Origin of the sequence: Leisingera sp. ANG-Vp (assembly GCF_000813725.1) — a bacterium.
In the GTDB taxonomy this organism is placed as follows: Bacteria; Pseudomonadota; Alphaproteobacteria; order Rhodobacterales; family Rhodobacteraceae; genus Leisingera.
Genome location: NZ_JWLD01000044.1, coordinates 143954 through 199956 on the forward strand (window position 1 = coordinate 143954; position 56003 = coordinate 199956).

Genomic DNA, 56003 nt, shown 5'->3' on the forward strand with positions numbered 1-56003 from the left:
GGCCAGGACACTGCCATGCAGTCGAACGCGGCCGCATTGCGCCCATGCTGCACGACGTTGCGCCGCACCGGCACATGCGGATGCACCAGCGCGGTGTAAAGCGGCCACAGGGGACAGGACGCCCCGAACCGCGGCATCGCAAAGCCGGTTACGGGCTTGCGGAACAGCAGCGTGCCGGAGGCGTCGCAGATCACCAGCCCGGCCTCCTGTCCCAGCACATCCTCCGGCAGCGCGGCCAACCGCCGCAGCACCTGGGGCATGGTGCAGCTGAAGTGCCGCGCCAGCACGGCCGGAGCCATCCCGTTGCCGGCAAGCTGCTTCTCCAGCTCCTTCAGCGGCAAGGCCCGGGCATCAGCCTGGTATTGCTCCAAAGCCGCCCGCGCCAAGCTGCGCGCGGCGTCGCTGACCAGCATTGATGCATCTTGCAGCAGATCCTCAGGCTGGGCAGTGCCGTCTTCCAGCGCAGGAAAATGAAAGGCATTCTCCTGGAAAAACGCCTCCGCCTCTTCCTGCGGCATGCCGCGGCGGTCTTCGCCGGTGCCGCCTTCATCCAGAAAATTCACCAGCTCCCGGCTGCTTTCTGCCAGCCGCAGCGAATCCTCGTTGAGGTTCTTGTGGAAGCGGTCCAGCCATTCCGCCTCCAGCTCCCCGGTCTCAGCCAGGATCGAGGCGGTGGAGCGAATGGCAGCAGCGGTCGACAGCACCTCATGCACCGAGGCCGCCAGATTGGGGTCATGGGTCAGCCGGTCCGACAGCGTCTCCACCGTGCGCTCCAGTGTGGCGATGCGGCGGTGGCCGGCCGCCAGCACCTCGGCCCAGCCCGGGAACCGGCCCGCGAATTCATCCACCCGGTCCAGCTCCGCCACCGGCACGCCGCTGTCTGCGGCGGCTTCGCGCAGGGTGGAAATCAGCGCTGCCTCCGCCCCCTCGCTCAGCATCGAGGGCTCCACCCCCAGCACCCCGGCAATATCAACCAGAAGCTTGCCGCCGATTCTGCGCCGGTTGTGCTCAATCAGGTTGAGGTAGGAGGCCGAGATCCCCGCCTCCCGCGCCAATTCGGCCTGGCGCAGTCCAAGGATGAGCCGCCGCTCGCGGATCCGGCTGCCGGTCAGGGTGTCGCGTGCCATATCGCTGGCTCTCCCAAAACACTTCCAATTCAAGGGCTTTCTGCAGCGCAATATAAGTTTGTTTACAGAATGCCACAGGATACTGTTCAGTTCTTTACAGGATTTTCAAGCATTAAAAGGGTTTTATTGCCTGAATTTACATGACCCCCTCATACTGATTTTGCACAAAATGTGCTGGTGCCGCGCAGAAGTGAGGAGCTGCAAGGGACCAATCATATTAGGGAGGAATACATGTCTAAACTCGACGTTTCGCGCCGTGGTCTTTTGCGGACCGGTGCCGTAGCAGGCGCAGGACTTGCGCTGCCGACAATCTTTACAGCGCAAAGCGCGCATGCATTTACCAATGAACCCACCGGCGGCACCGTTACCCTCGGTTTCAACGTGCCCCAGACCGGCCCCTATGCCGACGAAGGCGCCGACGAGCTGCGTGCCTATGAGCTGGCGGTCGAGCATCTGAACGGCGGCGGCGACGGCGGCATGATGAACACCTTCAGCTCCAAGGCGCTGCAGGGCAACGGCATCCTGGGCAAGAAGGTTCAGTATGTCACCGGCGACACCCAGACCAAATCCGACGCTGCCCGCGCCTCCGCCAAGTCGATGATCGAAAAGGACGGCGCCATCATGATCACCGGCGGCTCGTCCTCAGGCGTGGCTGTGGCCGTGCAGGCGCTCTGCCAGGAAGCCGGCGTGATCTTCATGGCCGGTCTCACCCACTCCAACGACACCACCGGCAAGGACAAGCGCGCCAACGGCTTCCGCCACTTCTTCAACTCCTACATGTCCGGTGCCGCACTGGCGCCGGTGCTGGCAGGCGCCTATGGCACCGACCGCAAGGCCTATCACCTGACCGCGGACTACAACTGGGGCTACACCACCGAAGAAGCGGTCAAATCCTCGACCGAAGCCATGGGCTGGGACACTGTCGCCGCAGTGAAAACCCCGCTGACCCAGACCGATTTCTCGTCCTACATCGCTCCGGTTCTGCAGTCCGGCGCCGACACGCTGGTTCTGAACCACTACGGCGGCAACATGGTGAACTCGCTGACCAACGCAGTGCAGTTCGGCCTGCGCGACAAGCAGGTGAACGGCAAGGACTTCCAGATCGTCGTGCCGCTCTACTCCCGCCTGATGGCAAAGGGCGCAGGCGCCAACGTGAAGGGCATCTTCGGCTCCACCAACTGGCACTGGACGCTGCAGGATGAAGGCTCCAAAGCATTTGTCCGCTCCTTCGGCACCAAATACGGCTTCCCGCCGAGCCAGGCCGCGCACACCACCTATGTGCAGACCCTGCTGTATGCTGACGCCGTTGAACGCGCAGGCTCCTTTGCACCCTGTGCGGTGGCCGAAGCGCTTGAAGACTATGAGTTCGACGGGCTGGGCAACGGCAAGACGCTGTACCGCGGCGCCGACCACCAGTGCTTCAAGGACGTGCTGGTCGTGAAGGGCAAAGAGAACCCGACGTCAGAGTTCGACCTGCTCGAAATCGTCGAAGTCACCCCGGTTGACCAGGTGACCTACGCACCGGATCACCCGCAGTTCTCCGGCGGCGCCCTGGGCACCTGCAACAACGGCGCATAAAGCGGCCGCTTGATCTGCACCTGAACAGACGGGCGGCGGGCTTTCCAAGCGATGGCCCCCGCCCCCTGCTGCTTGCGCAAAAGCCGCCCGGCGACGGGCCCTACCGCTTTATGCACTCACACTTTCAGAGAGTGGGACAATGGACGCCATAATCCTCCAAATCCTGAACGGGCTCGACAAGGGCTCAGCCTATGCGCTGATCGCGCTGGGCCTGACACTTATTTTCGGCACTCTGGGCGTCGTGAACTTTGCCCATGGCGCATTGTTCATGATCGGGGCCTTTTGCGCAGTGACCCTGAGCCGCATCCTGACGCTCAGCCACACAATCATTGATGAGACTCAAAAGGACTTCCTCGGCAATCCGCTGAAGGTTGAAGTCCCCTATGTGCATGACCTGTTCGGCCAGGCCACGGGCGATGCGATCATCGACTGGGCGGTGCCGCTGTCCGTCCTCTTTGCCATTCCGATCATGATCCTTGTCGGCGTGGTGATGGAGCGCGGGCTGATCAAGCATTTCTACAAGCGCCCCCATGCGGACCAGATCCTGGTGACCTTCGGCCTCGCCATCGTGCTGCAGGAAGTCATCAAGTATTTCTACGGCGCCAACCCGATCCCGACCCCGGCCCCGGCGGCCTTCAAGGGCTCGCTGGACTTTGGTGCCATGCTGGGCTTTGACCCGAACCTGATCATCTACCCTTACTGGCGGATCATCTACTTCGGCTTTGCCGCAGTGATCATCGGCGGCGTCTTTGCCTTCCTGCAGTTCACCACCTTCGGCATGGTGGTCCGCGCAGGCATGGCCGACCGCGAGACTGTCGGCCTCTTGGGCATCAACATCGACAAGCGTTTCACCATCATGTTCGGCATCGCTGCTGCCGTCGCGGGCCTGGCAGGCGTCATGTACACGCCGATCAACTCTCCAAATTACCACATGGGCATGGATTTCCTGGTTCTGAGCTTCGTGGTGGTGGTTGTCGGCGGCATGGGCTCTTTGCCGGGCGCGGTGCTGGCAGGTTTCCTGCTGGGCGTGCTGGAGAGCTTTGCCTCGATGCGCGAAGTCATCGACATCATTCCGGGCATCAACCAGATCATCATCTATCTGGTCGCCATCATCATTCTGCTGACCCGCCCGCGGGGCCTGATGGGCCGCAAAGGCGTGATGGAGGACTAAGACCATGTTCAACCTGAACAAAAAAGACCTGAGCCTCCTGATCATCGTCGCGGTGCTGACCCTGTTCGCCCCCTTCATCCTGAACCCCTTCCCGGCGGGCAGCGCCATGGCGCAGTTCAACGCGGGCTATCCGGACCTGATGCAGCGGTTTGTGATCTTCGGGATCTTCGCCATCGGCTTTAACATTCTCTTCGGCCTCACCGGCTACCTGTCCTTTGGTCATGCGGCCTTCCTCGGCGTCGGCTCATATGCGGCCGTCTGGATGTTCAAGCTGCTCAGCATGAACGTGATCCCGGCGATCCTGCTGGCGGTGATCGTCTCCGGCCTGTTCTCGCTGCTGATCGGCTTTGTCTCGCTGCGCCGCTCGGGCATCTACTTCTCGATCCTGACGCTGGCCTTTGCGCAGATGATGTTCGCCCTGGCCTATTCGGTTCTGACCCCGATCACCGGCGGCGAGACCGGCCTGCAGCTGGCCCTGAATGACCCGCGGATTCTGGGCGTGAGCCAAACCGCCGAAGGCAACATCCCGGTTCCCGGCCTGTTCGGGCTGGAGATGCGCGACAGCGCGGATCTTGTCATCGGCGGCTGGGTTTTCACCTTCAACGTCGGCTACTACTTCTGTGCGCTGGTGCTTCTGGCCTCTTTCTACCTGTCGATCCGCATCTTCCGCTCCCCTTTCGGGATGATGCTGCGGGCGGTGAAATCGAACCAGCAGCGGATGAATTACACCGGCCTCAACACCCGCCCCTACACTCTGGCTGCCTTTGTGATCTCCGGCATGTATGCAGGCCTTGCAGGCGGTCTGATGGCCTCGATGGACCCGCTGGCAGGCGCTGAGCGGATGCAGTGGACCGCCTCCGGCGAGGTGGTGCTGATGACCATCCTGGGCGGTGCAGGCACGCTGATCGGCCCGGTGCTGGGCGCAGGCTTCATCAAGTACTTCGAGAACATCTTCTCCAAGATCAACGACAACGTCCTGCACAGCTGGTTCAGCTTCCTGCCGGATGGTCTGGAGGACGCGGTGGTCTTCATCATCCACCCCTTCATCGGCAAGGGCTGGCACCTGACCCTGGGCATCCTGTTCATGCTGGTTGTGATCTTCCTGCCCGGCGGCCTGGTTGAAGGCGGACAGCGGATCCGGGGCTGGCTCAAGAACCGCAAGACCAAGGACAACGGTTCGGCCTCCCATGAAACCAACCCTGCGGAATAAGGAGACAGGCTGATGAGTATCCTTGAAGTCAAAAACGTGGGGAAACGGTTCGGCGGCCTGCAAGCCCTGTCCGAGGTGAACCTCAGCGTAAAGGAAAACTCGGTCCACGCGATCATCGGGCCGAACGGCGCGGGCAAGTCCACCCTGCTGAACTGCCTGGTCGGCAAGCTGATACCTGACACCGGTTCCGTCATGTTCGACGGCCAGTCGGTGCTGGGCCGCGCCCCTTACGAGATCAACCAGATGGGCATCTCCCGCGTGTTCCAGACGCCCGAAATCTTCGGCGATCTGACGGTGCTGGAGAACATGATGATCCCCTGCTTTGCCAAACGGGACGGCGCGTTTGAATTGAATGCGCTCTCCGCAGTGCTCAGCCAGAAGGACATCCTGGAGAAGGCCGAGCACATGCTGGAAGAGATGAACATGGCGGACAAGCGGCACATGCATGCCGCCGCCATGTCCCGCGGCGACAAGCGGCGGCTGGAGATCGGCATGTGCCTGAGCCAGGAGCCGCGCCTCTTGCTGCTGGACGAGCCCACCGCCGGCATGGCGCGCGCCGATACCAACAACACCATCGACCTGCTGAAGCAGATCAGCGACGAGCGGGACATCACCATCGCGATCATCGAGCACGACATGCATGTGGTGTTCAGCCTGGCCAACCGGATCACCGTGCTGGCCCAGGGCACGCCGCTGGTTGAGGACGATCCGCAGAACATCCGCGGCAACCCGAAGGTGCGCGAAGCCTATCTGGGCGAAAGCGCGTAAAGGAGAAACACCATGAATGTGAAACCCGATTTCTCCAAGAACGCCAATGTGGCCTCCACCGCGCCGGCCTTCCTGTCGGTCTGGGACGTGCACGCCTACTACGGCGAGAGCTACATCGTGCAGGGCATCAACTTCAACGTCCACGAGGGCGAGATCCTGGCGCTGCTGGGCCGCAACGGCGCCGGCAAAACCTCAACCCTGCGCTCGATCGCCCGCACCGGCTCACCCATGGTGACCCGCGGCGAGATCTGGCTGGACCACAAGCCGCTGCACAAGATGTCCTCTTACGAGGCGGCCGCCGCGGGTCTGGGCCTGGTGCCCGAAGACCGGCGCATCATCCCCGGCCTGACGGTCGAGGAAAACCTGCAGCTGGCGCAAATCGCGCCGCCCATCGGCTGGTCGCTGGAGCGGCTCTACGACCTGTTCCCCCGCCTTGGCGAGCGCCGCAAGCAGGAGGGTGTCACCCTTTCAGGCGGCGAGCAGCAGATGCTGGCGATTGCCCGGGCGCTCGCCCGCGACATCAAGGTGCTGCTCCTGGACGAACCCTACGAAGGCCTCGCCCCGGTGATCGTGGACGAGATTGAAAAGACCCTCATCCACATCAAGGAACAGGGCATGACAACCATCATTGTCGAGCAGAACGCGGTCCGCGCCCTGGAACTGGCGGACCGTGCAGTGATCCTCGATACCGGCGGCATCGTCTTTGACGGCACCGCCGCCGAGGTGCTGGAAAACGAAGAACTGCGCGCCGAATATCTGGCGATCTGAAGACTTCATCTCCGTCGTGCCGGCCACCTGCGTGCCGGCATTGGCAGACTGAGGCCGGCTCTCCCCCTGAGCCGGCCTCTTTTTGCATCCCTGCAGGCAGCCCCCGTTTTCGCGGCATAAACCCGGGTTATACGCCGCGGTTTTCCACCCGGATCCTACCTGGCGCCTATTCAGCCCTGACCTCTTTGACCCGATGTCACTGCCACGGACCGCGCTTCTCTGGTGCGGAACCATCGCAACCGCAGAAAGGACAAAGATCATGAACAATTCCCTGAAACTCCTGGCACTCGCCCTCACCCTGCCTGCCGCAGCCGCCTTTGCCTCTGGCGCCGCCCCCAGCCCGGAGACCGAAACCAAGATCCGCGACCTGCTGACCGGCCAGGGCTATGAGGTGACCGAAATCGAAGCCGAAGACGGCATGTTCGAAGCCGAAGCCACCAAGGACGGGAAGGCCTTCGAGTTCTACCTGAACGAACAGCTTGAGGTGGTGAAGATCGAAGACGACAGCGAAGACGACGACTGATCAGCCATTTGAACCGCCGCGGACGCTCCAGCAGCGTCCGCGGCCGGAAGGATAGACCATGCAAAATTCATATGTCTGGGATCCCATTGTGCGGCTGTTCCATTGGCTGCTTGCCGGCAGTTTCATTGCCAACGCGCTGTTTACCGATCCGGACGGCACCCTTCACCACAACATCGGCTACTTCATTGCCGCTCTTGTCGGCTGCCGCCTTGTCTGGGGGCTCATCGGCAGCCGCCATGCCCGGTTCTCCAGCTTTCCGCCCAGTTTCAAGGCCGCCGCACGGCAGCTCGAAGACATCGCCGTCTGGCGCAGAGGCAGCCACAAGGGCCACTCCCCTCTGGGCGCGCTGATGATCTACAATCTGCTCCTCTCCCTGCTGGGCATTGCTTTGACCGGCTGGATGCTGACGACAGAGCCGTTTCTCCATTCCGCCGGAACAGAGGCTCTGCACGAGATCCTGGTCCATTGGGCAGAGGCATCGGTCCTTCTGCATGTTGCTGCGGTGCTGTTTGAAACCCGCCGCACCAAAGTCAGGCTGGCCCGGGCGATGATCACCGGCTACAAGAACCTGCCAGACAGCTCAGCGGAGACCTGAACATGCCCTCAAACCGGCAGGGGCCGGCCAAGCCCTGGATCCTGATTGCCGTCATCGCCGTGCAGGCCCTCTGCGCGGCGGTGTTTCTGGGAGACATGTTCGCTGATCTGTCCGGCATGGAGGCTGGCGAGGCGGCGCAAGGCGAAGGGCCGCATGCCTATGTCGAAGGGCTGGCTGCCGTTGCTCTGCTGGCCGCCATCGTGATCGAGGTCCGCATCCTGATGTGGCTGCTGCGGCGCAAGGCGCATCTGGAGGACAGCCTGAGCTCGGCCCAAGCCGCGGTGCAGGATGTGATTGACGCCGAGTTCGCCAACTGGGGTCTGACTCCGGCCGAGCTGGACGTGGCAAACTTCCTGGTGAAGGGATTGCCGACCGCTGAAATCGCCGCCATGCGCGGCAGCGCCGAGGGCACCGTCAAGGCGCAGCTCAATGCCATCTACCGCAAGTCCGGCACCAGCAACCGGGCGGAACTGATGAGCCTGCTGATCGACACCATGATGGGGCAGCGGCAGACGGAACCAGCTGCAGACACTGCCGCCCGCTCCGCCTGACCGGCTGCTACAGCATCTTGCGCAGTTCGGTTTTCAGCACCTTGCCATAGTTGTTCTTGGGCAGCTCCGCGATACGCAGATAGGCTTTGGGCCGTTTGAACCGGGCGATCTGGCTGTTGCACAGTGCATCCAGCTCAGCGTCCGTCGCGTCACCGACGACAAAGGCCACCACTTCCTCGCCCCAATCCGCATGGGGCCGGCCCACCACCGAAACTTCCTGAACCTGCGGGTGCATCAGCAGCACCTCCTCGACTTCGCGCGGGTAGACGTTGGAGCCGCCGGTAATGATCAGATCCTTGGAACGGTCCTGCAGCGTCAGATAGCCGTCCTCGTCCATCACCCCCATGTCGCCGGTCATCAGCCAGCCATTGACCAGCGTCTTGGCCGTGGCCTCCGGGTTCTGCCAGTAACCGGGCATCACCGCATCGCCGCGCACCATGATCTCGCCATGGCTGCCCGCGGGCAGGAATTCTCCCTCCGGCGTGCCGATCCGCACCTCAACCACGCTCTGCGCTGTGCCGACGCTAGCCAGGCGATCTTTCCAGCGCGGATGGGTGCGGTCCTGCACATCGTGCCGGGACAAAGCGGTGATCGCCATCGGGCATTCGCCCTGCCCGTAGACCTGCACAAAGACGGGGCCGAAGTGCTCCACCGCCTCGATGATGTCGGCCACATACATCGGCCCGCCGGCATAGACCACGGTGCGCAGGCCCTCGCCCTTGCGGCCCAGCTGCTTGGCCACCGCTGTCATCCGCGTGACCATGGTTGGTGCGGCAAACATGTGGACCCGGCCGAAATGGGCAGCCAGATCGAAAATCTCCGCCTCGTCAAAGCCGCCCGACACCGGACAGACATGCGCGGCACCTGCCAAAACATGCTGGATCGCATAGATCCCGGCGCCGTGGCTCATCGGCGCCGCATAAAGCGCGTGATCTTCGCGGCTCACCTGGTCCACGTCCGAAAAATAGGCAAGAGCCATGTTCATCAGCATCCGGTGGGTGATCATCACTCCTTTGGGCCGCCCGGTGGTGCCGGAAGTGTAAAACAGCCAGGCCAGATCGTCCGGCGCACGGGACACCGGGGCCGCCACCGGTTCCGCCTGCATCGCCTGTTCATAATCCGAACCAGCAATGTCCACGCAACGGACCCCGGCCTCGGTTGCGGCAACGGCTTCCGTCAGCCCGGGCGAGGTAAACACCAGCCGCGCGCCTGAGTTCTGCAGGATGAACTCGGCCTCCTTGCCATGCAGCTTGGCATTGATCGGCACCGCCGCGGCCCCAGCGCACCAGATGCCGTAAAGCGCAACCAGATAGTCCGGGCAGTTCTTCATGAAAATGCCAACCCGGTCCCCTGGCTGAACCCCTTGCGCCTGCAGCCATCCCGCCACAGATGCCGCCCGCGCATGGAAACCTGCATAGTCCGCAACCATCACCTGCCCGTGATACAGTGCTGGCCGTGCTCCCTCTGCTGCTGCCATTCGCTGCAGCCATACTGCCAAGTTCATTTGCCCATCCTCTCCGGCTTGCCCCGCGGCGCGCAACGTGGCACGCAAGGGCAAGCCCCTTCAATTCCGAAGAAATACCCGGGTAGAAATACCATATGAGCGATCTTGCCTTTGACCACGCCCCTGTGGGCCTTGCCGTGCTGGAACGCCGCGTCATCACGCGGTGCAACCTGCAATTCGCCGCCACCTTCGGCGGTGCCCCAGGGGACTACACCGGGATGCCGGTGGCTGAGCTCTACCCCAGCCGCGAAGACTACCAGCGCATCGGCGCCGTGCTGCAGCAGCCCGAGGCGCAAAGCGGCAGCTATAATGACGAGCGTATCATGCGCCGCCGCGCTGGTGAATTGTTCTGGTGCCGGGTGCGCGGCCGCTCGGTCACGCCCGAGGCGCCGTTTCAAACCGGCGTCTGGTCCTTTGCCGACATCTCCGAGGACCGCCCGGTGGTCTCGCTCACTCCGCGCGAGCGCGAAGTGGCGATCCTGACCTGCAAGGGGCTGTCGGCCAAGGAAATCGGCAAGCAGCTTGATCTGTCCTACCGCACCGTGGAAAGCCACCGCGCGCATCTGCTGCAGAAGTTCGGCGCCCGCAAGCTGCCGGAACTTGTGGCCAAGCTGACCGGCATGCCGCTGTAGCAAGAAAAAGCGGCGGGCGATTGCAAATCCGTCAATCTGTCTCCATGTTACGCCAAGCATCGACAGCGCTTCACTTGCAGGAATGCTTGCCGTATAAGCGCGCTAATTTCCTGCCTGCCGGATCATTGTGACCCCGGAAGGCATGTCGGAACCGGCTTGAGGACAAAATGACGAACAAAACTCACGAAGCGGATGTGGCCTTCATCAAGGCGCTGGCGGAACTGCTGCGCGAAAACGATCTGACCGAGCTGCAGGTCAAACGGGAATACGGCGAGGACGACAGCCTGAATGTCTGTGTCTCCCGCCAGACCGCAGTGGCCGCCGCTCCGGTTCAGGTTGCCGTGCCTGCCGCCGCGGCCCCGGCCCCGGTTGCTGCCGCCGCCGCTCCTGCCGCTCCGGCCCCCGCAGCAGCCGCTGCCGAAGATCCGGCCAGCCACCCGGGCGCCGTGCCCTCGCCGATGGTCGGCACCGTTTACCTGCAGCCCGAGCCGGGCGCGGCCGCCTTTATTTCTGTTGGCCAGCAGGTCAGCGAAGGCGACACCCTGCTGATCATCGAGGCGATGAAGACCATGAACCACATCCCGGCGCCGAAATCCGGCACCGTGAAGCGCATCCTGGTCGAAGACGGCGCCGCCGTGGAATTCGGAACCCCCCTGGCCATCATCGAGTAAGGGTCTGCCATGTTTGACAAGATCCTGATTGCCAACCGGGGCGAGATCGCCCTGCGCGTGATCCGCGCCTGCCGGGAAATGGGCATCAAATCGGTTGCGGTGCACTCCACCGCCGACGCCGATGCAATGCACGTCCGCATGGCCGATGAATCGGTCTGCATCGGCCCGCCGTCCGGCACCCAAAGCTACCTGTCGATCCCGGCCATCATCTCGGCCTGCGAGATCACCGGCGCCCAGGCGATCCACCCGGGCTATGGCTTCCTGTCGGAAAACGCCAATTTCGTGCAGATCATCGAGGACCACGGGCTGACCTTCATCGGCCCCTCGGCCGAGCATATCCGCATCATGGGTGACAAGATCACCGCCAAGGAAACCGCCAAGAACCTCGGGATCCCCGTTGTTCCGGGCTCCGACGGCGGCGTGCCCGACGTGACCACCGCCAAGAAGGTGGCCGCGGACATGGGCTACCCGGTGATCATCAAGGCCACCGCCGGCGGCGGCGGCCGCGGCATGAAAGTGGCGCTGAACGAGGCCGAACTGGAAATCGCCTTCTCCACCGCCCGTTCCGAGGCCAAGGCTGCTTTCGGCAATGACGAAGTATATATGGAGAAATACCTCCAGAAGCCGCGTCATATCGAGGTTCAGGTCTTTGGCGACGGCAAAGAGACCGGCATCCACCTGGCCGAGCGCGACTGCTCGCTGCAGCGCCGCCACCAGAAAGTGTTCGAAGAGGCCCCCGGCCCCTGCATCACCCCGGAAGAACGCGCCAAGATTGGCAAAATCTGTGCCGATGCGATCGGCAAGATGGGCTATGCCGGCGCCGGCACCGTCGAGTTCCTGTACGAGGACGGCGAGTTCTATTTCATCGAGATGAACACCCGTCTGCAGGTGGAGCATCCGGTGACCGAGGCCATCTTTGGCGTCGACCTGGTGCGCGAGCAGATCCGGGTGGCCGAAGGGCTGCCGATGTCGTTCACCCAGGACGACCTGGAGATCAACGGCCACGCCATCGAAGTGCGGATCAACGCCGAGAAACTGCCGAACTTTGCCCCCTGCCCGGGCAAGATCACCGCATTCCACGCCCCTGGCGGCCTGGGCGTGCGGATGGATTCGGCGCTTTATGACGGCTACTCGATCCCGCCCTATTACGACTCGCTGATCGGCAAGCTGATCGTGCACGGCCGCGACCGGACCGAGGCGCTGGCGCGTCTGAACCGCGCGTTGGGCGAGCTGATCATCGACGGCATCGACACCACCGTGCCGCTGTTCCACGCACTGCTGCAGGAGCAGGACATCCACACCGGCGACTACGGCATCCACTGGCTGGAGCGCTGGCTGGAAGAAAACACACCCGGCTGAGCCTGGTATCTCAAACGGGGCGCGCCGCTGGCAGCGCCCCGTTTTACATTTCCCTGTCTTTTGCCTTTATACTGCCCGGCACCATGAGCTTGACTGCGGATCTCTTGCTGCACGCCTATTCCGCCGGTGTTTTCCCGATGGCCGAACACCGCGACGACCCCGAAGTATTCTGGGTCGACCCCAAGCGGCGGGGTATTCTGCCATTAGACGGGTTCCGCATGTCCCGTTCGCTGGCAAAACGCATCCGCAACGGCGGCTTTGAGATCACCGTGAACCGCGATTTTGCAGGCGTGGTGGACGGCTGCGCCGACCGCGCCGAAACTTGGATCAACAGCGAAATCCGCGACCGCTATCTGGATCTGCACTTGATGGGTAATGCCCATTCTCTGGAGGTCTGGCATCAGGGCGTGCTGGCAGGCGGCACCTATGGCGTCTCGCTGGGCGGGGCCTTCTTTGGCGAAAGCATGTTTTCGCGCCAGCGCGATGCTTCAAAGGTTGCATTGGCCTATCTGACCGACCGGCTGGTTCAGGCGGGCTATGTGCTTTGCGACACCCAGTTCCTGACCCCGCATCTGGCCTCGCTGGGCGGCATCGAAATCACCCGCGCCCGCTACCGCAGCCTGCTGCGCGAAGCCCTGTCAAAAAATGCGGATTTTGCGAGGCCTGCGGTGCCTGCGCCTCAGCTGCTGCTGCAGCGCATGACCCAGACGTCGTAACGGCTGTGATCCAGCGCGTTCAGCGCCGGGCTGGAGGCGATCATCCAGCCCTGGAAATGAGTTGCCCCATTGCCGGGATCCCGCACGGAAAGATAGGCAAACGCGTCGCCGGTCGGGTTTTCCGCCGGATAGCGGCAGTCGGCCACGGTCACCAGCAGGCCGAACATCTCGGCGCTGGCTCCAATGGCCACCTCAGCGTCCATCGTGTGGCCGTTGACTTTGTCCAGCGCCCGCAGAACCGCAGCGTTGCCCTGCGCCGCCTGTTCCTGCCCCCAGGCAGGCACAGCCAGCAAGGCAGCCGTCAGTGCAGCGGCAAGACGCCTCAAGACTCGTCCCCGCTGCCGGCCACAAACTTCACCAGCAGCGAGATCAGGCTGACAGCGCCCTGGGTGTCCTCGATCTCATCGCCGGCCTCAAAGGCAAAGGGCGAACCGCCCGGCATGATCTCAACAAAATTGCCTCCCAACAGGCCTTCGGAAGAGATGACAACGGCGCTGTCGTCGGGGATCTCGATGCCATCCTGCACCGCAAACCGGGTGTCGGCGCGGAAGGTCTCGGGGTTCAAATCGACGCCGGTGACGGTGCCGATCTTGACACCGGCCAGCCGCACATCGGTGCCTACGCTGACCCCTTCCAGAGAGCGGAAAGAGGCACTCAGGTCATAGGTCGCGCCTGCGCGCGACAAACCGGCGGCCTGGCCTGCGTAAACGGCAAAGCCAATGGCTGCAGCCAGCACGACACCGCCGGCAAAAACTTCAGTAGGATTGTGGGACATGTAACCAGCCTTCTGGCAGATGTTTTATTCGGGCACCCAGGCTTCGTAGTCGCTGCGCTCTTTCGGCGCGCCGCCCGCCCGGATCGAGCCCGCCGGCGCATAAGCCATCATGGTGCCGGTCAGGTTTTCCTGATGCGGCTTTTCCCAGGCCTTGTGCTTCAGCGGCTTCTCACTCGGCACCTCGTCAAAGGTCCGGTGCAGCCAGCCGTGCCAGTCCGGGCTCACCCGCGAGGCTTCGGCTTCGCCGTTGAACATCACCCAGCGCTTGCTGTCGTCCGCGTTGCGGTAGAACACGTTGCCCTGATCATCTTCGCCGACTTTGACACCCTTGCGGCGGGTATAAAGCGCAGTGTTCAGGGTGGAACCGTTCCACCAGGTCACAGCGCGCAGAAGAGAGTTCAGGATTCCCATGGGTGCCTCCGGATTTTTCCAGCTCTGATATGGCTCAATTTCCTGCCGGGGTCCAGTGGCTTGCGTCCTCTGGGACTGTCCCCGGCGGGATTCGGCAATTTTGCCTCAGCCTTGTTTCCAAGGCCCTAACAGCTTTAGCCCTCTGCCGGGGCCAGAGCCGTGACTTCGATCTCAATGCGGAATTTCGGATCGATCAGATTGCACTCGATCATTGTCGCCGCCGGCGGGTTGGCGCCAAAGGCCTCTGCCAGAACCGGCCAGCAGGGTTCGAACTCGGCCGCATCCGGCAGGTAGTAGTTGACCCGCACCACATCGGCAAAACCGGCACCCGCCTTCTCCAGCGCGGCGCCAATGGTTTCCAGCGCCGATTTGCACTGGGCCACAACATCGTCGCCCTGCCCCACGGTGCCCGCCACATGCACAAAACCGCCGGCCACAACAGCCCGGCAATAACCAATCTTGGCCTCGAATTCTCCGCCGGAAGAAATCCGCTTGATCATGTCTCTCTCCTCAACATGAAAGCGGCGCGGAAATAACCGCGCCGCTTTGATAAAACGTTCTGCCTGTCAGCCCGCAGACGCCGGCTCTTTCTCGGCGTCCGCGTGGATCATCAGCGGCTGCGCTTCCGAGGTCACCGCCTCTTCGTTCACAACCACCTTGGTCACGCTGTCCATGCCCGGCAGATCGAACATGGTGTCCAGCAGGATGTCTTCCATGATCGAGCGCAGGCCGCGCGCGCCGGTCTTGCGCTCGATGGCCTTGCGGGCAATTGCCTTCAGCGCCTCGTCGGTGAAGTCCAGCTCGGTGTCTTCCAGCTCGAACAGGCGCTGGTACTGCTTGACCAGGGCGTTCTTGGGCTGGGTCAGGATGATCACCAGCGCGTCTTCGTCCAGGTCTTCCAGTGTTGCCAGCACAGGCAGACGGCCGACAAATTCCGGGATCAGGCCGAACTTCAGCAGATCTTCCGGCTCCAGGTCCTGGAAGATCTCGCCAACACCGCGCTCATCATTGTCGCGCACATCGGCGCCAAAGCCCATTGCCGAGCCCTTGCCGCGCTGCGCGATGATCCGGTCGAGGCCGGCGAACGCGCCGCCGCAGATGAACAGGATGTTGGTGGTGTCCACCTGCAGGAATTCCTGCTGCGGATGCTTGCGGCCGCCCTGCGGCGGAACCGAAGCCACGGTGCCTTCCATCAGCTTCAGCAGCGCCTGCTGCACACCCTCGCCCGAAACATCGCGGGTGATCGAGGGGTTTTCAGACTTGCGGGTGATCTTGTCGACCTCGTCGATGTAGACGATGCCGCGCTGCGCGCGCTCGACGTTGTACTCGGACGCCTGCAGCAGTTTCAGAATGATGTTCTCGACATCCTCGCCCACGTAACCGGCTTCGGTCAGCGTGGTCGCATCCGCCATGGTGAACGGCACATCCAGGATCCGCGCCAGCGTCTGCGCCAGCAGCGTCTTGCCGCAGCCGGTCGGGCCGATCAGCAGAATGTTGGATTTCGCCAGTTCGATGTCCGAGCCTGCCTTCTGGGCGTGGTTCAGACGCTTGTAGTGGTTATGCACCGCAACCGACAGCACCCGCTTGGCGGTCGCCTGGCCGATCACATAGTCATCCAGCACCTGGCAGATGTCCTTGGGCGTCGGCACACCGTCGGTGGCCTTCAGGCCCGAAGCCTTGGTCTCTTCGCGGATAATGTCCATGCAAAGCTCTACGCATTCATCACAGATGAACACGGTGGGGCCTGCGATCAGCTTGCGCACTTCATGCTGGCTCTTGCCGCAGAAGCTGCAATAGAGGGTGTTTTTGCTGTCGCCGCCTGAATTCGTCGCCATGGTCTACCTTTCAGTCCGCTCAGTCTTCTGCGCCTGTGCTTCTGCGCCCGCGCTTTGGAGCAATCCAACTTTCGGCCAGCTTAAGCCACTGCTTAGGCCGCCACAATGTGAAAGTGTGCCCCAATTAAACTGCCGGGGCACACGGGTGTTCACAAGGTCAAGCGTTACGCTTCCTCGCCGTCGCCCTTGGCGCGGTTTTCGACGATCTCGTCGATCAGGCCGAATTCCTTGGCCTCTTCCGGCGACATGAAATTGTCGCGCTCCAGCGCGTCCACGATGGTGTCGTAGTCCTGGCCGGTGTGCTTGACGTAGATCTCGTTCAGGCGCTTTTTCAGCTTCAGGGTTTCCTCGGCGTGGATCATGATATCGGTCGCCTGTCCCTGGAACCCGCCCGAGGGCTGGTGCACCATCACGCGCGAATTCGGCAGCGAAAAGCGCATGCCCGCCTCGCCGGCGGTCAGCAGCAGCGAGCCCATCGACGCCGCCTGGCCGATCACCAGGGTCGAGACCTTGGGCTTGATGTACTGCATGGTGTCATAGATCGACAGGCCGGAGGTCACCACGCCGCCGGGGCTGTTGATGTACATCGAGATTTCCTTGGACGGGTTTTCCGCCTCAAGATGCAGCAGCTGCGCCACGATCAGCGAGCTCATCCCGTCGTGCACCGGGCCATTCAGGAAAATGATCCGCTCCTTCAGCAGGCGGGAAAAAATGTCATAGGCGCGCTCGCCCCGGCTGGTCTGCTCAACCACCATCGGGACCAGGGTATTCATGTATGTTTCTCTGGGATCAATCATCTCGACCTGCCTGCGTTGTTTATGTCCGGCACCATACCCGACAGAGTGTTACCTGAGTCTTAGTATCGCCACTTTTGACCTGCAAGAGGCGGCAGCCATTTTCACGGTGGCGCAAACCTGCATAGGGTGTCGCAATCCGCTGGAACGCTGTCGCTATTCTCTGGCTGCAGCCTGCAACAGCGCCTTAGGAAACACAACCAAGTCCGAATTCCGTGCCGGGGTCCCGCCATGACCGATGACAGTTTCGTTCAGAAAGGCGCCGCAGCCAATCTCGCCGTTCCGTTCGAAGGCGAGCCGCAGGATTTTTATTTCCTGCTTTTGCCCAAGGCGACCATGCTGCCGGTGGCCGCCGCCATCGAGCCTTTGCGCATTGCCAACCAGGTGACCGGCACCCGGCTGTACCGCTGGTTCATCATGACCGAGGACGGCGCCCCGGTGCATTGCTCCAACGGCATGGTGATCACACCGGATCAGCCGCTGCAGCCGCTGCCCTCAGATTCGCTGGGCTTTGTCTGTGCCGGGGTTGAGCCGCATAACGCGGCCAGTGAAGTCACATTGAACTGGCTGCGCCGCGAAAGCCGCTTTGGCCGCTCCATCGGCGGCGTCTGCACCGGCGCCTTTGCGCTGGCACAGGCCGGGCTGATCAAGAACCACAAGTTCACCCTGCACTGGGAAAACCAGCCCGGTTTCCTGGAAAGCTACCCCAGCCTGACCCCCTCACCCAACATCTTCGAGATCTCCGGTCCGCTGATGACCTGCGGCGGCGGCAATGCGGCCACCGACATGATGCTGCACCTGATCGAGGAGCGCCACGGCAAGCAGCTGGCGATCATCGTCGCCGACATGTGCCTGCATGTGCGTTCGGGCGGCCAGGCCGCACCGCAGAAATCGAACTATGCGGTCGCCATCGGCAGCCGCAACCAGCGCCTGCTGAACGCCCTGCAGCTGATGCAGGAATCAATTGAGGAGCCGCTGTCGATCGGCGAGCTCTGCGACAAGCTGGACATCTCCCGCCGCCAGCTGGAGCGGCTGTTCTCGCGCTACTTGAACCAAAGCCCGATGCATGTCTATTTCGACATGCGCCTCAGCCATGCCTTTGCATTGATGAACGAAACCTCGATGAGCGTCACCGAAATCGCGCTGGCCTCGGGCTTCAACTCAGCCACCCATTTCTCGCGCCAGTTCAAGCGCAAGTTCGGCGCCTCCCCGCATTTCTTCCGAAAGGGCTGGAGCTGACGGTGCCGGTTTGATCCAGCGCAAATCGCATTCGGATCAGCCGGCGTAAAGGAGCACCTCAAACACTCCTTTACGCCAGGCCCGACCGATGACCTCCAAGCGCTCCGAACTGCTGATGCCCGCGGGCAATCTGCGCAAACTGAAGATGGCCATTCTCTACGGGGCTGATGCCGTCTACCTCGGCACCCCCGATATGTCCTTGCGCACCAAATCCGAGTTCTCGCTGGAAGAGGTGATCGAAGGAGTTGAGTTCTGCCACCAGCACGGGCGGCGCGCCTATCTGACGCTGAATCTGTTCTCCCACAACAAGGACATCCCCAAGCTGGACGAGTACATCGAGACCGTCCGCAAGGTGCAGCCCGACGGGCTGATCATCGCCGACCCGGGCGTCTTCCAATATGTGAAGGAGCGCGCGCCCGAGATCCCGCTGCATGTTTCCACCCAGGCCAATATCTGTTCCTGGCTGTCGGTGAAATTCTGGCAGGACCAGGGTGCCGATCTGGTGGTTCTGGCGCGCGAAGTCTCCTATCCGGAACTGGTGGAGATCCGCGGAAAATGTCCGGATATCAAGCTCGAAGCCTTTGTGCATGGCGCCATGTGCATGACCTATTCGGGGCGCTGCCTGCTGTCCAATTTCATGGCCGAGCGCGGTGCCAACCAGGGCAACTGCGCCAATTCCTGCCGCTGGAACTACGGCGTCCGGATGCGGCTGAAGGACGGCACTGTGCAGGAGCTCGACATCAACGAGAGCAACGCCGGCATGTTCGAATTCCTGCTTGAGGAAGGCTGCCGCCCCGGCGAGCTGATGCCTATCGAAGAGGACGGGCGCGGCTCCTACATCCTCAATTCCCGCGACCTTTGCATCATGCCGAAACTGGACGACTACCTGAAAATCGGCGTCGACAGCCTCAAGGTCGAAGGGCGCGGCAAGTCGGAATATTACGCCGCCATCGTGGCCCGCGCTTACCGCATGGCGATTGACGACTACTACGCCGATCCCGAGGGCTGGGACCCCAAGCCCTACATGCGGGAGCTGGAGGCCGTTGGAAACCGCGGCTACACGCTGGCCTTCCACGACGGGCGGCTGAACAACCTGGCGCATGATTACGAACACACGGCATCACTGGCGCAGTGGGAGTATGCCGGTGTTGTGACTGAAGTGGCCGAGGATGCCTTCCACGTTCTGGTCAAGGCCAAGCTGACCGCAGGCGAGGTGCTGGAGTTTGTCTCCCCCATCGCCCGCGAAACCGTGCTGCTGCGGGTCTATGATTTTGAGGTTGCCAAAGACGGCACCCGCACGGAGGCGGTGCACGGCAGCACTCAGACCGTGATCCGCCTGCCATTCTCCCTGTTCGATCACGAGGACATCGAGGCGCTTAAGACCCGCTTCCCGGCCTTTACCGTCCTGCGCAAGGAACGCGCCCTGACCGAAGAGAAATGGAACCGCATCCGCTTTGACAAGCTAACGCAAGCCATTGAAGTATCAGGCAAAGATAACCCAAAGGCCTACGCCCGCCGCCGTGACGCGCTGGCAGACAGCATCGCGCAGGACAGTAACGAAAAGCGCTTCAAGACCAACCGCATCGGCACCGAGGGCTGCTGCGGCAAGGGCTGCAACGGCTGCCTGATCTTCTGGCAGGATCCGCAGTACGAACTGGCCCGCAAAGCGCTGCAGAAACGCAAGCAGGGCGAAATGCTCAGCCGGGCCGAAGCCTCAGAGCTGAAGCTGGCAGCAGGTGAAACCATGTGACGGGGGCGCCGGCAGCACCCCCTTTCAATCCATGATCAGCCGAACATGTCGGAGGTTATCCCGGCATACCAGCCGATGCTTTCCTCATAGGTCGCCTGGCGCAGCTCGGCATCTTCGCCGGTCTGACTGATGAAGCCGTCCACCTTGGCAATCTTCTCGTCCGTCGCCTGATAGGTCGCCCCCACCTTCACACCGTCATTGGTGCCGATCAGCGACCAGCAGGTGTTGGAGAATTTCGCCGGGAACACTTTGCTGTCCGTCAGTGCTCCGCGCACCGCCATCGCCGCCACCTTGGCCTGGGAATTGGCCGAGAAGCCGGATTTCGGCATGTCGCCCTGCGCGCAGGCATCGCCCAGCACATGGATGTTTTCATCCAGCCGGCTCTGCATCGTGTGGCCGCTGACCGGCGCCCAGTTGCCCTCGGTGATGCCGGCCATCTCGCAAATCCGCCCCGCCTTCATCGCCGGGATCACGTTGCAGGCGTCGACCTTGGTCACTTCGCCGTCAATGGTCACCGTCATCGCATCCGGATCGACCGAGACATTGCCGCCGCCGAACTCCTCGCCGATCCAGTCGATCATGCCGTCGTAATGGCTGCCCCAGCCCTCCTGGAACAGCGCCATCTTGGAGAATTTCGGTTTGGGGTCGGCAACAATGATCTTGGCGGTCGGGTTCCGCTGCTTCAGCACATGCGCCACCATCGACACCCGCTCATAAGGGCCTGGCGGGCAGCGGTAGGGGTTGGGCGGAGCGACCATCGCAAAGGTGCCGCCTTCCGGCATCGCCTCGATCTGCGCTTTCAAGAGTTCCGACTGCGAGCCTGCCTTATAGGCATGCGGCATCTTGTTCTGGGAAGTGATGTCCCAGCCCTCCACCGCGCCGTCGACAAAATCTATGCCCGGCGACAGGATCAGCCGGTCATAGGGCAGCATCCCGCCGCCCGCAAGGCTGACGGTCCTTGCATCCCGGTCAATCCCCACCGCCCAGTCATGCACCACGTTGACGCCGTACTGGCTGGCCAAAGTGCCATAGCTGTGGGCAATGCCCGCCAGCTCCTGAAAACCGCCGATATAGAGGTTGGAGAAGAAACAGGTGTAGTAGGTCCGGGTAGGCTCCACCAGGGTGACATCAATCGCACCCTTGCTGTCCTTGGCAATATAACGTGCCGCAGTTGCACCGCCTGCACCGCCGCCGACAACAACCACCCGGGGTTTGCCAGCACCCAGAACCGCCGGCGCCTGCAAGGCCGCCGCTGCGGCCGCTCCGGTGCCAAGAAACTTACGTCTGTCTACAGCCATTTTATTACCCTCCCTTTCAAAACAACAAAGCGCCGGAGCATCACTCCAGCGCGCCAAAATACGCGGCCAGGGCTGCGATCTCCTCGTCCGACAGCCGCCCCGCCATCATCTGCATCACCGGATGCGGCCGGATCTTGCGTTTGTAGGCGTGCATGGCGATGACAAAATCCTCCTTCGGCCAGCCGATGACCGAGGGGATGCCGTCGTAATCCCCATCGGTCTGGTGGCAGGTGGTGCACTCGCTCGAGAGATACTCGCCGTAGTCCCTGTCCCCCACAATGGCGAGCGTCTCAGGCGGCAATGCCACTTCAACCTTGCGCACAGTCGGCTCGGCCTCCGGTATATCCTGCGGGCTGTCCGAGAACTGGCGCAAGTAAGCCAGCACATCCCGGCGGTCCTGCGGTTCCTTGAGACCCCGGAAGGCCATCCGCGTGCCGCTCACCAGCGCCTTTGGATTTTCCAGATAGGCGTCCAGATGCTCCAAGTCCCAGACCATCCCGTCCTTGCGGGCACGCACGATGCTATTGGAATACTTGAAGTCCTCGAACTGCGCCACCTTGCGGCCGAAAATCCCGTTCAGCAGCGGCCCGTTCTTGTGGCGGGCTCCTGGCCCGACCTCATGGCAGGACGCGCATTGCTCAAACACGTTTTCGCCCCGCTCGGGATCGCCGATCGGCACGGCGCCCTCGCTGGCCTGGGCCGCGCCGGCCAGCGCAGCCCAGACCGGTATTATCAACGCCAGACGGCGCTGCATGTTACTGGGAATAGGACTTGAGATAGGCAATCACCGCCTCGATGTCCCCTTCCTTTTTCAGTCCTGCAAAGGACATCTTGGTCCCCTTCATGTATTTCTTCGGCTTGGCCAGAAAGGCCGCCAGTTCGGCTTCATCCCAGACCAGCCCGCCTTCGGCCGCCGCCTTCATCGCCTTGGAGTAGCGGAACCCCTCCACGTAGCCGGCAGGCGCACCGATAATGCCGTTCAGGATGGGCCCCGTCTTGGACTTGGCCCCGTCGCCGACCTGGTGGCAGGCCTTGCACTTCTTGAAGGTCTTTGCGCCCTTCGCCACCAGTTCCGGGTCCAGAACAGCTGCCGCTTGGACAGGCTCCTCCGCCTCTGCCTCCTCAACCGGCGCGGCATCACCCGAGGCCGCGGCGCTTTCTTCCTCCGGCGTCACGTCCAGCACCATGGCGCGCATGGTGATCTCAACGCTGTCCTTGCAGTTCTCCATGCACGGCTCCGGGTTCCAGAAGTGCTTCTCCGCCTCCAGCCGGTCATCCAGGATGAAGCCTTCCGCATTCGGCAGCTCCACATCAGCAAAAGTCCCGTCCGACAACACGAACTCGTCATCCACCAGATCGTTGGAATAGAGGATATAGGCCACAATAGCATAAACCTCGTCCGCGGTCAGAGACTGCGCGTCGCCAAACGGCATCGAGCGGTTCACATAGTCCCAGGTGGTCGACAGATACGGCCAGTAAGAGCCCACAGTTTTCAGCGGGTCATCATGGTCCAGCGTATCCTGCCCGCCTGCCAGCTTGGGCCAGTTGCCGACGCCTTCGGCAAAGTCGCCGTGGCAGACGGCGCATTTCTCGGCAAAGACCTCCTCGCCGGTGAACACATCGCCCGAGCCTGCGGGCAAGCCGGTGCCATCGGGGGCAACGTCCAGATCCCAGGCGGCGATTTCCTCCGGCAAGGCGGGGCGGCCAAGGCCGATTTTCTCAGCAACCGCCGGTGAAACAACTGCCAAAGAAAACACTGCCGCAGCAACAATGTTTCGCCCGGCGGCGACGCCGGGCAGCGCCCGTCCGCCCCCTCGGGCGGGCGCTACGCTTTCCGCCCGCGGACGGGAGCCGCCCTCAGTGGGCCTCATCAACCCGTTAAGAAACTTCGACATTTTCCGCCTCCCCGTTTGCCTTGACCCACCAGGTCTGGATGGCGTTGTTGTGATAGATCGAATTCAAGCCCCGCACCTCGCGCAGCTGCGCCTTGGTTGGCTGCACATATCCGGAAGAATCCTTGGCGCGTGCTTGCAGCAGCATTTCGGAACCGTCCCAATTGATATCCAGGTAGAACCGCGTCAGCGCCTTGTCTGTGCCTGGAGCCGCCAGCCGCGCCTCCTGCCAGCTCTTGCCGCCGTCCAGCGACACATCCACGCCGGTGATAGAACCGCGCCCCGACCAGGCCAGCCCGGTGATCACCAGCGGCCCCTTGCCATGCTTGATCGGCGCCTGCGGGCTGGGGCTGGTGACAACGGATTTCGCGTCCATCTCCCAGGTCCACTTGCGGCTGACGCCATTGGCCAGCGTGTCGGTGTATTTCGAGGTCTCCTCGCGGCTTTCCACCGGCTGGTCCATGACCTCAACCCGGCGCAGCCATTTGACCCACATATTGCCTTCCCAGCCCGGCACCACCAGCCGCACCGGATAGCCATGCTCCTTGCGCAGCGCCTCGCCGTTGGCCTTGAAGGCGACCAGCACGTCGTCCATCGCTTTCTCCAGCGGGATCGAGCGCCCGTTCGAAGACGCATCCGCGCCTTCCACGTAGACCCACTTGCCCTCGGGGCTGACGCCGGCTTCTTCCAGCAGCGTCCGCAGCGACACGCCGGAATACTCCATGTTATGGATCATGCCGTGGGTGAACTGCGCGCCGTTCAGCTGCGCACCGGCCCATTCCATGCCTGAGTTCGCGGCGCATTCGCAGAAATAAACGCGGTTTTCGCGCGGAAAGCGCTCCAGGTCTTCATAGGTGAACACCAGCGGCGTCTCGACCAGCCCGTTGATCATCAGCCGGTAGTCTTCCTTGCGCAGCTCGATGGCGCCCGAATGGTGGCGCTCAAAGGCACATCCCTGCGGCGTGATTGTGCCGTCCAGCGCGTGGATCGGGGTGAAGTTGATCGAGCTGATGGTGTCCGCCGTCAGCCACTCCACGTTGCGGCGCACCACGTCGCTCTCGAACTGGATCGGCATGCCGTAAGGCGTGGCATCCACACCCTCGCCGAGGCCTGAGGCCCATTCCTGCACTTCGGTAATCAGCGGATCGGGCGTGGCCGCCCTGGCGGCACCGGCGGCAACAGCCCCTGCCCCGGCAGCCGCCGCTCCTGTCAGGAACTGGCGGCGCGAAGGCGCCAGGCTCTTGGCGTCATCACTCATCTGTCTTTGCCTCCTTATATCGATAAATTCACTTTCGTGAATTCAACTGAGCAAAATTTTTTACGGTTCCCCGTCAGGGGAAGATTGACCTGCCCCGCCGGGGCGGGCGCCGCTTAAGCGCCTGCCACCTGCACGGAGGTGTTCGGGTTCAGGGTCACGGTGCCAAGCTTGCGGATATGGTCCTCGACCACATCCCAGATCATCGGCCCTTCGGTGCCCTCGTTCACGCTGGCCCAGCCGGCCACGACGTAGGATTTCGCCGGATCAATCGCCTCGCCTGTCTTCAGCAGCGTCATATCGGTGATCCGCTCGCCTTGCGGCTTGGTGATGTCGATCCGGTAGCCCATGCCGCCGATCCGCACCATGTCGCCGCCCTGCTGGTAATAGGGGTCCGGGTTGAAGATGTTGTCAGCCACATCCTCCAGGATCACCTTGATGAATTCCCCGGTCATCTCGGACCGGTAGGCCTGCCCGTAAGACATCGATGTCACGTTCCAGATATCCTCGCGGGTGATATTGTCTCCCGGCACCAGCGACGGTCCCCAGCGCACGCCCGGAGACATGGCAATATCCGCCTCCCGCTCGCTCAGCAGCGCATCGCAGATCAGGTCGTCCCAGGTGCCATTGAAATTGCCGCGGCGGTACAGCAGCGTATCGGTCTGGCCGATCACTTCCTCCAGCTGCGCCTTAAAGGGCGCGCGCTCGGCATCAATCAGCTGCGCCACCGCCGGGTCCGGCGCGATCACGTCCGAGAACACAGGGATCAGCTTGTGCCGCAGGCCCATCAGCTGGCCGTCGCGCACGTCCAGATCAATGCGCGAGACAAATTTTCCGTTCGATCCGGAAGCAATGATATGGGTCTTGTCCACCAGCACCGGTTCGGGCAGCGCGTCGTGGGTGTGGCCCGACAGGATCACGTCAATGCCCTGCACCTTGCCCGCCATCTTCTTGTCGACGTCAAAGCCGTTGTGGCTCAGCACCACAACCAGATCAGCGCCCGCGGCGCGGACCTCATCCACCATCGCCTGCATGTTCTCGTCACGGATGCCGAAGGAATACTCCGGGAACATCCAGCCAGGGTTGGCGATCGGCATATAAGGGAAGGCCTGGCCGATCACCGCCACCTTTGCGCCGCCGCGCTCAAAGAACTTGTAGGGTTTGAACAGCTCAGCCGGTTCATCCCATTCAGCATCAAAGATGTTCTGGCCAAGCGCCGCAAAAGGCAGGCCCTCGACGATCTCGTTCACCCGCTCGGACCCCAGCGTGAATTCCCAGTGAAAGGTCATCGCATCGGGCTTCAGCGCGTTCATTACATTGACCATGTCCTGGCCCGCCGTGTGATGGCAGGTGTAGGAGCCATGCCAGGTGTCGCCGCCGTCAAACAGCAGCGCATCGGGACGGTCGGCGCGGATGGCGTTGATGATCGTTGCCATCCGGTCCAGCCCGCCAACCCGGCCGTATCCTTTGGCGAGCGACGAGAAATCATCATAGGTCAGCGCATAGGCCGAGGGGCTGCCATCATTGATGCCATAGGCCTTGCGGAAGTCGGCGCCGGTGATATGCGGCACATGGCCCTTGTTGCCGCCGACGCCCAGATTGATCGATGGCTCGCGGAAATAGATCGGCTTCAATTGCCCATGAATATCAGTCACATGGATCAGGCTGATGTTGCCGAAGGTGTCAAACTCCAAGAGCTGGTCCTGGGTCAGCGACTGCTGGGCAGCCAGCCGCGCCCAATTGCCAAAGCCTGACGCCCCCACCATGGCCGATGCCGCCATGGAAACCTGCAGAAAATCGCGGCGCGAGATCATGTGTACCGGTATCCTGTGTGCTTGCGCGACATATTCGCACAAATGAATGTTTAAAAAGAGACACGCCCCGCGCCTGTCAACAGGCGCGGGGCGCAAAGATCAGTTGCGGACAGAGGGGGCTTCGACCGACAGCCCGTTGCCGCGCGAGGCAACATACAGCTCCAGCGCCACAAAGTCCGCCGAACCCGGCTTGTAGGTCTCGGCGCGGGTATCGCGCACGCATCCCTTGAAGCGCGCATGGGCGGTGTTCAGCTTGGTGTTTTTCAAGCGGTAGACCGGGAAGCCGTTGATCTGGCCCTGGCTCAGATGGTCGGCGCGGATCATGTTGCCATAGTTGTCTTCATGGCAGTTCGCGCAGGACAGCTCCAGCTGGCCGGTGCGGGTGTAGTACATCTCCTTGCCCTTCTCCCAGGCGGACTGGGCCGGGCCGTCGATGGCCACATTCACCGGAAGCCCGCGCGACTGGACCGAGATCAGCGCTTCCATCGCCGACATCTTGCCGCCGGTGTACTTCCACTTTTCGGCACCCATGTGGTTTTCGCGGCAGTCGTTGATCTGCATGTTCAGGGTGCGGACTTCACCGGCGGCCTCGCTCCATTTGGGATAGACCGCGCGCACGCCTTTCATGCTTTCCTCGACATCATCGTGGCAGGAAGCGCAGGACTTGCCTTCGGTTCCCTCGACGGTGTTCCAGGCATCAAGCGCCTGATCGACAAAGATCATCGCCGGGTTTTCAAAGTCGTCCATCTGCAGGGCCTGGGTTTCATCCTTGCGGAAGTGCCAGCCCGACATAATCTCATCAACCGCATCCGCAATATGTGCAGGTGCGGCGGCCTTGGTGACCATCTCGATTTCCTCGTTGACCACCAGCGTGTCGTCATCGGGGCCTGCACCTGCCGCCATCGGCAGCGCCAACACGGCGGCAATTGCTGTGATTGCCTTCTTATTCATTCCCTGTCCTCCCTTGGGTGCCTGTCCTGCCCGGCGCAAACCGGACAGAACGCGTGCCTGAGATCCGGAACGGATCAGCCGATGGCGATTTTTTTCTTGGTGTCGTAGACCGAGCCGTCGTCGTCATACCAGGTGAAGACAAATTCACCGGCTTCCGGCACGACGGCGTCGAACTCGAAATAGGGGTTGGTGGAGATCGCGGGCTCCATTGCCACGTCCAGCACCGTCTCGCCGTTGAAGGCGCAAGTGAAGCGGTTGATGATCGAGCGCGGAATCAGGTTGCCCTCTTTATCCTTGCGCTGGCCGCTTTCCATCTTGTGGCTGATCAGGGTCTTGATGGTGACCGTATCGCCGGCAGCAGCGGTTTTCGGGACCTTGACGCGGGGTTTAACACCGGATGCCATGTCTTTAATTCTCCTTAAGAATTCCGTTCAGAGAGCGGGCAGCCTCAGCCGCCGCAGCCGCCGATGGTCACTTTGACGGTGGCGCTTGCCTTGGCGAAGGAGCCATCGGCCAGCTTGGCCACCGCAACAACGTCCTGGGTGCCTGCCAGGCGGATCCGGGTCGAGGCCGACTGCTGTGCCGCACCGGGGCCGAAGTTGAAAGTTGCCACACCCGGTTCCGGGTTTCCGGTGGCCAGCACCAGGATCGCGGTGGCGCCGGGCGCCTCGACCGAGATCGGAACAGTGTTGCCGTTCTCGGCAATCTCGGGCGCGTTCAGGGTGACGCCGCCCTCGGCCATATCGGCACCGCCGGTAAAGGCGGCGATCCGGTCGTCTGCTGCGGCGTTCACCTGGAACGGCAGCACGGTTACCACGGCAGCGCCCAGGCCCAGGGCCAGGGTCTCACGGCGTGAGAACTCCATCATATCTCTCCTATTCATTCACACAGGCTGCAGCACCGGACGCGAGGCCCGGCCCGCGCCTCACTCTTCTTTCAGCGTCGCGAGGAACGCGACCACATCCTCAATCTCCTGCGCCGTCAGGATCGGCGGCAGCGGCTCGGCCCCGGCATCGCCGGTATAAGCGTCGCCCGGGCGGATGAAGCCATCGACCTTGTAGAAGGCCGGCATCATGGTGCCCTCGAATGTCATCTTGGCATTGGCCACCAGCCCGCGCAGTTCTTCCTCGCTCCAGCGGTCGCCTGCGCCGTCCAGCGACGGGCCGATCTCGCCATGGAAGGGAACATCCGCCAGCGCGCTTACTTGATGGCAGGCCACGCAGTTGCCCTTGGACTTGGTGCCTGCAATCACCGCACCGCTGGCAGCGTCGCCCGCAACCCCGGTCAGCGAGGCGGAAACTTCGCCGTATTCGCCGTACTGCACCGCTTTCGGAGCAACCTCTCCGGCCATCGCCGCGGCACCCGCCAGGCTCAGCGCCAGTGTCAGAGATGTAAGCTTCATGTATCCTCCCAATGGCTGCCGCATCTTTGTGCGGTTGCTTCGTTTCTGCATACCGTAGGCCACAGCCGGACCATTACGCAACAACAAATTCATTATTGTGAATTTTTGCAATTTGTGCGCCGGACCCCTAGTCTGCGGATCCATTATTGCGCTCTTGGATCATCCGCGCGTGGTAGCGCTGGAAATCTTCCCCGTTATCAAGCGCATACCGCTTTTCATTGACCCATGTAAACATGTCCAGCGTGGTTCCCGCGCCAAAGGCGCCCGGCATCATCGCCACCGCAGCTTCGGGGGCTGTAGCTTCTTCAGCCACCTCCTCCGGCAGGAACAGAATCGTCGGTGTGAACAGCACGCCCCATTTGCGCGCCATCTCTTTCTCCGGCAGCGCTTGGCCGTCGAAGTCGGTGACCTCCACATCGCCATAAAGGTTCAGCTGCACGACAAAGAAATTCTCTTCGATGTACTGGCTGATTTCCGGCCGGGGAAAGGTCTCCTCATGCATCTTGGTGCAATAGATGCAGCCGCGCTGCTCAAAGATCAGCGCCAGCCGTTTGCCCTCGCCATTGGCTTCGTCCAGATCCTCGCGCAGGTCCTTGAAGGTCTCCCGCATCCAGGAGGTCTTGTGCAGACCGTCATCCCCAAGCTCTGCCGCAGACAGGGGAACGGCCATGGGCACCGCCAGCACCGCCGCCATTAACACTTTCGCAAGACTTCTCAGCATGTTGACCTCCGCACTTCACTTATCCAATTGAGCTGAATCCCGGCATCCAGCGGATCATTGTCTCGGCAATCAGCCGCACCCCGCCAGTGGCGATCAGCACCGCAAACAGCACCAGCATGGCGCCCATTCCCCTTTCCACCCAGCCAAAGGCTGCGCGGTGCCGCGCCACCCACCCCAGAAACGGCTTGGCAAACAGCGCCGCCACGACAAAGGGCGCCGTCATTCCCAGCCCGTAGACCAGCAGCAGCACGCCGCCGCGCCAGATGTCGCCCATGCCCGACGCGATCATCAGGATCGAGGCCAGCGCCGGCCCCACGCAGGGTGTCCAGCCAAAGCCGAAGGCCAGCCCCATCAGATAGGCGCCCAGCACTGTTGAAGGTTCCGCCGCACTCTCCATCCGCGCCTCGCGGTACAGCAGCGGGATGTTCACAACACCCAGGAAATGCAGCCCGAACAGCAGCAAAAGCGCGGCCGCGAAATAAGACAGAACCTCCAGGTACTGCCCGAACAGCTGCCCCAGCGCCGTTGCCCCCATGCCCATCAGCATGAACACTGTGGTCACTCCGGCAGCAAAACACACCGCCGATACCAGCAGCCGCCGCTGTGCTCCGGCGTTAATTGCACCGTCTCCGCGCAGTTCCGCCATCGACAAACCGCCCATGTAAGAGAGGTAAAACGGCACCATCGGCAGAATGCAGGGGGTGAAAAAGCTCAGCAAACCTGCGATCAAAGCGCCAAACAGGGTAATCTCGAGCATTGCCTCCCCCTGGCCCACGCGAACGTTATCGGGCCCCGGCTTGTGTCATTCACATATTCGAATTACGTTGTATTATACAGACCCGTCAACATGTGGAATGACATAGATGCGCATGATCCGGCAACTGGCTGCAGCCGCTGCCATGACCCTCACGGCCCTGCCCGCCTGGGCGGCCGAGCTGGTAATGGTCGAGCAAGCGGGATGCGAATGGTGTGCCCGCTGGGACGAGGAAATCGCCCCGATCTACCCCAAGACGGCCGAAGGCAAGCACGCCCCGCTCCGCCGGGTCGACCTGCGCGATTTGCCGGGTGACCTGCAGGTGAGCCGCCGGGTCATGTTCACACCAACCTTTCTGGTGGTTGAGGACGGCAAGGAACAGGCCCGGCTCGAAGGCTACCCGGGTGAAGATTTCTTTTGGCCTTTGCTGGCAGATTTGCTAACCGCCCATACAGGGTTTGTTGATAATACGCACACTCAGGGCGGCAGCTGACGGCCCGAACGGGGCAAAAAGAGGAGTGCGGCGCCTGCGCGCCGCTCAGGAGACGACAGATGGCACTACCGCAGTTTTCCGCGGACATGGATCCGGCAGAAATGGACAAGATGGTCGACAACGCGACCAAGGCCTCCAATTTTCTCAAGGCGATCAGCCATGAGGGCCGCCTGATGATCCTGTGCCACCTGGTATCAGGCGAGAAATCGGTGACCGAGCTGGAGGAGCTCCTGTCGGCCCGCCAGGCCGCCGTCTCCCAGCAGCTCTCCCGTCTGCGCCTGGAAGGGCTGGTCATTCCCCGGCGCGAGGGCAAGGCAATCTACTACCGCCTGGCAGACGATAAACCCCGCCGGATGCTGGAAACGGTTTACGACCTCTTCTGCAACGACGGCAGCTGACCCGCCGGCTTCCATAAATGTTTGACCTCCTCTCAGAACACCAGCTGGCCGCCTGCTTCGGGTTGCTGGGCGGTGTGCTGCTTGGGCTTGCCGCGCGGCTGGGGCGCTTCTGCACCCTCGGCGCGATCGAAGACCTGCTATACGGCGGCTCGTCCCTGCGGATGCGCATGTGGGGCGTGGCCATCGGTGTCGCCGTCACCGCCAGCTTTGCCCTGATGGGCATTGGGCTGGTCGATGCCACCCAGTCCTTCTATCTCACGATCCGCTGGATGCCTGCCGCTTCGATCCTCGGCGGTTTGATGTTCGGCTACGGCATGGCGCTCAGCGGGAACTGCGGCTACGGCGCCATTGCCCGGCTTGGCGGCGGCGACCTGCGCAGCTTTGTAATTGTGCTGGTAATGGGCGTCTCGACCTATGTGGTGCTTGCAGGCCCCCTCGCCCCGCTGCGAAACTTCTTCTTTGAACAGCAGGACGTCACCACTGACATCCCGCCGGGCCTGGCCCACTACGCTGCCGCCTGGAGCGGCCTGCCTCTGGCCACAATAGGCGTCGCCGCAGGCGTTCTGATCCTGCTGGCCTCCCTCGCCAGCGCAGAAATCCGCAAGGACAAACAGGCGCTGCTCTGGTCCGCCATCGTGGGACTGGCCGTCACCTCCGGCTGGGCGGGAACCACATACGTCAACACCGAAGGGTTTGAAGCACTGCCGGTGGCCTCCCACTCTTTCTCAGCCCCCTTGGGCGAGACCATCCTCTGGACCATGACCGGCAGCTTGCGCCCCCTCTCCTTTGCCGTCGGCTCCATCGCCGGGGTCTGGACCGGCGCCTTCATCGGCTCGCTGATCAAGGGTCACTTCCGCTGGGAAGCCTGCGAAGACCCGCGCGAGCTGCGCCGCCAGATCATTGGCGCTGCCATCATGGGAGCCGGGGCGGTCATTGCCATGGGCTGCACCGTTGGCCAGGGCCTTAGCGCCTTTTCCCTGCTGGCCGTTTCTGCACCAGTCACCATGCTGGCAATCTTTGCCGGCGCTGCCATCGGCTTGCGTCAGCTGATCGAAGGCTTCCGCCCGGCAGAGTAATGTTCCGCCCCGGCGGCAGCCGGCCAGGATTTGCAGTTCTGCTCGCCGGATGTGATAGTTTGGTTATTGTGCATTAACCTTTAATCCCCTGTTACAAGCTTGCCCATGATGATCCCGGTCCGCGTATGGCCCATGGGCCAGCCGGTAGTGATTGACGAGATTTTGGAGCCCGCAATGGACCGCAAGCAGATCATCGAAGACCCGCAAACCGGCAACAAGGCAGAAGCCTATGAGGCCTTTGACGATATTCCCGCCAACCCGAACCTCAGCCGCACCATCGGCGACGTGATCACCGCCCGCTATGGCCGCCGCAAAATGCTGAAAGGCATGCTTGGCGTTTCTGCCACCGCCGCATTGTTCGGCGCCTCCGCCCTGACCGCTCCGCGCCAGGCAGGCGCCGTCGGCTCCCCGGCGGGCAGCCGGTATGCCTTTAACGAACTGGCCTGGGGCAACGATGAAACCCACCACGTGGCCGAAGGCTATGACGCAGAGATCCTCCTGCGCTGGGGCGACCCCATCACCGCAGAGGCGCCTGAGTTCGACGTGATGAACCAAAGCGCAGAAGCGCAGCTGCAGCAGTTCGGCTACAACAACGACTACATCGGCTTTCTGCCGCTGAATGATGACGGCACCCGCGGCCTGTTGTGCGTGAACCACGAATACACCAACGAAGAAGTCATGTTCCCGGGCCTCGGCCGCCAGGACAAGGCGGATTTCGCCGGCATGACCAAGGAACTGGTGGACATCGAAATGGCCGCCCATGGCGGTTCGGTTGTGGAGATCATCCGCAGCAATGACGGGAGATGGTCAGTAGTTCGGGACGGGGCATACAACCGCCGAATTTCGCCCCTGAACACTGCAATGACACTCGACGGTCCTGCTGCAGGCCATCCCCGTATGCAGACCAGCGCGGACCCGTCCGGCGCCGCAGTCACCGGCACGCTCAACAATTGCGCAGGCGGCATGACACCCTGGGGCACCTGGCTGATGGCCGAGGAAAACTTCCACGGCTATTTCTGGACGGATAAGCTGGATGAAGACGGCAAGCCGGATCTGTCGGGCCAGCCTGAAGCGGCGCAGATGAAGCGCTACGGCGCGCCGGGCGGCTGGTACGCCTGGGGCAAATACTACGACCGTTTCAACATCGACAAGGAACCCAACGAAGTGAATCGCTTCGGCTGGGTGGTTGAGGTCGATCCGCGCAACCCGGACGCCAAGCCGGTAAAACACACCGCGCTGGGGCGTTTCCGCCATGAAGGGGCTGAAACCACCACCTCAAAAGACGGCCATCTGGTGGTTTATATGGGTGACGATGCGCGCTTTGACTACCAGTACAAATACGTCTCCCGCGGCACTGTTTCAGATGATCCGGCCGCAAACGCCACACTGCTGAGCGAGGGCACGCTTTACGTCGGGCGCTTTGACGCGGACGGCTCCGTTCATTGGCTGCCGCTGGTGCACGGGCATGGGCCGCTGACAGCGGAAAACGGTTTTGCCAGCCAGGCAGATGTGCTGATCGACGCGCGCCTGGCCGCCGATGCGCTGGGGGCCACTCCGATGGACCGTCCCGAAGACGCCCAGCCCCGCGGCGACGGCACCGCATACATCATGCTGACCAACAACTCGAAACGCACAGCCGGCCAGACCGATGCCGCCAACCCGCGCGCGGACTCGAACTTCGGCCATATCATCGAGATCAAGGAAGACGGCGGCGACCACGCAGCGACCAAAGGATCCTGGACGATCCTGGTGAAATGCGGCGATCCGCAGATTGCCGAAGTGGGTGCGGAATGGAACCCGGAGACCTCGGAACACGGCTGGTTCGGCTCGCCGGACAACTGCGCCTTTGATGCAGACGGGCGCCTGTGGGTATCCACCGACCAGGGCAGCAAATGGGGCATGACCGGCAAATCGGACGGGCTTTACGGGGTTGAAACCGAAGGGGCGCTCCGCGGCCATTCCAAATTGTTCTTCCGCTGCCCGGTGGGCGGCGAGCTGTGCGGACCGTATTTTGCCCCGGACGGCGAAACCCTGTTCCTGGCGGTTCAGCATCCTGGCACCGACGGCACCAGGGATCTGAAAGGCTTCGAACGCGCCTCGACCTTTGAGGATCCGGCCACCCGTTGGCCCGATTTCGACCCAAAGATGCCGCCGCGCCCCTCGCTTGTTGCGGTGACCCGCAAAGGCGGCGGCAAGATAGCGGTCTGATCCCGCAATCCGCAGGCTTGAGCCCTGGCGGGCGGATTGCCGCCTGCCGCACGCAATTGTGAGAAGACACCGGCCCTTCTTGGCTTAGAGATGGCGTAAAATGTTGGGAGGCTTTCCATGTATTTCAAACGTCTGGCTGCCGCACTGTTCCTTGCAGCCTCCGCCGCCGCGGCAGGCGGCATCGGTCCGCGCGACGGCTGGGCGGTGCATGCAACACCCAAGACTTACGAACAGCTGATCGCAGACATCAAAGCCGCGGCCAAGGCTGAAGGCTTGGGCGTCGTGACCCAGGCCGGGCCGACCAAGGCCGCCGCCGCCCGCGGCATCACCATTCCGGGCAACCGGGTCATTGGCCTGTTCAACAACGACTTTGCGGTCAAAATCCTGGCGCTCTCCACCGCCGCGATGATCGAAGCACCGGTGCGCATGTATGTCACCGAAACGAAAGACGGAAGTGCAACACTTGCCTACAAACTGCCCTCGCACGTCTTTGCCCCCTACGCAGACGAGGGCGGAGAAGCGCTGGCTGCCCTGGCAGAGCAGCTGGACCGCCGCTTTGCACTGATCGCGCAACGGGCACTCAAATAGCCCTTCCGGCTTCTTTCTGGACTGAAATACCCCCGCCGGAGGCCTGGCGCATGAAATGCGCCAGTTTCCGCCGCAGCAATTCTCACACTGGCGTGAGAGGGCTTGCGCATATCTGAAGCCTCGGCAATCTGGCGGCAAATCAACGGATTGGACGGACAAGATGACAGAACCCTTGCGTGCGGCCGATGTGCTGGCCCGGCGGCTTTACGAGGCAGGCTGCCGCCATGCCTTTGGCATGCCCGGCGGCGAGGTGCTGACCCTGGTTGATGCACTCACCAAGGCGGGCATCGCCTTTCATCTCGCCAAGCATGAGAATTGTGCGGGTTTCATCGGTGAAGGCGTGCACCACACCGATGGCGCGCCGGTCATCCTGGTTGCAACCCTCGGCCCCGGCGCCCTCAATGGCATCAACGTGGTGGCCAACGCCCATCAGGACCGGGTGCCGATGCTCGTGCTCACGGGCTGCGTCGATGCGGCTGAGGAGCAGAGCTACACTCATCAGGTGCTCGACCACCGCGCCGTGTTCACTCCGGTCACCAAGGCCACTTTCCGGCTGGATGCCGGAGCCGCGGACCTGATTGCCGACAAGGCGGTCGCCATCGCAACCGAGCCCCGCAACGGACCGGTGCATATCGACGTGCCGATCTCAACCGCAGATGCGCCGGCCAGGGACCGCGGCATCCGCCGTGCGCCTGCAAGCCCAGCCGCGCCAAGCGGAGAAGCACTGGCACAGGCGCGTTCCTGGCTGGCGGCCTCTGCGCGCCCAGTGGCGGTGATTGGCCTTGATGCGCTGCAGGAAAATGCCGGCCTCGCAATTCGCACCTTCGTTGAAAAACACCAGGTCCCCTTTGTCACCAGCTACAAGGCCAAAGGGATCATCCCCGAGGACCACCCCCTGTGCCTGGGCGGCGCCGGCCTGTCGCCGCTGGCTGACAAACATCTTCTGCCCCTGGTGCAGGAGGCCGACCTGGTGCTCTCCATCGGGTACGACCCGATCGAGATGCGCCCCGGCTGGCGCAATGTCTGGGACGTGAAAACCCAGAACGTCATCGACATCGCGCCGGAGGCCAACACGCATTATATGCATCAGGCAGGCTTGAACTTCCTCACCGCAATTGCTCCCACGCTTGAAGCCCTGTCGGATGGCTCCGCGCCGCACAGCACTTGGAACAGCAACCGCCCCGCTCAGGTAAAAACTGCGCTGGCAGAGGCTTTCCCGCAGGACGACGATTGGGGCCCGGCAGGGGTCATCGCCGAATGCCGCGCCACCCTGCCTCCCGAAACCCTCGCCACCGCGGACAGCGGCGCACACCGCATTCTGCTGAGCCAGATGTGGGACTGCCATGAGCCGCGCGGGCTGATCCAATCCTCAGCTCTCTGCACCATGGGCTGCGCCGTGCCAATGGCGATTGGGCGCAAGCTGGCGCAGCCGGACCGGCCCGTGGTCAGCTTCTCAGGCGATGCCGGCTTCCTGATGGTGGCGGGCGAGCTGTCCACTGCGGCCGAACTGGGTGCTGCCCCCATTTTCGTGGTCTTTGCCGATGCCAGCCTTGCACTGATCGAGCTAAAACAGCGCCAGCGCCAGCTGGCCAATAGCGGCGTTGATTTTGCCGAGCATGACTTTGCCGCCATGGGCCGGGCCTTTGGCGGCAACGGGGTGACTGTCACCAGCCGCGCTGAACTGCGCGCTGCCCTGCAAGACGCGATGAAAGCACAAAAATTCACTGTCATCTCGGCAGTGATTGACCGCGGAGGCTATGATGGCCGGATCTGACCTTCTCCCCCATGGCGCGCTGAAGGGCGTCAAGGTTCTGGACCTCTCCCGCATTCTGGCAGGCCCGACCTGCACCCAGCTCCTGGGCGACCTGGGTGCCACGGTTATCAAGGTGGAAAACCCCAAAACCGGCGGCGATGACACCCGGCAATGGGGTCCTCCTTATGTGGTGGATGCGGAAGGGGAGCAATCCGACCTTTCGGCCTATTTCATGTCCGCCAACCGCAACAAGCGTTCGGTGGCCATCGACATCGCAACAGAGGAAGGCCAGCAAGCCATCCGCCGCCTGGCGGCTGAGGCCGATATCCTGATCGAGAACTTCAAACCCGGCGGGCTGGCCAAATACGGGCTGGACTACAACAGCCTCAAGGATGATCTGCCCGGTCTGATCTACTGCTCGATCTCGGGCTACGGCCAGACCGGCCCTAACAGCCACAAGCCCGGCTATGACATCATGGCGCAAGGGTTCGGCGGAATCATGTCGCTGACCGGCGAGCCTGAGGGCCAGCCGATGAAGGCAGGCGTCGGCATCGCCGACGTGATGTGCGGCATGTACGCCTGCATCGGCATCCTCTCTGCCCTGCATCACCGCGAAAAAACCGGCGAAGGGCAGCAAATCGACCTCGCTCTGGTCGACGCCCAGATCGCCTGGCTGATCAACGAAGGCGTTGCCTATCTGAACACTGGCAGCATCCCAAAACGCCGCGGCAATGAGCACCCGAGCATCATGCCCTATGGCGTTTACGAAACATCCGACGGCCATGTGATCCTGGCAGTGGGAAATGACAGCCAGTTCCAGCGCTTCATGAAATTCCTGAAGCTCGAAGGCCTGGCCGGGGATCCGCGTTTTGCCACCAACCCCGCCCGGCTGCAAAACCGTGATGCGCTGAATGCCGTCCTCATCCCCACCGTGCAGCGCTACACAACAGATGAGGTGCTGGCAGCGATGGAGGCCCGCAAGGTGCCCGCAGGCCCGGTGCAGAACCTGGAAACGCTCTTTGCCACCGATCAGGTCGCAGCCCGCGAGATGTCCATTCCGATGGAAACCGCGGCAGGCCCGGTGAAACTCCTGGGCAACCCGCTGAATTTCTCCCGCACGCCTGTAACATACCGGCACGCGCCGCCCCGCTGCGGCGAGGCGACGGACGAGATTCTGAGCTCTGACACCCCGTTCGGAAACGGCTAAGCCCCCAAAACACGGCAGCTTTCCGCCAAGTGTTACAGTTTCCGGCAAATCACCGCCAAACCGGCGGTGGTTTCGCCGCCCGTTAACCATTCCTGTTGCAGGAATTTCGACGGAAATCTTACACATCCGGCGAAATTTACAGCCAAACACACACAGGCAATCACCAAAGCGCGAGCGGGGTTCGCCCGGACCAATCTGATGATCTAATCTTCAGCAGGACACGGAAACCGCTTTTCAATTCGAAAACAAAGATTGGACTCCCATGACGCATGATATCTTCGGCCAAGACAGCAGCCTGACCGATGCCGCAGCCTTGCAGGACTGGAATGCCGTGCAGCTGGGAGTTCTGGCCCACGCCGCCGTGACGGCTGACCACCTTGGCGCGGTGCTGAAGGCGGCTCCGGAGTTTGCCCTGGCGCATGCGATCAAAGGACTGTCGCTGCTGATGCTGGGCCGCCGCGAGCTGCTGCCGACCGCACAGGAAGCCCTGCGCGATGCCAAGTCCTTTTATGAAGGCGCCCTGCCGCGCGAGCGCAAATATGTCGACGCGCTGGAAAACTGGCTGTCCGGCCGCCCCAGCCTGGCAATCCGCCGGATGGAGGAAGTGCTGGACGTGTTCCCGCAGGACACTCTGGCGATGAAACTCAGCCACGGTATCCGCTTCATCCTGGGTGACCCTGAAGGCATGCGTGCCTCGATCGAACGGGTGATGCCGGCCTATGCTCCGGACCACGCAGGCCGCGGCTACCTCCTGGGCTGCCACTCCTTTGCGCTGGAGGAAACCGGCGATTACGAACGCGCTGCCAACGCGGGCCGCCAGGCCCTGTGGATGGCGCCGGACGATGCCTGGGGCCTGCACGCCGTGGCACATGTGCATGACATGACCGGCAACGCCAAGTCCGGCCTCGAATGGCTGCACGGCCGCGAAGAGGCCTGGGCCCATTGCAACAACTTCCGCTACCACGTCTGGTGGCACAAGGCGCTGATGCATCTGGACCTGGGCCAGATGGATGAGGCCATTGCGCTTTATGATACCGAAGTGCGCAAAGACAAAACCGACGACTACCGAGACATCTCCAACGCCACCTCGCTGCTGGTCCGGCTGGAGCTGGAAGGCGTCGATGTGGGCGCCCGCTGGGAGGAGTTGTCTGAACTTTGCGCCAACCGCACCGAGGACGGCAGCCTGATCTTTGCCGACCTGCATTACCTGCTGGCGCTGACCGGCCACCGCAAGGAAGACGCCCACAAGATGGTGCAGCGCATCCATGCCGACGCCGAAAAGGGCGGCTCGGAAGCTTGCGAGCGCATGGGCAACCCCGGCTGTGCTGCTGCCGACGGGCTGGAGGCCTTTGGCGAGGGCAACTACAAATCCGCCTTCCGCCACCTGTCGTCTGCCCGCGGCACCCTGCAGCTGGCCGGCGGCAGCCACGCGCAGCGCGATGTTTTTGAACGGATTACCATTGATGCCGGCCTGCGCGCAGGACAGCTTGACGCGGTCGAGGCAATCCTGGATGACCGCCGCAGCAAACGCGGCGGCGCCGAGGACAATTACGCACTGGCCCGCCGCACCCTGATCGCCCAGGGCCGGGACAATTCCGGTGCTGCCAGCGTTCCCGCCGAATAAGACCTCAAGGACGACACCACTCATGTCCAGCGTTGCGCCCTTCCCCGGGCAACAGACAGACCAAGGCGCCGCCAACCGGGCCGCGCCGCCGCCGCAATCGGCACAGCCGCGCGTGCGCGACCCGCGGCTCGACTTCTACCGCGGCATTGCCATGTTCATCATTCTGATTGCCCATATCCCGGGCAACCGCTGGACCGGCTGGATCCCCGCGCGGTTCGGGTTCTCGGATGCAACCGAGATATTTGTGTTCTGCTCCGGCATGGCCTCAGCCATAGCCTTCGGCGGCTCATTCGCGCGCCGCGGCTGGTTTCTGGGCACTGCCCGGGTGCTGTTCCGCTGCTGGCAGGTGTTCTGGGCCCATATCGGCCTGTTTGTCTTTATCGCTGTCTCGATGGCGGCCATCGACCTCTATGGCGGGTTTGAGAAGAGCTACGTGAACTCGCTGAACCTTGGCCATTTCTTCAAGGATCCGATGACCCAGCTGGTGGGGCTGTTCACCCTCACCTATGTGCCCAACTATTTTGACATCCTGCCGATGTACCTGGTGGTGCTGCTGATGATGCCGCTGATCATGGGGCTGGAAAAGGCGGGCCTCTGGGCCGTGGGCATGGCCTCGGTGCTGATCTGGCTCACTGCCAATCCCTATATCATCGGGCTGGGACCTGACGGGCTGTCACTGCCGGCTGAGCCCTGGTCGGAGCGCGAATGGTTCTTCAACCCCTTCGGCTGGCAACTGCTGTTTTTCACCGGCTTTGCCTTCATGAAGGGCTGGCTGCCGAAACCGCCGGTCTCAAAGCTTCTGATCGTGCTGTGCGCTGCCTTCCTGATCCTGTCGGCGCCTTACGGCTCGTGGAAGGTCTTCACCTGGGTCAAGGCCGCAAGCCCCGAGCTGGCTGACCTGATCAAGCCCGGCCGCGACGCCATCGGCGAATGGCGCGAAAAGACCGATTTCGGCCTGCTGCGCTACACCCACTTCCTGGCGCTGGCCTATCTGGGCTGGGTGGCCGCGGGCGAAGGCGGCAAGCGGCTGATCGCCTCGGGCTCCTCCGCTGCGGCGCGGGTCTGGGAAGTGCTGTTGAAAATCATCACCAAGGTCGGCCAGCAGTCGCTTGCGGTGTTCGTTTTTTCGATGGCGCTGGCACGTTTTATCGGCTTTGCGCTTGACCAGACCGACCGCGCGGTTATGACCACCGCATTCGCCAATCTGGTTGGCTTTTCTTTAATCATTGGGTGCGCTTATGGCGCCGCCTGGTTCAAGTCTCAGCCTTGGAGAGCCAAGAAATGAGCTCTTTTTCCCGACGTTCCTTCCTGGCTGCCGCGCTTGGCAGCACTGCTCTGGCCGCGCTGCCCGGCTATGCCAGTGAAGCAATGCCGTTCACCCATGACTTTGTGGTGGCCAAGGCCCGCGCCTTGGCGGCCAAGGCTTACGCCGAGCGCCCCACCGTGCCGCAGGACTGGCTGAACCAGTCTTATGACGACTACAAGGCGCGCTGGTTCCGCACCTCGGACGCGCTGTGGGCGGGGACCGACCGCAGCTACAACGTCGATTTCTTCCTGCCCGGCCTCTACTTCCCGCGTGCGGTGCAGGTGCATGCGGTCACCGATGGCATGGCCGAGCATGTGCCCTTCGACATCGATCTCTTCGACAAGAACAAGAAGGCGCCGGACCTTACTACCGAGGGCCACCTCGGCTATTCCGGCCTGCGCCTGCGCACCGACCTGGGCCACCCGACCAAGAAAACCGAGTTCGCGGTTTTCCAGGGCGCCAGCTATTTCCGCGCCATCGGCATCGGCAACAACTACGGCCTGTCCGCCCGCGGCCTGGCTCTGAAAACCGCCGATCCCGAAGGGGAGGAATTCCCCGAGTTCACCGACTTCTGGCTTGAGGCCCCCGCGCCCGGCCAGCGTTCTATGGTGGTGCATGCGCTGATGGATTCGCCCTCGGTCACCGGCGCCTACCGCTTCACCATCACCCCCGGCTCCAGCGCGGTAATGGATGTGGAGGCCACTCTGTTCGCGCGTGAGGAACTGACCCACGCAGGCCTCGCGCCGCTGACCTCGATGTTCCTGTTCGACTCCACAAACCCGGGCCGTTTCGACGATTTCCGCCCGGCGGTGCACGACAGCGAAGGTCTTCTGGTCCTCAATGGCAACGGCGAAACTCTGTGGCGTCCCTTGGCCAACCCCAACCGCTTGCAAGTCTCTTCCTTTGTAGACACCAATCCGCGCGGCTTCGGCCTGATGCAGCGGGCGCGGAAACTCTCGGACTTCAACGATCTGGAAGCCTTTTATCACAAACGTCCCTCGCTCTGGGTCGAACCCAAGGAAGACTGGGGCAAAGGCGCCGTCACTCTGGTTGAGATCCCGGCAGACAAGGAAATCTACGACAATATCGTCGCCTATTGGCGCCCGCGCGAGCCCTATGCGGCTGGCTCCGAGATCAAGCTGAGCTACCGCCTCACCTGGGGCGAGGAGCCGGTTCTGTCGATGCCGCGGGTGATCAACACCGCCACCGGCGAGCGGATCTTTGGCGGCGATGGCCGGATCGTGACCATCGACTTTGAAGCGCATCCGCTGTTTGACGGCGGCCCGGACAGCCTGGACATCCATATCTCCTCGCCGCAGGCCGAAACCAGCGAGGGCGTGCTGCAGCGCAACCCGGAAACCGGCGGCATGCGGCTGGCCTTCTACTTCGACCCGGGCGAACGCACCCACGCCGAGCTGCGCGCGCAGCTGCTGAAAGACGGCAAAGCCGCCTCCGAGGTCTGGCTTTACAGGTGGACGTCATGAGCAATCTGGAGCTGATGCCCCCGGAACAGCCGCTGGAGATGCCTGCACAGGACTTCTCCGCGGATTTCCGGGATGCCGCCGCACCCGGCGGCCAGGCCCCGCGCCAGGTGGCCCTGTGGCGCATCCTTGCGTTCTCACCTGCCATGGTGGCCACGGCGGCGCTCACCTGGGTGATGCAGGGCTGGTTCATGGATGGCGGGTTCTCCGCTCTGGAACTGGTGCTGCTGGCACTGATTGCCTTCAACTTCTTCTGGATCGCTTTCACGGTTTCCACCGTGCTGTTGGGGCTTTACGGCCTCTCCCGCCGGGAAAAGACCACCGGCCGCGGCCCCGCCCGCCCGATGAAAGTGGCGCTTTTGATGCCGGTCTACAACGAGGTGCCCTGGTATGTGCTGGGCAACGCCCAGACCATGCTGCAGGAGCTGCACGGGCGCGGCGGGTTGCATGACTATGCCATGTTCATCCTCTCGGACACCCGCGACGACGCGATTGCCGAGCAAGAGCGCGCCAGCGTCGAGGCGCTGCGCAGCATGCTGCCTCCAGGGACTGAGCTTTACTACCGCCGCCGACCGGATAATGAAGGCCGCAAGGTCGGCAACATCTCCGACTGGGTGCGCCGCTGGGGCGCGGATTACGAAGCGATGCTGGTGCTGGACGCCGACAGCCTGATGACCGGCCGCGCCATTGCCCGGCTGGCCGACGCACTGGCCCGCGATCCTGGAGCCGGCCTGATCCAGAGCTACCCGCAGCTGATCGGGGCGCAATCGGTCTTTGGCCGCATGCAGCAGTTTGCCAATGGCGTCTATGGCCTGTCGCTCGCCGAGGGTCTTGCCCGCTGGGCCGGGCATGAGGGCAACTACTGGGGCCATAACGCCATCATCCGCACCCGCGCTTTTGCCGCCTGCGCCGGCCTGCCGCTGCTGCGCTCGCGCTTTGGCGGCGGCGAGAAGCTGATCATGAGCCATGATTTTGTCGAAGCGGGCCTGCTGCGGCGCGCGGGATGGTCTGTGCGCTTCCTGCCCCGCATCCGCGGCTCCTATGAGGAAACGCCCGCCACCCTGATTGACCACATCCTGCGCGACAGGCGCTGGTGCCAGGGCAACCTGCAGCACCTGAACCTGCTGGGCGCTAAAGGCTTTAGGGCAGTCTCGCGCTTTCATCTGTTCCATGGCGCCATCGGCTATCTGATGGCCCCGGTTTGGTTTGCGCTGCTGGTGCTGTGGGCGGTGATCGGCCTGGGCGAAGAGGCCTCCGTCATCAGCTATTTCAGCGAAGCCAACCCGCTGCGCCCCAGCTGGCCGGATATGACTGAGCCCAAGCATGTGCTGGTGATCCTCTTGATCTACGCCATGCTGCTGGCGCCCAAGATGCTGGCCGCCGCGGCCCTGCCAATGACCGGCAGCCGGTTCTCGGAATACGGCGGTCCGGTGCATTTTGCGCTGTCCTTCCTGTCGGAAGTTGTGCTGGCGGTCCTCTATGCGCCGATCCTGATGGTGCAGCAGATGATCGCGGTGTTCCGCACCGCGCTTGGCCTGCAGCGCGGCTGGGCGCCCCAGGCGCGCGACGGCGGCAGCTATTCCCTGCGCACGCTGATCACCTGCCACGCGCTGGAGACCGTGAGCGGCGTCGCACTCTGGGCCGGTATCCTGACCGGCACTGTGTCGCTGTGGCTGGCACCGATTGCCTTGTCCCTGGTGCTGGCGGTGCCCTTGTCGGCGCTCTCCGGCGTCAAGACGGTGAACCGCATCCGCCACTGGATGGCCACCCGGGAAGAGTTCACCGAACCGCAAATCACCCGGGCCGCCCGTGCTGCCCGTGCCGATCTAAAAGCGCTTCTGGAAGGAACCGGCGCCCGCGGCACCCCGGCCGAGTAAGCCCCCAGCCGCAACGGAAAACTCCCGCGCCCGCAGGCTGCCCCGGCTGCGCCGGGCCTGCCTTGGCGGCCTTGGGCCCGGCGCCGCGCTGACGCGCGGCGCGGGTGCACCCTCCCCTAGCCTCAGTTCCTTATACGAGAGCGAGGAAAAAAACGCCGCAGCGCGCCCGCGGGGCGCGCTGCCTGGCCCAACGCTTTGCCGGAAATCTTTGATTTACGGGCAAAGGGGCGGGAGAGCTGCCTTTGCCGCAGAGGTCCGCTTTTCAGCGCACCGCCGGCTCATCCTCAAACCAATCCGCCATCAGACCGGCCCAGCCTTTTGGCACCGAGTGGCCGCCGTCAAACAGCACCAGTTCGATCTCAGCTCCCGGCCCGCAATCCCAGCGGCGGCGGAGCTGGCCATCCTCACTCCAAGCCCTGCCCGGTGCATGGGACGCACAGCCATTGGCCTCACGCCAGGTCTCAAGCGCCGCAAAGACGTCGCCCTGCTCCCAGCGGCCGCCGCCGAGAATACGGCCCTCCAAGGGAACAACTTCGTCGCGCCAGCCATGCACCTGCAAAAGCCGCACCGGCCCTTCGCAAGCTTCCGGCTGCGGCCGCCAGAACGCACCCGAAACCGGCGCATAAGCCGCAAAGGCCGCAGGATCGCGGCACGCCAGGTAATGCACCATGAAAGCACCCGCCGAAAATCCTGCCAGCACGGTCCGAGACGAAGACGTGCCGAACCGCTGCGATGCATCCGCCAGAACCGAGGCAAAGAACGCACCCTCATCCCGCCCTTCATTGAAGGGGCCGAAGCCCCAGCTCTGCGGTCCGGTGCCATCGCGCTTGCGCCCTTCCGGCGCAACTACAGCATAGCCGCGGCCGGTCAGCCCTTCGATCAGCGCCTGGTTCCGCAGAACCTGGCCGCCGCTGCCGCCATAACCGTGCAAGAACATCACGACCGGTGCAGGCTCCAGTGCGGTTTCCGGCAGCACGATGTGATAGCTGCCGTCTGCAACCTCGCAAGCGCCGGCATCCGCACCGCATCCGGCAGAGGCCGCAGTGCCCCACAGGGCCATCAGCACAGCGGCGGCGGCGCCTGCTTGAACTCTCTTCATCATCCCTCCCATCGGGCCACCGGCAGGTTGCCGGCAATCCAGCCCGGCCCCGCGCCGGATCCCAGCATGCCTTCCGGCACATCAATCACATTCACGAACCCTGCTTCCGCCAAAGCCAGCGTCAGCCGCGCGGAACGCACTCCGCGGGCGCAAATCAGGGCAACCGGCGCAGAGGGATCCGGTCCTGCCACCGCCTGCAGCGCGTCAATGAAATCCTCGCGGCGCATATCGATCTGATGGCTGCCCACCGGCACACCCGAACTGCGCCATTCCTGCGGCGTGCGGATGTCCACCAGAACAAGCTCCCCGTCCCGCGCCGCAGCAAAGGCTTCCGCGGCGGTCAGACGCGGATGGTTGTGATCAGGAGGCTGCCTGCGCTGCCACCAGATCCCCGCAGCGGCAGCCGCCGCACCGCCGCCCAGCAGCACAAAACGCCGCGTGCGCCCGGGATGATCCGAAAATGACCCAGCCATTTCTCCTCCGCAGCAGCTTCGCGGGCCGGCCCCGGCCCGCACTTTCACTCAGCTCTAACAGGATGCGCAAATTCAATCACCCGAAACACGCCGAATCCGCCGGTCAAGTTCTTGTTATTGCGCGGCAGCTGCCCAATTATGCCCGTGAAAAGCGTATTCAATCCGCTCCAGCCTGCGGCAATATTACCCCATCCCGGGCTGCGGGGGTGGCTCTGCGCACAAAAATTGCTTAGCACTGGTTCAAAAACGACGCGCCAACCCGACAGGAGACCTGCACGTGTCCCTATTCCTGATTGCGGCCCTGCCTTTTCTTGGAGCCGTTTTCCCCGCGCTTCTGATCCGCGCGGGGCGTAATGCTGCGGCCTCAGCTGCCGGGCTGACAACCTTTCTCGCCTTCACCGGCCTGATGCTGCACATCCCTGCCATTTTCAGGGGTGAAACCGTCTTTGCCGCCGTCGACTGGCTGCCCGCCCTTGGGCTTAATGCCCATTTCTTTCTCGACGGGCTGGGCTTCCTGTTTGCGGCAATGATCCTGGGCATCGGCCTGCTGATCATCCTCTATGCGCGCTTCTACCTGTCGCGCGAGGATCCGATGGGGCAGTTCTACAGCTATCTCCTGCTGTTCCAAGGCGCCATGGTTGGCATCGTTCTGTCCGACAACATCCTGCTTTTGCTGGTGTTCTGGGAGCTTACCTCGCTCAGCTCTTTCCTCTTGATCGGGTATTGGAAGCACCTGCCCGAAGGCCGCCAGGGCGCGCGCATGGCGCTGACCATCACCGGCTCGGGCGGGCTGGCAATGATCGCGGGCATGCTGATTCTGGGCCATATCGCGGGGTCATACGACCTGAGCGTCATTCTGCAGAACAAGGAGGCGATCCAATCCTCGGACCTCTACCTGCCGGCGCTGATCCTGATCCTCTTAGGCGCTTTCACCAAATCGGCACAGTTTCCGTTCCACTTCTGGCTGCCGCACGCGATGGCGGCGCCAACACCGGTCTCGGCCTATCTGCACTCGGCCACCATGGTAAAGGCCGGCCTGTTCCTGATGGCGCGCCTGTGGCCGGTGCTGGCTGGCACGCCGGAGTGGTTCTACATCGTCGCCACCACCGGCCTGGTCACCATGCTGGTCGGCGCGGTGATTGCGCTGTTCAAGGATGACCTCAAGGCGCTGCTGGCGTTTTCCACCGTCAGCCACCTGGGCCTGATCACCATGCTGCTGGGCTTTGGCACCAAGATCGCAGCGGTGGCCGCCGTCTTCCACATCATCAACCACGCCACCTTCAAGGCGGCCCTGTTTATGACCGCAGGGATTGTCGATCATGAGGCCGGCACCCGCGACATCAAACGGCTGGGCGGCCTCCGGCATCTGATGCCGGTCACCTTCACCATCGGCATGGTTGCGGCTCTGTCGATGGCCGGCATCCCGCCGCTGAACGGCTTCCTCTCCAAGGAGATGATGCTGGAGGAAGCAGCCCACACCGTCTGGAACGGCTCGCATCTGATCGTGCCGGTGCTGGCTGGTATCGCGGCGCTGTTCTCGGCGGCCTATTCCTTCCGCTTCATCGCCCATGTGTTCCTGGGCCCCAAACGCAGCGACTATCCCGGCCACCCGCATGACCCGACACCCGGCATGTGGATCGGGCCTGCCTTCCTGGTGGTGCTTGTGGTGCTGATCGGCCTTGCCTCGGCCAAGATCGCCGGGCCTATGGTGGCCACCGCAGCCGGCGCCGTGATCGGCGGCGAGAAGCTGCCCTATTACTCGCTGAAACTGTGGCATGGTCTGACCCCGGCGCTCTATATCTCGATCTTCGCTGTTGTCGGCGGCGCCGTGCTGCTGGCCCTGCACAAGCATCTGGAGAAAATCTGGAACGCCCTGCCCCGCCCCGAGGCCAAGACCATTTTCGAGGCAGCAATCCGCGGTTTCACCCTGCTCAGCCGCGGGCTGACCGAGGGGCTGCACAACGGCATGCTGACCCGCCACGCGACAGTGATGGTCACCTTCACCGTGGCAATCTCCTACCTCGCATACCAAAGCGGCATTCTGAGCGCCGCCACCCGCGCGGTGCAGGACCCCGGCATCCTGCCGGTGGTGGGCTGGTTCGTGCTGGTGGTTGCCACGCTGTTCATCGTCGCCAAGCACCGCAACCGCCTGCTTGCGCTGGTTCTGATCGGCGCTGTTGGCCTTGTGGTGTCGCTGTCGTTCAACTACCTCTCCGCCCCGGACCTGGCCCTGACCCAGATCTCGGTTGAGGTGGTCACCATCATCCTGATGCTGCTGGCCCTGAACTTCATGCCCAAGGAAACCCCGGTCGAGACACCTGCCTTCATCCGCATGCGGGACGGTGCCCTGTCGATCATTGCGGGCCTGGGCACCGGCGGGCTGATCTATGCCCTGATGATGCGCGATTTCGCCTTCCCGACGATCTCGGACTTCCACCTCGCCAATTCCTACAAGGGCGGCGGCGGCACCAATGTGGTGAACGTGATCCTGGTCGACTTCCGCGGCTATGACACCTTTGGCGAGATCATCGTGCTGGGTATTGCTGCCGTGGTGATCTTTGCCCTGACCGAAGCGGTGCTGGGCTCCAAGGTCCGCGCCTATCTCTTGAACCGCGAACCGGACCTGCCGCAGGCGGGCGACGCCCATCCGCTGATGATGGTGGTGGTGACCCGCGTGCTGATGCCGCTGGTGCTGATGGTTGCCGCCTATATCTTCTTCCGCGGCCACAACCTGCCCGGCGGCGGCTTTATCGCGGGCCTGATCGCTGCAATTGCCATAATCATGCAGTACATGGCCTCCGGCTTCAGCTGGGCGGCGGAACGCCAGCGGTTCTTCTACCACGGCATCATCGGCTCCGGCGTACTGATCGCCGCCGCCACCGGCATCGGCGCCTGGTTCAACCGCAAGCCTTTCCTCACCAGCGACTTCGGCTATCTGCACTGGCCGCCGCTGGAGGAATTCGAGTGGGCCACCGCGGCACTCTTTGACCTGGGCGTCTTCCTGGCCGTGGTCGGCGCGGTGCTCTTGGCGCTGGAGAGCCTTTCGCGCTTTGCCTGGCAGCCGGGCATAGGCACCGAGCACGCGATGGACATCAACCCGGCCCGCGATGACGCGGCTGATAAGACCGGGACGGAGGGATAAGCATGGAACTTCTCGTCGCCTCTGCCGTCGGCATTCTGACGGCTGCCGGCATCTACCTGATCCTGCGCCGCCGCAGCTTCCCGGTGATCCTGGGGCTGTCGCTGCTGACCTACGCGGTGAACGTCTTTCTGTTCGCCACAGGGCGGCTGGTCTCGGGCGCGCCGCCGATCCTCAACAAGTATGAGGAGGTCGTCTATACCGATCCGCTGCCGCAGGCGCTGGTGCTGACCGCCATCGTGATCTCCTTCGGCATGACAGCCGTGGTGGTGATGGTGGCGCTTGGCGCCTACCTGTCCTCGCAGAATGACCGCACCAACATGCCGGCCGAGCCCGAAGGCGCAGGAGACGACGAATGAACCATCTCCTGATTGCCCCGGTGCTGCTGCCCGCGATTGTGGCGCCCTTCATCATCATGGTGGTGCGCCACCACATGGATCTCACACGCATCTTCTCGGTCGCCAGCACCGTGCTGCTGGCTGCTGTGACACTGGCGCTCTGGGCCATGGCTGCAGACGGCACCGTGCATGTCTACGAGCTGGGAGATTGGCCCGCACCCTTTGGCATCGTGCTGGTGCTGGACCGGCTGTCGGCGATGATGATCGTGCTGACATCCATTCTGGCGCTGCCGATCCTGCTCTATGCCATCGGCTCCGGCTGGGATGAGCGCGGCGCCAACTTCCATGCGCTGTTCCAGTTCCAGCTGATGGGCATCATGGGCGCCTTCCTGACCGGCGATGCCTTCAATCTGTTCGTCTTCTTCGAAGTGCTGCTTATCGCTTCCTACGGGCTGATGATCCACTCCGGCGGCGGCCGCCGCTTTCAGGCAGGCGTTCAGTATGTGGTCTATAACCTCCTGGGCTCGACCCTGTTCCTGTTTGCCCTTGGCACGCTTTATTCCGTCACCGGCACGCTGAACATGGCAGACCTGGCGGTGAAAGCGGCTGAAATGCCCGCCGATGACACCGCACTGCTGCGGGTCGGTGCGGTCATGCTCTTGCTGGTCTTTGCCATCAAGGCAGCCCTGCTGCCGCTGCATTTCTGGCTGCCCTCGGCCTATGCCAACGCGCCTGCTCCGGTGGCAGCGCTCTTTGCGATCATGACCAAGGTCGGCGCCTATGCGATCCTGCGCATGTTCACCCTGGTCTTCGGGCCTGATGTTGCGGCCACCACCGGCCTCAGCGAGGCCTGGCTGCTGCCTGCCGCCCTCCTGACCCTGATTGCCGGCGCCATCGGCGTGCTGGGATCCAAGAAGATCGGCCGGGTCGCCGCCTTTGGCGCCATCGCCTCGATGGGCACGCTGCTGATTGCCATCTCGCTGTTCACCGAGACCGCCGCAGCTGCTGCACTCTACTACCTGGTGCACTCGACCCTCGCCGCAGCGCTGTTGTTCCTGGTTGCCGACCTGGTGGTCGAGCGCCAGGGCCCCTGGATCTTCGTCAACAAGCCGATGGCCCAGACCGGGCTGATCTCCGCCCTGTTCTTTGCAGCCGCCATTGCGCTCACCGGCATGCCGCCGCTGTCGGGCTTCCTGGGCAAGCTGCTGGTGCTGGACGCCACCCGCGGCGCGGATCTGGCCGCCTGGATCTGGGGCGTGATCCTGGTCGGCTCGCTGATCACCATCATCGGCATGGCCCGGGCGGGCTCCATCCTATTCTGGAAAGGCCACGGCCTGCCGCAGGACGAGGAAGAGCCCGACGAAACAGACGGCACCGAAACTGGGGCAAAGCCCGCCCATCTGCCCTTTGTCGCCTGCTTTGCCCTGCTCGGCGGGCTGGTGGCGCTGACGGTCTTTGCCGGCCCTGCCACCAATTATGCTGAACAAACCGCGGCCCAGCTTTATGCCCCGGCGGATTACATCCAGGCCGTGCTTGGGAAGGAGGCACAATGAAACTGCTCAGGCGGCTAGTCCCGCACCCCCTTCTGACCCTGCTCTTGACCGGCACCTGGCTCCTGCTGGTCAATGGCTGGTCGCTGAATTCGCTGGTGTTCGGCTTCATGCTGGGGATCCTGATCCCCTTTGTCACCCAGCCCTACTGGCCCGACCGCCCGCGCATCAGCCGCCCGTTCAAGGCCATCGAATACGTTCTTGTGGTGCTGTGGGATATCGTTCAGGCCAATATCGTCGTGGCCCGCATCGTGCTGTTCAAACCCAATTCCGAACGGCGCCCCAACTGGATCACCATCCCGCTGGACCTGAAAACGCCCGAGGCGATCACCACCCTGGCAGGCACCATCACCATGACCCCCGGCACCCTGTCGGCAGATGTCTCGGACGAGGGTCACTGCCTGCTGGTCCACTGCCTCGACGCCCCGGACCCCGAGGCGGTGCGCGACGAAATCAAACAGCGCTACGAGCGCCGGCTGATGGAGATTTTCGAATGATTGAGACCGCGTCCCAATTTGCCTTTGGCTGCTTTGCCCTGGCGGTTCTGCTGAACCTCTGGAAAGTCGTCACCGCGCCGGAAATCGCCGACCGCATTCTGGCGCTCGACACCATGTTCATCAACGCCATCGCGCTGATGGTGCTGTACGGCATGGCGCTTGGCACCTCGATCTTTTTCGAAGGCGCAATGATCATCGCCATGCTCGGCTTTGTCTCCACCGTGGCCTACGCGCGCTTCATCCTGCGCGGCAACATCATCGAGTGAGGGACCCGAATGGAAAGCCTGTTTGAATTCCTTGTTGCCGCCTTCCTGGTCATCGCCGGGATCTTCGGCATTGTCGGCTCCTACGGGCTGATCAAGCTCAACGATCCGATGTCGCGCCTGCACGCGCCGACCAAGGCAACCACGCTGGGCGTCGGCGGGGTGCTGCTGGCCTCGCTGCTGAACGCGGCGGCCTTCGGCAAATACTTCTCGGTGCATGAACTGATGATCACCCTGTTCCTGTTCCTCACCGCCCCCATCACGGCGAATTTCATTGCCAAGGTGCACATCCACCGGCAAGAAACCCGCGAAAGCATGCCCTCGGCCGGGGAGGACCATCACTGGGCCACCCATGACACGCCTGAGGACGAAGAACAGTAAAGCGGCAGCCGCACCGGCGCGGCCCTGCAAAGGGCCCCGCCAGACCGGCACAGGCCCGCTGCAGAGGCAGATAGAGATATGGACTCCTCCCGCTTGCCGCTGACCCGAGACCTGGTGCTGGTGGGCGGCGGCCACACTCATGCGCTGGTGCTGCGCAAATGGGGCATGAGGCCTTTGCCCGGCGCCCGGCTCACCGTCATCAACCCCGGTCCCACCGCCCCCTACTCCGGCATGCTGCCCGGCTTTGTGGCCGGCCATTACGGCCGGGATGAGCTGGACATCGACCTTGTGCGCCTGGCCCGTTTTGCCGGGGCCCGGGTGGTTCTGGGCGGTGCGGAGCGTATCGACACTGCGGCGCAGCTGGTGCATGTGCCCGGCCGCCCGCCGATTGCCTATGACGCGGCCTCGGTCGATGTCGGCATCACCTCGGCGATGCCGGACCTGCCGGGCTTTGCAGATCACGGCATTCCGGCCAAGCCGCTCGGCCGATTCGCTGCCCAATGGGCTGCCTTCCGCGAGGGCGATGGCCCGGCCTATGTGGCGGTGATCGGCGGCGGCGTTGCCGGGGCAGAGCTGATCCTCGCCATGGCCTTTGCGCTGAAACAGCGCGGCCGCCTAGCCCAGGCAACCCTGATCGACAGCGATGAGGCCTTGCGCGCAATTGGGTCCCAAGCCCGCGCCAAACTCCGCCGGGCCCTGGTAGAGCATGGCGTCAGGCTGGAGGAAAACGCCCGGATAGACCGCATCGAGCGCGGTTATATCCTGCTGCAGGACGGGCGGGAGGTTCTATCGGATTTCACCACCGGCGCTGCCGGCGCCCGCCCCTACGGCTGGCTGGGAAGCAGCGGGCTGGACTTGCAGGACGGCTTCATCCGCATCCGCGAAACCCTGCAAAGCTCAGTCCCCAATGTCTTTGCCACCGGCGACTGCGCCCATATGGATTTCGCCCCGCGCCCCAAGGCCGGCGTTTATGCGGTGCGCCAGGCGCCGGTGCTGTACCACAACCTGCGCGCCCTGCTGACCGGCGACCCGCTGCGCAGGTACAAGCCGCAAAAGGACTACCTGAAACTGATCTCCATGGGTTCCAGGGAAGCGCTTGGCGAGCGTTTCGGCACCACTCTGGCAGGCCCCCTGATGTGGCGCTGGAAAAACCGCATCGACCAAGCCTTCATGGAAAAATTCCGCGATCTGCCCGCGATGGACACCCCGCCGCTGCCGCCCGAACACACGCTCGGCATGGAAGAGGCACTGGGAGACAAACCCATGTGCGGCGGCTGCGGCGCCAAGGTGGGGCGCGACGCTTTGCTTTCCACCCTCTCCGGAATGAAGGGCTCAAACCGCAAGGACATCACCCCGCTGCCTGGCGATGACGCCGCGCTGCTGACCACCGGCGGCGCCAGCCAAGTCGTCAGCACCGACCACCTGCGCAGCTTTTGCCAGGATCCGGTGATGATGGCCCGCATTGCCGCCGTGCACGCGCTTGGCGACATCTGGGCCATGGGTGCAGAGCCGCAGGCCGCCACCGCAAACCTGATCCTGCCGCGCATGGCGCCTGAGCTTCAGACCCGCACGCTGCAGGAAATCATGGGTGCTGCATCGGACGTGATGGAAGACGCCGGAGCCGTCATCATCGGCGGCCACACCTCGCTGGGGGATGAGCTGACCGTGGGCTTCACTGTCACCGGCCTCTGCTCCCGTCCTGCCATTACCCTGGCCGGCGCATTGCCCGGCGACGCGCTGATCCTGACCAAGCCGCTTGGGTCCGGCGTGCTGATGGCGGCTGAGATGGCAGGCGAGGCCAAGGGCGAATGGGTTGCCGCCGCGCTGAAACTGATGAGCCAGCCGCAAGCCGCTGCCGCCCGCATCCTGCAAAACGCCCGCGCCATGACCGATGTGACCGGTTTTGGCCTCATCGGCCATCTGCTCGGCATCTGCGAGGCCTCCGGCACTGGCGCTGAGCTGTCCGCCAGCCGCATCCCGCTGATGCCGGGCGCTGCTGCCCTGGCCGACCTTGGCATCCGCTCCTCGCTGTTCCCCGCCAATCAGGCCGCTGCCCCGGAGCTGAAAACCCGGGGCTGGCAGGACCTTCTGTTTGACCCGCAAACCGCAGGCGGCCTGCTGGCCGCGGTTTCTTTCGAGGATGCCGAAGCGCTGAGGGAACAGGTGCAAGCAGCGGGCTATCCTGCCGCCATCATTGGCCGGGTGACAGCATCCTCCGGCGCGATCACCCTCAGCCCTTAGTCGTCGAAGCCGGATTGGGGCCGGCCCCTCTTGGCCCTTCGGGCCAATTCACCCCGGGGTATTTGCAACCAGAAAGAAGCTCATGCGGTACCGCTTCTTTCTGGTGTTAAATACTCCCCGCCGGAGGCGCGCTGCGCGCCAGCGCAGCGCCAGGCCCAACGGGAGCGGTGCATCCCGGATGCACCAGCGACGGGCGGGAGTTCCGTTTACAATTCCGCCATGACCGCTGCCAGCCGGGCTGCAGCCTCGTCCAGCCCGGCCTCATCCAGTGCTGAGGCCTCCACCGTGGCCACCACCTCGGCTCCGATCGCCGCGCGTGACTTGCGGTAGGCCGGATCGTAGTGTTCGGCCATCAGCAAGGCGGTCAGCCCGGCTTTGTCACCTGCGGCAATCTTTTCAAACCAGCCATCCACCACCGCACCGGAGCGATGGGCCCGCAGAGGCCCCAGCTTCTCGCGCAGCTTTGCGGTATCCGACAGGATGTCGTCGTAGGCTTCAACCAGATAGCGGCAGCGTGCCTCTGCCGGCACCTGCAGCTCAATCCGCGGCGCGGGCTTCATGGCATCCCAGACCGCAGGCGGGATAATGCGCTGGCCGATCTTGTTTGATTCCGCCTCCACCAGCACCGGACGCGCGGGATCCAGCTGCATCAGCGCCCCTGCCACCGCCGATTCAAACCCCTTCTGCGAGGGCTGCGGCGTCGGCATATCCCCCAAAAGCGAGCCCCGGTGATTGGCCAGCCCCTCAAGATCCAGCACCTGCACGCCCAGAGCGCCGGCCCGCTTCAGAACCTCGGTCTTGGCTGAACCGGTATAGCCATCCAGTGCCACCAGCCTATGCGGCAGCCTGGTTTCATACATCGCCTTGTGCACCAGGCGGCGGTAGCTCTGATAGCCGCCCTCCACCACCTCGGCGCGCCAGCCGATCTGCTGCAGCATCCAGGTGAACGACCCCGACCGCTGGCCGCCGCGCCAGCAATAGACCAGCGGCTTCCAACCGCCCTCGTGATGGCTCAGATGCTGCTCGATGTGATTGGCGGCATTGCGGAACACCAGCGCCGCGCCCAGCTTGCGCGCCTTGAACGGGCTGTCCTGGACATAGATGGTGCCCACCTCGGCGCGCTCGTTATTGTCCAGCACCGGCAGGCTGATTGCGCCGGGCACATGGTCCTCGGCAAACTCCGCCGGGCTGCGCACGTCGATCACGGCGTCAAATCCGTGGGCATAGAACTCTTGCAGGGATGTGAACTTCAGCGCCATGCCCCTGCTGTAGCGCGCTGCATGAGCAAGGAAAAGCCGCAAATGATGCCGCCGCGGCAATAAGGCTTGCGCGCAATGCGCACGGGGCATTAATCAATCCCGGACAGACTGACCAGCCGGGGCAGAAGCCCCGCAGCGCCGCAACGGCAAGGACCCGGATGCCATGGACATCGACCCTTTGGACATACATGCGCTGCCCGGACACCTGATCCGGCGGCTGCACCAGATTTCCGTGGCCCAGTTCATGGAATGCATGGCAGCGCACGGCGTTGACCTGACCCCGGTTCAGTTCTCGGCCCTGGCCGCTATCCACCGCCATCCGGGGATCGATCAGGCCTCGGTCGCCGGGCTCATCGCCTATGACCGCGCCACGCTGGGCAAGGTGGTGGACCGGCTGGTCGAGAAGGATCTGGTGGCACGCAAAGTGTCTAGTGCCGACCGGCGCGCACGCGAGGTCAGCCTGACCCGCGCCGGCTCTGGCTTGCTGAAACGGATTTTGCCGCATGTCCGCGCCGCCCAGCCGGGCATTCTGACCGGGCTGAGCGAGGCGGAACAGGAGACCTTTGTTGCCCTGCTGCAAAAAGCCACCCTGGCCGCCAATGAGCTGAGCCGGGCGCCGCAGCGCGACCTGCCCGGCGGCCGGAGCGCCGGAAAACCCGCCCCCCAGGCCGCAGAATAACCTCAGATC

The 56003-nt window shown here is 63.1% G+C and carries 56 protein-coding genes (2 of these 56 running past the window's edge); 33 read left to right on the plus strand and 23 right to left on the minus strand.

Going from position 1 to position 56003, the window contains the following annotated elements:
* Positions 1–1127: the 5' portion of a short-chain fatty acyl-CoA regulator family protein gene (locus RA20_RS14860; RefSeq protein WP_039130263.1), read on the minus strand. 172 nt of this gene lie to the left of the window's left edge; 1127 of the gene's 1299 nt are visible here — the first part of the coding sequence; its start codon is at positions 1125–1127; its stop codon lies off the left edge, out of view.
* 231 nt (positions 1128–1358) lie between these two features.
* Between RA20_RS14860 and RA20_RS14865 the strand changes: the two genes are divergently transcribed.
* The 8 genes from RA20_RS14865 (at position 1359) to RA20_RS14900 (ending at position 8291) form a co-directional block, all read left to right on the plus strand.
* Complete coding sequence (locus tag RA20_RS14865) at positions 1359–2705, plus strand: substrate-binding protein (RefSeq protein WP_039130265.1); 1347 nt, start codon at positions 1359–1361, stop codon at positions 2703–2705.
* Between the two features lie 139 nt (positions 2706–2844).
* On the plus strand, positions 2845–3876 hold the full coding sequence (locus RA20_RS14870; RefSeq protein WP_039130267.1) for a branched-chain amino acid ABC transporter permease: 1032 nt from the start codon (positions 2845–2847) through the stop codon (positions 3874–3876).
* Positions 3877–3880: 4 nt separating this feature from the next.
* Positions 3881–5086 (plus strand): branched-chain amino acid ABC transporter permease, encoded by a 1206-nt coding sequence (locus RA20_RS14875; protein ID WP_039130269.1) that lies wholly within the window; start codon positions 3881–3883, stop codon positions 5084–5086.
* A gap of 12 nt (positions 5087–5098) precedes the next feature.
* Entirely contained in the window at positions 5099–5854 is a 756-nt protein-coding gene (locus RA20_RS14880) for an ABC transporter ATP-binding protein (protein ID WP_039130272.1), read from the plus strand.
* Positions 5855–5866: 12 nt separating this feature from the next.
* Positions 5867–6622 (plus strand): ABC transporter ATP-binding protein, encoded by a 756-nt coding sequence (locus RA20_RS14885; protein ID WP_039130273.1) that lies wholly within the window; start codon positions 5867–5869, stop codon positions 6620–6622.
* 259 nt (positions 6623–6881) lie between these two features.
* Positions 6882–7145 carry a PepSY domain-containing protein gene (locus RA20_RS14890; RefSeq protein ID WP_039130275.1) on the plus strand — a complete coding sequence of 88 codons (264 nt, stop codon included), beginning with the start codon at positions 6882–6884 and terminating at the stop codon, positions 7143–7145.
* Positions 7146–7203: 58 nt separating this feature from the next.
* Positions 7204–7740, plus strand: a complete 537-nt coding sequence (locus tag RA20_RS14895; protein ID WP_039130278.1) for a cytochrome b/b6 domain-containing protein — start codon at positions 7204–7206, stop codon at positions 7738–7740.
* Positions 7741–7742: 2 nt separating this feature from the next.
* Complete coding sequence (locus tag RA20_RS14900) at positions 7743–8291, plus strand: helix-turn-helix transcriptional regulator (protein WP_039130280.1); 549 nt, start codon at positions 7743–7745, stop codon at positions 8289–8291.
* 7 nt (positions 8292–8298) lie between these two features.
* Here RA20_RS14900 and RA20_RS14905 read toward each other — a convergent pair whose 3' ends face one another.
* A complete protein-coding gene (locus RA20_RS14905; RefSeq protein ID WP_039130284.1) occupies positions 8299–9795 on the minus strand; it encodes a class I adenylate-forming enzyme family protein in 1497 nt (498 codons plus the stop codon).
* Positions 9796–9890: 95 nt separating this feature from the next.
* On the opposite strand from RA20_RS14905, the gene RA20_RS14910 reads away from it, so the two are divergent.
* The 4 genes from RA20_RS14910 (at position 9891) to aat (ending at position 13173) form a co-directional block, all read left to right on the plus strand.
* Positions 9891–10427 carry a LuxR C-terminal-related transcriptional regulator gene (locus RA20_RS14910; RefSeq protein ID WP_039130286.1) on the plus strand — a complete coding sequence of 179 codons (537 nt, stop codon included), beginning with the start codon at positions 9891–9893 and terminating at the stop codon, positions 10425–10427.
* 167 nt (positions 10428–10594) lie between these two features.
* Complete coding sequence (accB, locus tag RA20_RS14915) at positions 10595–11098, plus strand: acetyl-CoA carboxylase biotin carboxyl carrier protein (RefSeq protein WP_039130289.1); 504 nt, start codon at positions 10595–10597, stop codon at positions 11096–11098.
* Between the two features lie 9 nt (positions 11099–11107).
* Positions 11108–12457 (plus strand): acetyl-CoA carboxylase biotin carboxylase subunit, encoded by a 1350-nt coding sequence (gene accC, locus RA20_RS14920; RefSeq protein ID WP_039130292.1) that lies wholly within the window; start codon positions 11108–11110, stop codon positions 12455–12457.
* An 83-nt stretch (positions 12458–12540) separates the two neighbouring features.
* Entirely contained in the window at positions 12541–13173 is a 633-nt protein-coding gene (gene aat, locus RA20_RS14925) for a leucyl/phenylalanyl-tRNA--protein transferase (RefSeq protein WP_039130294.1), read from the plus strand.
* Here the strand turns inward: aat and RA20_RS14930 are convergent.
* The 6 genes from RA20_RS14930 to RA20_RS14955 form a co-directional block, all read right to left on the minus strand.
* Complete coding sequence (locus RA20_RS14930; RefSeq protein WP_039130296.1) at positions 13137–13499, minus strand: DUF2155 domain-containing protein; 363 nt, start codon at positions 13497–13499, stop codon at positions 13137–13139. The two genes, aat and RA20_RS14930, sit on opposite strands and share 37 nt — an antisense overlap.
* Positions 13496–13948, minus strand: coding sequence for an outer membrane lipid asymmetry maintenance protein MlaD (mlaD, locus tag RA20_RS14935; RefSeq protein WP_039130300.1), 453 nt, complete (start codon positions 13946–13948; stop codon positions 13496–13498). Before mlaD ends, RA20_RS14930 begins: the two co-directional genes overlap by 4 nt.
* Positions 13949–13972: 24 nt before the next feature.
* The gene (locus RA20_RS14940) at positions 13973–14359 is read right to left on the minus strand and encodes an NADH:ubiquinone oxidoreductase subunit NDUFA12 (RefSeq protein WP_039130303.1); all 387 of its coding nucleotides are present in this window, start codon (positions 14357–14359) and stop codon (positions 13973–13975) included.
* A gap of 134 nt (positions 14360–14493) precedes the next feature.
* A complete protein-coding gene (locus RA20_RS14945; RefSeq protein ID WP_039130305.1) occupies positions 14494–14859 on the minus strand; it encodes a RidA family protein in 366 nt (121 codons plus the stop codon).
* 66 nt (positions 14860–14925) lie between these two features.
* Positions 14926–16194, minus strand: a complete 1269-nt coding sequence (gene clpX / locus RA20_RS14950; RefSeq protein ID WP_039130307.1) for an ATP-dependent Clp protease ATP-binding subunit ClpX — start codon at positions 16192–16194, stop codon at positions 14926–14928.
* Between the two features lie 164 nt (positions 16195–16358).
* The gene (locus RA20_RS14955) at positions 16359–16991 is read right to left on the minus strand and encodes an ATP-dependent Clp protease proteolytic subunit (RefSeq protein WP_039130309.1); all 633 of its coding nucleotides are present in this window, start codon (positions 16989–16991) and stop codon (positions 16359–16361) included.
* Between the two features lie 228 nt (positions 16992–17219).
* On the opposite strand from RA20_RS14955, the gene RA20_RS14960 reads away from it, so the two are divergent.
* Both RA20_RS14960 and RA20_RS14965 read left to right on the plus strand, forming a co-directional pair.
* Entirely contained in the window at positions 17220–18227 is a 1008-nt protein-coding gene (locus RA20_RS14960; protein ID WP_039130311.1) for a GlxA family transcriptional regulator, read from the plus strand.
* Between the two features lie 88 nt (positions 18228–18315).
* Positions 18316–19977 (plus strand): peptidase U32 family protein, encoded by a 1662-nt coding sequence (locus tag RA20_RS14965; protein ID WP_039130313.1) that lies wholly within the window; start codon positions 18316–18318, stop codon positions 19975–19977.
* Positions 19978–20012: 35 nt separating this feature from the next.
* On the opposite strand, the gene RA20_RS14970 is transcribed toward RA20_RS14965, so the two are convergent.
* The 11 genes from RA20_RS14970 to RA20_RS15020 all read right to left on the minus strand — a co-directional run bounded on the left by RA20_RS14970 (position 20013) and on the right by RA20_RS15020 (position 30067).
* A complete protein-coding gene (locus RA20_RS14970) occupies positions 20013–21275 on the minus strand; it encodes an NAD(P)/FAD-dependent oxidoreductase (RefSeq protein WP_039130316.1) in 1263 nt (420 codons plus the stop codon).
* 40 nt (positions 21276–21315) lie between these two features.
* Positions 21316–22029, minus strand: coding sequence for a c-type cytochrome (locus RA20_RS14975; RefSeq protein ID WP_039130318.1), 714 nt, complete (start codon positions 22027–22029; stop codon positions 21316–21318).
* A gap of 1 nt (position 22030) precedes the next feature.
* Positions 22031–23170, minus strand: a complete 1140-nt coding sequence (locus RA20_RS14980; protein WP_193748848.1) for a c-type cytochrome — start codon at positions 23168–23170, stop codon at positions 22031–22033.
* Positions 23154–24425, minus strand: a complete 1272-nt coding sequence (gene soxC, locus RA20_RS14985; RefSeq protein ID WP_039130321.1) for a sulfite dehydrogenase — start codon at positions 24423–24425, stop codon at positions 23154–23156. Before soxC ends, RA20_RS14980 begins: the two co-directional genes overlap by 17 nt.
* A 113-nt stretch (positions 24426–24538) precedes the next feature.
* Positions 24539–26236, minus strand: coding sequence for a thiosulfohydrolase SoxB (gene soxB, locus RA20_RS14990; protein ID WP_039130323.1), 1698 nt, complete (start codon positions 26234–26236; stop codon positions 24539–24541).
* 99 nt (positions 26237–26335) lie between these two features.
* Positions 26336–27187 (minus strand): sulfur oxidation c-type cytochrome SoxA, encoded by an 852-nt coding sequence (soxA, locus tag RA20_RS14995; RefSeq protein ID WP_039130326.1) that lies wholly within the window; start codon positions 27185–27187, stop codon positions 26336–26338.
* Positions 27188–27261: 74 nt separating this feature from the next.
* On the minus strand, positions 27262–27591 hold the full coding sequence (gene soxZ, locus RA20_RS15000; RefSeq protein ID WP_039130330.1) for a thiosulfate oxidation carrier complex protein SoxZ: 330 nt from the start codon (positions 27589–27591) through the stop codon (positions 27262–27264).
* A gap of 44 nt (positions 27592–27635) precedes the next feature.
* A complete protein-coding gene (soxY, locus tag RA20_RS15005; RefSeq protein ID WP_039130332.1) occupies positions 27636–28052 on the minus strand; it encodes a thiosulfate oxidation carrier protein SoxY in 417 nt (138 codons plus the stop codon).
* A 60-nt stretch (positions 28053–28112) separates the two neighbouring features.
* Positions 28113–28589, minus strand: coding sequence for a sulfur oxidation c-type cytochrome SoxX (gene soxX, locus RA20_RS15010; RefSeq protein ID WP_039130334.1), 477 nt, complete (start codon positions 28587–28589; stop codon positions 28113–28115).
* 127 nt (positions 28590–28716) lie between these two features.
* Positions 28717–29310 (minus strand): thioredoxin family protein, encoded by a 594-nt coding sequence (locus tag RA20_RS15015; RefSeq protein ID WP_039130337.1) that lies wholly within the window; start codon positions 29308–29310, stop codon positions 28717–28719.
* 19 nt (positions 29311–29329) lie between these two features.
* Positions 29330–30067, minus strand: coding sequence for a cytochrome c biogenesis CcdA family protein (locus RA20_RS15020; protein WP_039130340.1), 738 nt, complete (start codon positions 30065–30067; stop codon positions 29330–29332).
* A 106-nt stretch (positions 30068–30173) separates the two neighbouring features.
* On the opposite strand from RA20_RS15020, the gene RA20_RS15025 reads away from it, so the two are divergent.
* The 11 genes from RA20_RS15025 (at position 30174) to mdoH (ending at position 44075) form a co-directional block, all read left to right on the plus strand.
* A complete protein-coding gene (locus tag RA20_RS15025; protein ID WP_039130342.1) occupies positions 30174–30557 on the plus strand; it encodes a hypothetical protein in 384 nt (127 codons plus the stop codon).
* Positions 30558–30616: 59 nt separating this feature from the next.
* A complete protein-coding gene (locus tag RA20_RS15030) occupies positions 30617–30955 on the plus strand; it encodes an ArsR/SmtB family transcription factor (protein ID WP_039130344.1) in 339 nt (112 codons plus the stop codon).
* A gap of 17 nt (positions 30956–30972) precedes the next feature.
* Positions 30973–32031, plus strand: a complete 1059-nt coding sequence (locus RA20_RS15035) for a YeeE/YedE family protein (RefSeq protein ID WP_039130347.1) — start codon at positions 30973–30975, stop codon at positions 32029–32031.
* Positions 32032–32205: 174 nt separating this feature from the next.
* The gene (locus RA20_RS15040; RefSeq protein WP_039130539.1) at positions 32206–34239 is read left to right on the plus strand and encodes a PhoX family protein; all 2034 of its coding nucleotides are present in this window, start codon (positions 32206–32208) and stop codon (positions 34237–34239) included.
* A gap of 117 nt (positions 34240–34356) precedes the next feature.
* Positions 34357–34827, plus strand: a complete 471-nt coding sequence (locus RA20_RS15045; RefSeq protein WP_039130349.1) for a DUF302 domain-containing protein — start codon at positions 34357–34359, stop codon at positions 34825–34827.
* 160 nt (positions 34828–34987) lie between these two features.
* A complete protein-coding gene (locus tag RA20_RS15050; RefSeq protein WP_039130351.1) occupies positions 34988–36601 on the plus strand; it encodes a thiamine pyrophosphate-binding protein in 1614 nt (537 codons plus the stop codon).
* On the plus strand, positions 36585–37787 hold the full coding sequence (locus tag RA20_RS15055; RefSeq protein WP_152618523.1) for a CoA transferase: 1203 nt from the start codon (positions 36585–36587) through the stop codon (positions 37785–37787). Before RA20_RS15050 ends, RA20_RS15055 begins: the two co-directional genes overlap by 17 nt.
* A gap of 262 nt (positions 37788–38049) precedes the next feature.
* On the plus strand, positions 38050–39411 hold the full coding sequence (locus RA20_RS15060; protein WP_039130355.1) for a tetratricopeptide repeat protein: 1362 nt from the start codon (positions 38050–38052) through the stop codon (positions 39409–39411).
* A gap of 22 nt (positions 39412–39433) precedes the next feature.
* Positions 39434–40696: an OpgC family protein gene (locus RA20_RS15065; RefSeq protein ID WP_039130358.1), complete on the plus strand. Its 1263-nt coding sequence runs from the start codon at positions 39434–39436 to the stop codon at positions 40694–40696.
* A complete protein-coding gene (locus tag RA20_RS15070; RefSeq protein ID WP_039130360.1) occupies positions 40693–42201 on the plus strand; it encodes a glucan biosynthesis protein in 1509 nt (502 codons plus the stop codon). The genes RA20_RS15065 and RA20_RS15070 overlap by 4 nt, the downstream gene beginning before the upstream one ends.
* The gene (mdoH, locus tag RA20_RS15075; protein WP_039130363.1) at positions 42198–44075 is read left to right on the plus strand and encodes a glucans biosynthesis glucosyltransferase MdoH; all 1878 of its coding nucleotides are present in this window, start codon (positions 42198–42200) and stop codon (positions 44073–44075) included. Before RA20_RS15070 ends, mdoH begins: the two co-directional genes overlap by 4 nt.
* A gap of 262 nt (positions 44076–44337) precedes the next feature.
* Here mdoH and RA20_RS15080 read toward each other — a convergent pair whose 3' ends face one another.
* Together RA20_RS15080 and RA20_RS15085 are read right to left on the minus strand one after the other, a co-directional pair.
* Positions 44338–45174 (minus strand): alpha/beta hydrolase family esterase, encoded by an 837-nt coding sequence (locus tag RA20_RS15080; protein WP_039130366.1) that lies wholly within the window; start codon positions 45172–45174, stop codon positions 44338–44340.
* Entirely contained in the window at positions 45174–45647 is a 474-nt protein-coding gene (locus RA20_RS15085; RefSeq protein ID WP_039130368.1) for a rhodanese-like domain-containing protein, read from the minus strand. The genes RA20_RS15080 and RA20_RS15085 overlap by 1 nt, the downstream gene beginning before the upstream one ends.
* A 277-nt stretch (positions 45648–45924) precedes the next feature.
* Between RA20_RS15085 and RA20_RS15090 the strand changes: the two genes are divergently transcribed.
* The 7 genes from RA20_RS15090 to selD all read left to right on the plus strand — a co-directional run bounded on the left by RA20_RS15090 (position 45925) and on the right by selD (position 54056).
* Entirely contained in the window at positions 45925–48789 is a 2865-nt protein-coding gene (locus RA20_RS15090; protein ID WP_039130372.1) for a monovalent cation/H+ antiporter subunit A, read from the plus strand.
* 2 nt (positions 48790–48791) lie between these two features.
* The gene (locus tag RA20_RS15095) at positions 48792–49145 is read left to right on the plus strand and encodes a Na+/H+ antiporter subunit C (RefSeq protein WP_039130375.1); all 354 of its coding nucleotides are present in this window, start codon (positions 48792–48794) and stop codon (positions 49143–49145) included.
* Positions 49142–50677, plus strand: coding sequence for a monovalent cation/H+ antiporter subunit D (locus RA20_RS15100; protein ID WP_039130378.1), 1536 nt, complete (start codon positions 49142–49144; stop codon positions 50675–50677). The genes RA20_RS15095 and RA20_RS15100 overlap by 4 nt, the downstream gene beginning before the upstream one ends.
* Positions 50674–51171, plus strand: coding sequence for a Na+/H+ antiporter subunit E (locus RA20_RS15105; RefSeq protein ID WP_039130381.1), 498 nt, complete (start codon positions 50674–50676; stop codon positions 51169–51171). Before RA20_RS15100 ends, RA20_RS15105 begins: the two co-directional genes overlap by 4 nt.
* Positions 51168–51437 (plus strand): K+/H+ antiporter subunit F, encoded by a 270-nt coding sequence (locus tag RA20_RS15110; RefSeq protein ID WP_039130384.1) that lies wholly within the window; start codon positions 51168–51170, stop codon positions 51435–51437. Before RA20_RS15105 ends, RA20_RS15110 begins: the two co-directional genes overlap by 4 nt.
* 9 nt (positions 51438–51446) lie before the next feature.
* Positions 51447–51815, plus strand: a complete 369-nt coding sequence (locus RA20_RS15115) for a Na+/H+ antiporter subunit G (RefSeq protein ID WP_039130387.1) — start codon at positions 51447–51449, stop codon at positions 51813–51815.
* Positions 51816–51893: 78 nt separating this feature from the next.
* On the plus strand, positions 51894–54056 hold the full coding sequence (gene selD, locus RA20_RS15120) for a selenide, water dikinase SelD (protein ID WP_039130389.1): 2163 nt from the start codon (positions 51894–51896) through the stop codon (positions 54054–54056).
* Between the two features lie 206 nt (positions 54057–54262).
* On the opposite strand, the gene mnmH is transcribed toward selD, so the two are convergent.
* Positions 54263–55315, minus strand: a complete 1053-nt coding sequence (gene mnmH, locus RA20_RS15125) for a tRNA 2-selenouridine(34) synthase MnmH (protein WP_039130391.1) — start codon at positions 55313–55315, stop codon at positions 54263–54265.
* A 163-nt stretch (positions 55316–55478) separates the two neighbouring features.
* Here mnmH and RA20_RS15130 point away from each other — a divergent pair, with 163 nt between their 5' ends.
* Positions 55479–55994: a MarR family winged helix-turn-helix transcriptional regulator gene (locus tag RA20_RS15130; RefSeq protein WP_039130394.1), complete on the plus strand. Its 516-nt coding sequence runs from the start codon at positions 55479–55481 to the stop codon at positions 55992–55994.
* Positions 55995–55996: 2 nt separating this feature from the next.
* Here the strand turns inward: RA20_RS15130 and RA20_RS15135 are convergent, their stop codons facing one another.
* Positions 55997–56003 carry the end of an SOS response-associated peptidase gene (locus RA20_RS15135; protein ID WP_039130397.1) on the minus strand. 683 nt of this gene lie beyond the right edge of the window, so 7 of the gene's 690 nt are visible here — the last part of the coding sequence; its start codon lies off the right edge, out of view; it ends in the stop codon at positions 55997–55999.

Bases quoted from the DNA above. Each gene is read 5' to 3' on its own strand.
- RA20_RS14865 (WP_039130265.1), top strand. From the start codon at position 1,359: ATGTCTAAACTCGACGTTTCGCGCCGTGGTCTTTTGCGGACCGGTGCC.
- RA20_RS14870 (WP_039130267.1), top strand. From the start codon at position 2,845: ATGGACGCCATAATCCTCCAAATCCTGAACGGGCTCGACAAGGGCTCA.
- RA20_RS14875 (WP_039130269.1), top strand. From the start codon at position 3,881: ATGTTCAACCTGAACAAAAAAGACCTGAGCCTCCTGATCATCGTCGCG.
- RA20_RS14880 (WP_039130272.1), top strand. From the start codon at position 5,099: ATGAGTATCCTTGAAGTCAAAAACGTGGGGAAACGGTTCGGCGGCCTG.
- RA20_RS14885 (WP_039130273.1), top strand. From the start codon at position 5,867: ATGAATGTGAAACCCGATTTCTCCAAGAACGCCAATGTGGCCTCCACC.
- RA20_RS14890 (WP_039130275.1), top strand. From the start codon at position 6,882: ATGAACAATTCCCTGAAACTCCTGGCACTCGCCCTCACCCTGCCTGCC.
- RA20_RS14895 (WP_039130278.1), top strand. From the start codon at position 7,204: ATGCAAAATTCATATGTCTGGGATCCCATTGTGCGGCTGTTCCATTGG.
- RA20_RS14900 (WP_039130280.1), top strand. From the start codon at position 7,743: ATGCCCTCAAACCGGCAGGGGCCGGCCAAGCCCTGGATCCTGATTGCC.
- RA20_RS14905 (WP_039130284.1), bottom strand. From the start codon at position 9,795: ATGAACTTGGCAGTATGGCTGCAGCGAATGGCAGCAGCAGAGGGAGCA.
- RA20_RS14910 (WP_039130286.1), top strand. From the start codon at position 9,891: ATGAGCGATCTTGCCTTTGACCACGCCCCTGTGGGCCTTGCCGTGCTG.
- accB (WP_039130289.1), top strand. From the start codon at position 10,595: ATGACGAACAAAACTCACGAAGCGGATGTGGCCTTCATCAAGGCGCTG.
- accC (WP_039130292.1), top strand. From the start codon at position 11,108: ATGTTTGACAAGATCCTGATTGCCAACCGGGGCGAGATCGCCCTGCGC.
- aat (WP_039130294.1), top strand. From the start codon at position 12,541: ATGAGCTTGACTGCGGATCTCTTGCTGCACGCCTATTCCGCCGGTGTT.
- mlaD (WP_039130300.1), bottom strand. From the start codon at position 13,948: ATGTCCCACAATCCTACTGAAGTTTTTGCCGGCGGTGTCGTGCTGGCT.
- RA20_RS14940 (WP_039130303.1), bottom strand. From the start codon at position 14,359: ATGGGAATCCTGAACTCTCTTCTGCGCGCTGTGACCTGGTGGAACGGT.
- RA20_RS14945 (WP_039130305.1), bottom strand. From the start codon at position 14,859: ATGATCAAGCGGATTTCTTCCGGCGGAGAATTCGAGGCCAAGATTGGT.
- clpX (WP_039130307.1), bottom strand. From the start codon at position 16,194: ATGGCGACGAATTCAGGCGGCGACAGCAAAAACACCCTCTATTGCAGC.
- RA20_RS14955 (WP_039130309.1), bottom strand. From the start codon at position 16,991: ATGATTGATCCCAGAGAAACATACATGAATACCCTGGTCCCGATGGTG.
- RA20_RS14960 (WP_039130311.1), top strand. From the start codon at position 17,220: ATGACCGATGACAGTTTCGTTCAGAAAGGCGCCGCAGCCAATCTCGCC.
- RA20_RS14965 (WP_039130313.1), top strand. From the start codon at position 18,316: ATGACCTCCAAGCGCTCCGAACTGCTGATGCCCGCGGGCAATCTGCGC.
- RA20_RS14970 (WP_039130316.1), bottom strand. From the start codon at position 21,275: ATGGCTGTAGACAGACGTAAGTTTCTTGGCACCGGAGCGGCCGCAGCG.
- RA20_RS14975 (WP_039130318.1), bottom strand. From the start codon at position 22,029: ATGCAGCGCCGTCTGGCGTTGATAATACCGGTCTGGGCTGCGCTGGCC.
- RA20_RS14980 (WP_193748848.1), bottom strand. From the start codon at position 23,170: ATGTCGAAGTTTCTTAACGGGTTGATGAGGCCCACTGAGGGCGGCTCC.
- soxC (WP_039130321.1), bottom strand. From the start codon at position 24,425: ATGAGTGATGACGCCAAGAGCCTGGCGCCTTCGCGCCGCCAGTTCCTG.
- soxB (WP_039130323.1), bottom strand. From the start codon at position 26,236: ATGATCTCGCGCCGCGATTTTCTGCAGGTTTCCATGGCGGCATCGGCC.
- soxA (WP_039130326.1), bottom strand. From the start codon at position 27,187: ATGAATAAGAAGGCAATCACAGCAATTGCCGCCGTGTTGGCGCTGCCG.
- soxZ (WP_039130330.1), bottom strand. From the start codon at position 27,591: ATGGCATCCGGTGTTAAACCCCGCGTCAAGGTCCCGAAAACCGCTGCT.
- soxY (WP_039130332.1), bottom strand. From the start codon at position 28,052: ATGGAGTTCTCACGCCGTGAGACCCTGGCCCTGGGCCTGGGCGCTGCC.
- soxX (WP_039130334.1), bottom strand. From the start codon at position 28,589: ATGAAGCTTACATCTCTGACACTGGCGCTGAGCCTGGCGGGTGCCGCG.
- RA20_RS15015 (WP_039130337.1), bottom strand. From the start codon at position 29,310: ATGCTGAGAAGTCTTGCGAAAGTGTTAATGGCGGCGGTGCTGGCGGTG.
- RA20_RS15020 (WP_039130340.1), bottom strand. From the start codon at position 30,067: ATGCTCGAGATTACCCTGTTTGGCGCTTTGATCGCAGGTTTGCTGAGC.
- RA20_RS15025 (WP_039130342.1), top strand. From the start codon at position 30,174: ATGCGCATGATCCGGCAACTGGCTGCAGCCGCTGCCATGACCCTCACG.
- RA20_RS15030 (WP_039130344.1), top strand. From the start codon at position 30,617: ATGGCACTACCGCAGTTTTCCGCGGACATGGATCCGGCAGAAATGGAC.
- RA20_RS15035 (WP_039130347.1), top strand. From the start codon at position 30,973: ATGTTTGACCTCCTCTCAGAACACCAGCTGGCCGCCTGCTTCGGGTTG.
- RA20_RS15040 (WP_039130539.1), top strand. From the start codon at position 32,206: ATGGACCGCAAGCAGATCATCGAAGACCCGCAAACCGGCAACAAGGCA.
- RA20_RS15045 (WP_039130349.1), top strand. From the start codon at position 34,357: ATGTATTTCAAACGTCTGGCTGCCGCACTGTTCCTTGCAGCCTCCGCC.
- RA20_RS15050 (WP_039130351.1), top strand. From the start codon at position 34,988: ATGACAGAACCCTTGCGTGCGGCCGATGTGCTGGCCCGGCGGCTTTAC.
- RA20_RS15055 (WP_152618523.1), top strand. From the start codon at position 36,585: ATGATGGCCGGATCTGACCTTCTCCCCCATGGCGCGCTGAAGGGCGTC.
- RA20_RS15060 (WP_039130355.1), top strand. From the start codon at position 38,050: ATGACGCATGATATCTTCGGCCAAGACAGCAGCCTGACCGATGCCGCA.
- RA20_RS15065 (WP_039130358.1), top strand. From the start codon at position 39,434: ATGTCCAGCGTTGCGCCCTTCCCCGGGCAACAGACAGACCAAGGCGCC.
- RA20_RS15070 (WP_039130360.1), top strand. From the start codon at position 40,693: ATGAGCTCTTTTTCCCGACGTTCCTTCCTGGCTGCCGCGCTTGGCAGC.
- mdoH (WP_039130363.1), top strand. From the start codon at position 42,198: ATGAGCAATCTGGAGCTGATGCCCCCGGAACAGCCGCTGGAGATGCCT.
- RA20_RS15080 (WP_039130366.1), bottom strand. From the start codon at position 45,174: ATGAAGAGAGTTCAAGCAGGCGCCGCCGCCGCTGTGCTGATGGCCCTG.
- RA20_RS15085 (WP_039130368.1), bottom strand. From the start codon at position 45,647: ATGGCTGGGTCATTTTCGGATCATCCCGGGCGCACGCGGCGTTTTGTG.
- RA20_RS15095 (WP_039130375.1), top strand. From the start codon at position 48,792: ATGGAACTTCTCGTCGCCTCTGCCGTCGGCATTCTGACGGCTGCCGGC.
- RA20_RS15100 (WP_039130378.1), top strand. From the start codon at position 49,142: ATGAACCATCTCCTGATTGCCCCGGTGCTGCTGCCCGCGATTGTGGCG.
- RA20_RS15105 (WP_039130381.1), top strand. From the start codon at position 50,674: ATGAAACTGCTCAGGCGGCTAGTCCCGCACCCCCTTCTGACCCTGCTC.
- RA20_RS15110 (WP_039130384.1), top strand. From the start codon at position 51,168: ATGATTGAGACCGCGTCCCAATTTGCCTTTGGCTGCTTTGCCCTGGCG.
- RA20_RS15115 (WP_039130387.1), top strand. From the start codon at position 51,447: ATGGAAAGCCTGTTTGAATTCCTTGTTGCCGCCTTCCTGGTCATCGCC.
- selD (WP_039130389.1), top strand. From the start codon at position 51,894: ATGGACTCCTCCCGCTTGCCGCTGACCCGAGACCTGGTGCTGGTGGGC.
- mnmH (WP_039130391.1), bottom strand. From the start codon at position 55,315: ATGGCGCTGAAGTTCACATCCCTGCAAGAGTTCTATGCCCACGGATTT.
- RA20_RS15130 (WP_039130394.1), top strand. From the start codon at position 55,479: ATGGACATCGACCCTTTGGACATACATGCGCTGCCCGGACACCTGATC.